Source organism: Arcticibacter sp. (genome assembly GCF_053551015.1).
Genome location: NZ_JBMQOB010000015.1, coordinates 1 through 57671, shown reverse-complemented (window position 1 = coordinate 57671; position 57671 = coordinate 1). Strand labels below are relative to the sequence as shown.

Here is a 57671-nt window from a genome sequence, read left to right as displayed (position 1 = left end):
TTCATTGTCTCTGTTGTTTAGTTCTTGTAATTGTTTCTTGTATATAGTTTCTTTCGTTTTCAGGACTTCGAATAGCTTCCTGTAGATGATCACTTTGCCATAATCAGTTAGGCGCTGTTCAAGCTGCTTCATAAGCAAGTCTTGTTGTTGATCAAGCTCGTTGATATCTGCTTTCATGGGTTCTGCGTTTAGGGAAGTCTACTCCGGGCAATTCGTCACGCACAAGCTGGATCTTACTTTTAAAGCTTGCATCATTGGATTCCAGCAGCTCTTGAAATGATTCAAGCCCATAAGAGATTGTGCTGTGATTACGGTTTCCGATAAGCTTGGCTATTTGACTTAAACCGAACCCTTCGTTATATCGAAGCAGGTGGTATATGATGAATCTGGCTTCAGAGCATTCACGGTGCCGATCAGCCCCCAACACACAATCATGGTTCAACTCCAGAGCATTACAAACCGCTGTTATTATGTAATTAGTTGGTAAGCTTGCTGATTTGAAGTTCTTACGAGCGTTCATGCACATCTGAAGCTCTGATGAAAGGTCTTTTACTGTTAGCATTGTATTGCCCCCCTGCTTCTGACCAATTCTAATATATTGTTGTATCTGAACATGAATAGCTCGTCTTGCATCAGCGCTCTATAGCCATGTATGAACATATACTCACCAACTAGTCCTGCATCTCCGTGCTCTGTTTTAGGCATGTAAACCAGCTCACCAGAAGGATCAACTTCAGTAACATCTTCAGTCATTTCATCTGCGAAAGGGAGGAATTCAACTTGGTTTCTATAAGTCCATTCATTATTCCAGAAACCGCGCATCACTTTGCTGTGCATTACTTGCTTGAGCATTGCCTCTGGGAATCCGAAAAACATCCGGGTTAGGAAGTTCGTGTACTCTTCAAACTGATGGTTGCAATACTCAACCTCACTCCACATGAGGATCTCGCAGATCCGTTGCATCTGAATTTGATCTTGTTGCCTTACTTTGGCGATGTGGCTGGTTTTTGTTAATGTTTTCATATTATTCTGTCTTAAGATTACCGTGATATAGTTCTGCTCCTTTTTTCCAAATTGTGTAGGTACCTCCGTTCGGTCCGATATAGCGCCCCTTTGAAAATGCCATGTATCCTTCAACCCATATTTTTAATGATGCGTCGAACATTACTTTTCGGGCGGTTCGGCCTGAAGGTTGCTTTCCCTCTGCCTGGCTAAGTATGATGATGAGCTTATTTTTATGCTTTCGTTTGAATTCTAGGTACTGCTCAAATGTTAGGTTGGCATATTGAAAGCTGTCTATGACAATAAACCAAGGACTTTTTTGCTTAAGCAGGCGTTCGTCCAGATCTGCGATTGGTTCATTTAGTAGAAGCAGCTTGCGCTTGACAGACGCTAAGCCAGCTTTAAGAAATGCACTTTGCATAGTTTTTGCATCTCCCTCTTCTAGACTGTTATAGGCTCCGCGACCGAATCGGGTTAACTCCTTGCACAATTGAAGCGTGAAGCTTGTCTTTCCATTCCCTGAATTACCCCAAATAAACCAGACACCTGTTGTCTCCGGTGTATCGAAAGCTCCGTACCACTCAGCCTCAAAGTCAATCGTTTTATACTTTTTGGCTAAAAGATCGCTTACACTTAATGCTCTCATACACCTAGTACCATCTTTACAAAGTCCTCATTCAGTTCACTATTGGTGCGATCAGCTTCCCTCATACTTGGCACAAGCACATCGTGCAATTCGCCATAGTTATCGCAGTTAGCACGTAACCATCTCTTAAGGTTAGGCTCGATACCTGTTAAAAACTCGTCATACTTCCTGTCAATAGCAGGCAGGTTACGGATACGGAACTTGATCCTTCTATATAGTTGAGGTATCCCTGGCTTATTGCGCTTCTTAAGCTTTTCGATATTGTCGGTTAGCTGCTCTGTTCCGATCAATACAAGTGCGCACGTTTCGTTCAGGACATCATAGAGCTCTTTAAGAGCGCATAGTGCCGGCTGCTTCATATATTCAGCCTCATCGAAGATTAAAGTCGGTTCTTGACCGTTTTCGCTAAGCGACTTCATGTGTGCTGATATCTGGCGTAGCTTTGCTGATTTAGATCTCTTAACCACGTCTATTTGCAGTGATTCCAGAACCTTATCCAAAAGGTCTCCAAGATTGTCGGATGATCCGACCTTTACGGTGTATACATCAGAAGGAAACCGCTTTTTAAATAGATCGCACGAAAAGGTCTTACCGCAACCAGTCTGACCAGTTATGACGGCGGTCTCCGCATTCTGTTTTGCGTCTGTAAGAGTCGCAAGTATTGACTTCAACTGCGAAGTAGCACGTGCCTCCCAATATTGCTTTTCGGTCTCAAAGCCAATAAGAGTAGCAATCCTGTTAAAATACTTATCAGCGATCTGGATGACCTTTTCCCCAACCTTTGCGGTAAAGTCTCCTTTTCGCATATTGATAATATAAGCTGCGTTTACTCCAGATCTTTTCGCTACCTCATTTTGAGTAACTCCGTGTTGTTGTATATATGCTTCAAGAGCTTCAATCAGCCTTATTTTTTGTTCGTTTTGCATGTCTATGGTTTTAAGAAATCATCAATGTTTATCTTCTCGTCTATGTAGGCTTCACGCATCGCAGTGTGCTGATCCTTTGATTCTTTGACTTCGATTCGATTAAGTTTGCGTTCTAAGGAAGAAGCACTCTTAAGAAGTCTGGAGTTATTACGGTTGTCTTTATGCTGACCGAGGCTGTCAGTAAGAACCAGCTTCGTAAGCGTGTCATTCAATTGCGGATTGGAAACAAACAGATCCTCTAGTTTTCGCCTGTTCTCAACTCCCCTGAATATTATGGCCTCTTCTAATTGCTTATTGTAGTGATCTACCCTTTGTAGTTGTAAGGCATCACCGTCTTTCCTATCGTACAAGGCCATCGGTTGTACATACTTCGCCTCTAGAATGAAGCTGACAGTATTAATTTCCTTTACGAGCTTCCCGTTTCTGCTTTCAGCATTGACAATCAGAACACGTGATAAGTCAGACGGATCATACTTCACAAGCCAGTCGGTCGTTTTCATCTCCCTGAATCGGATATCGAAGCTGTCATAGCATCTCTTTTCTCCGAGGATCGTTGGGTTTAAGCCTGATCCTTCCAGTCTGTTGGTAAATCCTGTATGGATACCGAAAAGGTTCAAGTACTCTTCGTCAGTCAATGGAAGATGATCAGCGTCCGGCATTTGGTACCACCTTGACACATACTCCTCACGCTTTTTGAAGCGTTCCATTTCAATAATGGTTGAAATTTGCTGACGGCAACCGGCTTCATCTGGGAACTGGTGTCTGATCTTATTTAAATAGTCCTGATTCGGCTGATTCTCTTTGTTAGACGTTATTCCGAAACCTGACCAGTTCTTGTAATAAAGCTGGCAGTACTGTTTGTTTATGTCTAAAAAGTATCGTTCTACACGTTTAGTCTTCGCATTCTTCACACGAGCCGGTGTATAATGCTTGGTCATTGCCTCGTAAGTCGGAACCAGCACCCCTTTACCGTAATGGTCACTTTGAAGCTGGAGTGTTTTGTATCTCGCTCCGAATAACTCCCTGGTGTGATTTGCAGCATCCCGTAATGCTTCTTTGATAAGCTCCGGTGTCTCATGTGTCCCAATTGCGTGACCTATAGGATAATTACCACAAGGATCTAACACAACTACTACAGTTAAGCGGTTATGGTATGAGGTTACAGAGTTGCCTTTGCTGTTGATCTCAGTCTTTTGATAAAGAAGCTCAGCGTCCCAACCATCGATGCTCCAGTAAACCATTGGAACATTTGGAGCTTTACGTTTAACCTGCATCGCCCGGTTGTTGCGGTGATTCGTTTCCCCGCGTCTGCCACTGTAGGTGTATAGGTCAAGCTCTTTGCGATACTTAGCCACTGTCCCTGCACTGATAGTCTTCCAGCCAATGCGAGAAGCAGCCATGTTGTACAGGCTCCTAATTTGCTCGTTGTCTAAGTTGGTATGTTTCTTAAGTAGCTCCTCGATCAAAGCAACATGATCACCAGTCACGATCTTTGCAGCAGTCTGGTTTCCTAGTTTTCCGCTTATCAATGATTCGTAGCCATTTTTCTTATAGGAAGCAACTAGCTTTCTTAGACTGGCTGTTTTAAGCGTGTGTCCGGTTTTCTCTCTTAGATCCTCAACTTCATCTGCAATGATATCCCAGAAGCTTTTAGCAGCACCACCAAGAGCTTTCCTGTAAGACTTCCTTTTGCTGACTGCTACAATGACAGCGTTTAATACAGACGCGTTTGCTGTATAAGCTTTGATAAGCTTAGGATCTAACTTTGTTCCATCACCCTTCTTAAAGGTCGCGTAGACATCAGCAGCCTTTGGATCGATCTGGTATAATTTCTCCAGCTCATTCGTTTTGGTAACAAGATCCGGATCTCCAAATCTTTCAATGCATTGTTTCTTCCAGTCGTATGGTAGGTTAACCCAACTTAACAGCGCCTCGTTCCCTAATCCCTTTCCTTCACGTAAGCGTAGACCAGGATTCCTCTTTGCCCGTTTCGCAATGGCATCATATCCAATAATCGCAAGACTATCTTTCTGTCTTTTATCGAAATCCGAAATGAGAAAGCTCATTCGGACACCGATCTCATTCTTGTATATGTCGTAAGCAGATTGCATGTCGGTTATTTATTAAGCTCGTCCTGAAGTTTAGGGATGATATTTGTTCCCTTGTAATGACCATGTAGTATTTGACTCACTACAACGGTACTAACCCCGACCTTTTTAGCGAGATGTCTGACTGATTTACCAGACTCCAATTGCTTTTGCTTGAGAGGCAAATTCTCTGGATACTTTATTTTTTTTTGTGGCGTCTCCATGTTTATTGATACTTTCGTTAATACTTATGCAAGTATATACACAAACTGTGAATGCTGCAAGGGAAAATACACAAATTGGGAATAATGTCTGATAAGTCATTGATTTTAAACACAATAAAATCACATTACAATTTTTCAAGCGATGCGGAATTCGCTCGTTATCTGGGAATTAAGCCTAACACGCTCGCTAATTGGTATTCTCGAAATACCATAGACTATGAGAAAATAATCACAAAGTGTGAAGACTTAGATGGAAACTGGCTTTTAACTGGAGAAGGGCAGATCACTAAAAGATCGACTCATATACCGGAAGCAAATGAGGAATTCGTGTTAAAGACTGACAGACGGCAAAACCTTCAGCGAGTACCGTTATATAACATAGAGGCTGCTGCAGGCCTTGTTAAGCTTTTCGACAAACAACAGGATGTATTGGATTACATAAGTATTCCGAATTTGCCCAAATGTGACGGTGCAGTGTACGTAGCCGGTGATAGCATGTATCCGCTATTAAAATCTGGAGACATTGTAATGTATAAACAAGTAAATGACATTGCGAATGGGCTTTTCTGGGGTGAAATGTACCTTTTGTCCGTCAGCGTAGATGACGATGAGTTCACACTGGTAAAATATATTCAGAAATCTGACTTAGGTTCAGACTACGTTAAGTTAGTGAGCCAGAACAGTCATCATGCTCCTAAAGACGTTCACATCAAAGACATCCGTGCTTTGGCCTATATAAAGGCAAGTATAAGGGTGAACAGCATGACCTAATCGCGCTCACACGCACCTATAGGCAGGTTAAAAACACTTTATCTATTGTAAATCAATCAGTTGTAAATATTCAAGCATGACAAATGCTAGTATTATGGGTATGTCTATCTATCGTTTTTCGTCTCTTAATGCTATTTCGTTGGTCAATATGGTTATTTGAATAGTGTTTTAAAGCAACCAAATATGTCCAACTAAATGTCCAACTAAACGTCCATTTAATGATAAATAATGAACTTTTTAACGAACTTAGGACAAGGCTTTAAGATAGACGCTGGCACGAAACACTATTATGCATCCAGCTAGTCGCATTCTGACTTAAAACGCCCTTAAACGATATTTAAACGCTGTTTAATACCTCTATCAATCTTTACCTGTACAATATGAGTAAGATCAATCATGTTTAATATTTAATCGGTATAAAAATGGTACAATATGGAAGACTGGAAATTTCGTTTTTATCCAATCTGGACACCGAAATCCATAAAAAAAGCCCTTAGCGATATGCTAAAGGCCGTTTTTACTAATTTTTCAATTTTCCGCTTTATGTCTATTTCGTTTTACCCCCTATACATCAGAAAAAAATATTCAGATATTGGCAGTTAAGACCGATTGCGTGATGAGAAATCAAATCCAATTTAAAGCATGAAACAACTAATGTACCTGTTTATAGCAATGCTCACCTGCTCGTTTGGAACAGTAACGGCGCAAGTGGCTGCCTTTCCGGGTGCTGAGGGTGGGGGTATGTTCACCACAGGAGGGCGGGGAGGGAAAGTATATTATGTTAATACCCTTGACGATAATAATGAGGGCGAAGCGAATATGAAGGAAGGGTCGCTGAGATGGTGTTTGAATCAGGAGGGGCCGCGTACCATCCTTTTCAAGTCCGGTGGTACCATAAGATTGAAAAGCCCGCTCACCATTAGGAAGGGCGACCTGACAATTGCAGGCCAGTCAGCGCCGGGAGGAGGAATCACAATTGCCGGATTTCCCGTATTCATAGAAGCCGATAATGTGATCGTGAGATTTCTGCGTATTCGCATGGGTGACCGGGAGATCTCCAAAGCCGAGGCAGATGGTGCAGATGCATTTGGCGGGCGCAAAAATAAGAATGTGATCATAGACCATTGTTCGATAAGCTGGGGCACGGATGAGTGTTCGTCTTTTTACGATAATAAAAACTTTACAATGCAGTGGTGTATCATATCAGAAAGCCTTCGGCTCTCAGGGCATTCCAAAGGTGCCCATGGATATGGTGCTATCTGGGGTGGGGTCCAGGCCTCCTTTCACCATAATCTTTTAGCGCATCACGATAGTCGCACACCGAGATTAGGTCCTGGTGCACTCTATGCCGGACATGACACAACCGATATGCGAAATAATGTGATCTACAATTGGAATGGCAATGGAGCTTATGGCGGCGAAGCCATGCATGTCAATATGGTCAACAACTATTTCAAAGCCGGGCCGGCTACCGGGCAACGTATAAAAGACCGGCTCCTGGCTTTAAATGCAAAGACAGAGAGCAGACCGTTCCCCTCAATAAAAGGAATCTGGGGGCGGTACTATATCTCCGGGAATGTGTTGCCCCATAATATCAGAATCTCGAAAAATAACTGGGAAGGCGTCCGGATTGAGGGTGAACAGTCAGAAGCCGCTATAAAGTCAGACCATCCAATTCCCCTCCATGGATCCGTACATACCCACGATGCAGGTACCGCCTGCGAAAAGGTGCTCGCTTATGGGGGAAGTTCCTTAAGCAGGGATGCGGTCGATCGTCGAATTATCGAAGAAACCAGGACGGGGACTGCAAAATTTACAGGCAGAAGTCCGTACAACGGACAGGGAGGGACCTGGAAGAGCTTAGACTATCCACGCCAGGGCATTATCGATTCGCAGCAGGATCTTAATCCAGATCCGAATGAAAAGAATTGGAATGCCTGGCCGGTGCTGGATCCCGGAACAGCCCTTGTTGATAGTAACCGGGACGGTATTCCGAATGGTTGGCTGGAACGGAGCTATCCGGATAAGTCAGCAAAAGACTCGAACGAAGATGGGTACACCTACCTGGAGGTTTATCTTAATAGTTTGGTAGAACAGATTACAAACGGACAAAAACAGTAAAGATCCGAGCTTTTCCGCTACTGCTTCTCCGGGGAAACTCCCGGGGATTTAGCCCGGTAACAGTTCTGATACTGGAATGTTACCAGCTAAATCGTACTTTTGTTTGTACAGTTATACAGTAATTTTCATGTTCAAATCTCTTCTCCCAGCACATACCGTTCACACATCTACTATTTTCAAGCTATATCTTTTCATCCTGATGCTGTCAATCCCTGCGTTAACGCATGCAGATGACAGAAAGCAGCTTTTCGACAGGGGGTGGAAGTTTTATCTGGGAGTTGCAGAGCAGGCAAAAACATTTGAGTTTGATGACCGGAACTGGCGCTCAGTGAATCTTCCTCATGATTGGAGCATCGAGCCGATCAAAGATCAGGTTCCCGGAAAGACGATTGGTCCATTCAGCAAGGAAAGCCCCGGAGGTGCTGCAACCGGTCAGACACTGGGAGGCGAAGGATGGTATCGAAAGACATTCACGATCAATACAGCTGACGCCGGGAAAAGACATGAACTGTATTTTGAGGGTATATACAACCAATCAGAAATATGGATAAACGGAAAAAAAGCAGGGGAGAACATGTATGGTTACAGCACGTTCCGTTTTGACATCACGCCATATTGTAATGCTCCCGGCGAAAAAAATGTAATTGCCATAAAGGTAGTTAACAAAGGAAAAAATTCCAGGTGGTATGCAGGATCGGGCATTTACAGGCACGTTTATCTGATCAAGACCGGTCGCTCGTATATAGATGACTGGCTGAGCTCTGTTCAGACTGCCTCCATACATGAAGACAAGGCAAAGCTGAGCATCAGCACAACGGTGATCCAGGGGCGGAACGATAAGAATCTAATGCTTGATGCGGTGCTGATGAGTCCCGAAGGAAAAGTTGTTGCTGAAGAACGCAGACCTGTTTCCGAGTCGGCACGTGACACTGCAGCAATGGCTTTCAATTTCATGGTAGCTAGTCCTAAACTGTGGAATGTGACCAGTCCGTTCCTTTATACCCTGAAGCTGACATTGACCAATAAAGACGGCGTTCAGGACATCGTCAACATACCTTTTGGAATTCGTACGATCGCTTTTTCTGTTGACAAGGGGTTCGAAATCAACGGACAAACGCTTAATCTGAAGGGGGGATGCATCCATCATGATAATGGCCTTCTCGGCGCAGCAGCATATGACCGGGCAGAAGAACGAAAGATCGAGCTTTTAAAAGCCAATGGATTTATAGCCATACGATCACATAATCCCATGTCAGAAAGTTTCATGCGAGCCTGTGACCGCCTGGGAATGCTCGTTATTAATGAAGCTTTTGATCAATGGGAAAAGAAGAAAAACCCGGATGACTACCATCAGTATTTCAAAGAATGGAGTGCAAAAGATATCCGGTCGCTGGTGCTAAGGGATCGCAATAAGCCATCGGTCATTATGTGGAGTATCGGCAATGAAATATACGAGAGGCTAACGGACAGAGGAGTGGAAATCGCCGCCTACCTCAGAAAAGAAGTACTGAAATACGATACAACGAGGGCCATCACTGCCGGGGTAAATAATCAGTGGGATAAAGAACGCAAAAACAGAGTTCCGATCGACGATGCATTCCGTTCCCTCGATGTAGCCGGTTACAACTACATGTGGTCTTATTATGAGCGTGATCACGTCAGATTTCCTGAGCGCGTAATGGTGGGCACGGAAAGTGTAGCAACCGAAGCCGCAGCTAACTGGGATAAAGTAGAAAAGTTACCTTACGTAATCGGGGATTTTATCTGGACGGCCATGGACTATTTGGGAGAATCCGGCCTCGGCAGCTCCATTGAAGTAGATCCCTCAGAAAACGTACACTTTTTTCAGGGTTGGCCCTGGTACAATGCCTGGTGCGGAGACATCGATCTGCTGGGCATTAAAAAACCTCAGTCCTACTACCGGGATATCGTTTGGAAACAGCGAAACATCACGATGGCAGTAGAATTGCCGGTCAAGCCAGGAAAGATCCGGAAAGTAAGCTTCTGGGGCTGGCCGGAGGAAAGCCTGGAATGGAATTTTCCGGAATACATCAATAAAGAGGTTTCCGTAAATGTATACTCCAGAGCACCAAAAATCAAGCTCTATCTTAATGGTAAGTTTCTGACTGAGCAAAAAACAGACAGCATCTATAAAGCCACCTTTAAGATTCCATATCAGCCAGGAACGCTTAAAGCAGTTGAAGAGACCAATGGCGTGGCAGGTGATTCCATTTTGCTGGTCACACCGGGACAGAAAAGAATGTTGAGACTATCGGCCGATCGCAAAGAGCTGTCGGCGGATGGACAATCGCTTTCCCATGTGCTGATTGAATTGGTAGATCAGCATGGTCAGGTTATTATGGAGTCCGGTAGAAAAGTGAACATTTCCATAACCGGAAAGGCAGGTCAGATCGTCGCTTCCGGTAACGCCGCACCAAACGACATGGAGAGTTTCAATTCTCTACAACCGAAACTATTTAACGGCAGGGCGATCGTTATCCTCAGATCTGGGTATGAAAAAGGAAAGGTATCTTTAAAAGTCAGATCAACGCAGCTAAACTCGAGTAAATTAAAGATCAGCGTGAACTAAGCTTTTGAATTGTACCTTCGGCATAGCTTAGCAGGTAGTAGGTTCCATCGCCACTCCGTTCTAAGTCGGTTGGCATGTTTAAGCCACCTAAAATAGTTGTGCCATCTTCGTTGGCTATACGCCCGCTGTTTGGTAAAAATCCAGACTGAGTTAAAGAAAACTCGGCGAATTCAGTTATGAGCGGCTTATTGTTAGGTGTAAGCAGAATGTCGGTAGCAGTGGTAAAGCTGGTCCTATAGTCACTAACGTTACCCGTTAAGTCTACCTGGAATATCTTGGCGGATCCTTTGATAAATGGTGCTCCGCTTAAGGAGCTTAATAAGAATTTAGAGCCATCATACACGATACCGGTAGGCACCGATTGAGTCGTAGGTGTAACATTCGGAATCCGGGCAAACAAGGTCAGTGCTTTCGAACTCTTGTCGCGTTTGATAATAGCGTTTGCGCCAGCGTCTACAATGTACATATGGTCATTGGGGCCGAACGCAAATTGATAGATGTTGGAGTTTAGCGGGTCGGTTAAGTTCAGGCTGCGGACAAATGTACCGATATCTTCGCTTTCTAAGCTGCTTGCTGCCTTAGGAGCATCGCCAGGCTTAAAAGAACTTACATCCATAGTATATAAGCGGCCTGCATTTCCATTAAGAATATAGAGTTTGCCATCTCTGAACCGGACATGCCCCATGCCTTCCACCGAGCCATTGGCAAAAACAGAGTTCAAGCCGGTTACTACCGGATGGACGTTGCCCTGCACGGTAACCAATGACACCTGGGCGTCGTTGTTGCCAGTACCGGTCTCGGCTACCCATAGCTGTCCTTTATCATCGGTGCTCATGCCGACGGGCGCTTTGAGTCCGGATACAAAATCAGTAGCCGTGAACTGTGTAGGATCCTGAACAGGTTTGTCGTCGTTTTTTTTGCAAGCCAGCAGGAAAAATAAAGTTAGAAAATAGCCGAGTGTTTGGAGTTTACGTATCATAAAAAAAGTTTAAGAACGTTAAAAACAGGATGTTAGAGACTATTTCGAAGATTGGTTTATATTCAAAGGTAAGATTAGCTGGAGGATTATCCTTGAACAAAAAAAAGGAAAAGGGAGAATAAAAATTTCTCAGTTTAAGTTGCTTCCGGTACAAAAGAGAGGTGCAGATGCTCACCTCGATGATGCCGTAACAAACGACATGGAGAGTTTCAATTCTTTCCTTAAAAGTTAAATCAAAGGGACTAAAGTCCAGTGATTTAAAGATCGGGGTGAAGCGTAACCTGTAAGTTTTAGAAAAAATAAGACTCAGATTCCTGATATTTAAGCATGTACAAAGCGCCTTTTCTAGTTCTTTTTCTGATCCTTTCCGTGTTGATGGCAAGCGCATCTGCCGGTAAATGGTCAAGCAAGGCAACAGAAGGCCATATCAACTACACCGTAAGGGAACCGAAGTCACCTATACTGGACTTCAGTGGTAATGTGGCGACGGTAGTTTACCTTGAAAACCTGAATGTTAAAAAGATCGGGAGGAACAAAAACGCTGTTGACGTAGCCTGGTTACTTGCAGAAGGTTATCGCGTGGTTGAATTCGACTACAGGCATCATGCTAAGGCTAGTGCATTATTGATCAATGCAGACATTGTTGCCATTAACCATGCTTTAGCAGAAGGCTCGTTTTGCGGACAAACGAATTCTTCGAGATACCAGTCGTATGTGCTCTTTGAGGGGTACCGGATTTTGCGTAACGTCCCCTACTTTGAAGACGACCCCACGGTGTACAATACCCCTGCAGAGTACAAGGAGGGCGACATGCTGCATATGGATATTATCTATCCGGCTAATCCTGCTGTAAAAGTTCCGGTCATCTTGTCCTTTTCATACAGCAATAGTTATGCGACTTATGATGCGGAGAACAAGGTGTTTACTGATGCAAATAAAGATCAAAGGTTGAGATTAGATTATACATTAGCTGCTTTTGATGATTCTTTCCTCGAAGGAGCGCCAGCTAAGGGCTTTGCATGGGCGATCGCCGATCATCCAAAATACTGTCCCTGGGGTAAAGGAAAGCCTGCTAAGGGGCGGAACGATACGTACAAATCATATCAGACGAACCCTGACGCCGCCAGAAAAGTGAAGTCGGCAGTTCGTACACTGCGCGCAAAAGGAGCGGACCTGGGTTTGTCAGGATCGGTGGGTATATACGGCTTCTCACGCGGGTCCACGGCAGGATCTTTAGCTGTTGGTGACAGGAGAGTGGCAGATTTTGAGCATGCAGGGTTTCACATCGGAGTTGATGACGATGTTCAGGCAGCGGCTCTTGGTCCCGGTGTTTTCGATTATACGCAGATCTATAAAACGAGGGGAGATGGATATGCCAACCTCGAATTAAGATGTCCATGGGCCTGGGGGCCTCTTCAGGATAACTACTCCCTTTGGGAGACGATGGGTGCTGCGTATCTCGCCGAGTCTCCGGCAACATCACCCGTCCTGTTTTTCTACAATACCACAGATGAAGCGTACTATCAGGAACAGATATTGCATTTTAAAGCTAGACTCGATTCGCTTGGAGTTCAGACGAGTATGCTGGTGGATTACAGCCAGGGCCATTCCGTTCCGAAGACGAAAGCTGATCTAAGTAAACTGTATGATTTCTTCAGGCAGCATCTAAACCCATGATTGACCTGGAGCTACGGTATCTCTTTAGGATTTAATCTGAGATAGATCAATGCCCAATTTCGTAAATTCAAGCGATCCCTTCTCCGTTATATAGTAATGCTTGTCGCCCGGATCGGCTTTTGAAATCCAGCCTTTCAGTATGAATTGCTCCATTAGCAGCATCCCAAGACGTCCGCCGATATGTTCATAGCAGACTTTAGCAGGTTTTTTGTCGGGTGTTTTGGTCATATTATTTGGTTATTAAGAGTGGTTGAGGTTGTTGCTGTAGTAATGATCTCTGCTTGTGTATATCTATGTCGCTGGTTTCTATGTCGATCCTGATTGGAATGGTACCAACGAAAATTGGAGTATAAGCCGATAGCTGTTCCATTATCCTATGGCTGACTAAAATCCGGTAAACCTTTTGCTGCTTTTTGTTTCCCAGCTTGAGATATGTAATGTCGAAGTTGATCATTGGGGGAATTTTCACTTTGTATACCGGGTCTTAGTACATTCGGGTTTTCCAGATTAATCAAAGGTAATTTCTTTTTTATCAAAGAAGACATTCTTCTCAGCCAGGCTCCCGCTCAGGCGTACAAAATGAATATTTATAAAAAGTGTGCCCGCGAATAATTATTTTAGGTTATGGAAAAATTGGACGTACCAGGTTATACTACGGAAGAGCTCACTATAAGTGCGGGACAAGCGCAGATCAAGTCCATAGGCTACTTTATCCCATTTGCCATCGTATTTATATCTGCTTTCTATCTGCTATGGCCGGATAAGCTGAGCACAGCAAATTACAAGTCTGCGTTTCCGGGAGACGGCACTGGTTTTATATGGATTATTGCGATAATGCTTGTAGGAGTGATTATTCATGAACTTATACACGGAATCACATGGTCATTATATGCCAGATCAGGTTTCAAGTCTATTCGGTTTGGTGTCCTGTGGAAGTCCCTGACGCCATACTGTCATTGCAAAGAGCCTTTGAGTGTTAAGAATTACCAGATCGGTGCAGCCGCTCCGGGGATTGTTCTCGGGATTGTCCCGACGTTAGTTGCGTTATTGACCGGAAGTATAGTCCTATTAGCAATCGGCTTGTTCTTTACTATGGCCGCTGGGGGAGACTTAATGATCATCCTCATGCTTGCTAAACAATCTAAAAATGATCTGGTGCAGGATCATCCGTCTAAGATTGGCTGCCTGATCTATAGAAAGATCGTTCCATAAGATCGTTTCTCATCACGAGAATGACCACGAGGAGATATGATGAAAACCCTTTTGTTGAAAATGACACAGGTTGTCTATTTCGTTCAAACATAGTGGAAATGCATTACAATTTACACTAAATAGTGTCGCAAGCAGTTATATAAGAAGGCGCCCCTCTTGCTAACAGCAAGTTTGGGATAAACACATCAGCAAAACGTAGCTACCATGCAGAACACAAATAGTCCTATTCCTGAGAACGAATTACAACGATTAATAAGTCTGTCACACTTTGACCTGGACTATAGTGATCGTGAAGACCATTATAAAGACCTCACGCTTCTAGCAGCGAAAGTTGCCGGCACCGAAATATCCCTGGTAAATATTATCGATTCTTTTACGCAATGGTCAATTTCCAGTCACGGGATTGATATTGAGCAGATGCCTCGTGAGGAATCGGTTTGCCAGTACACCATTATGTCTGATCAGCCATTTGAAGTACCAGACTTCACGCTGGATGAGCGATTCAGTTCAAAGTATTACGTACAGGGACCTGCTGGTCTACGCTATTATTATGGTCTGCCTCTGCAAATCTCCGGAGGTGTTAATATCGGTGCTTTATGTGTTCTGGACACACAGGTCAGAACCTTGACGCCGGAAAAGGTTGAGCTTTTAGCGATTATCGCGGAAAGCGTGGTTAAACGCCTTAAGTCGTATCATACAATCGAGTTGATAAAGTCCAAGCTTAAGGAAGCAAATGAGGCCAAAAAAAAGGTGGCCCATGACATCAGAGGGCCTCTGGCTGGCATCATTGGATTATCCGAACTGATGGCAGAGCAAGGGTTTACAAACGATCCTCAGGAATTGATGGAGTTTATTGGAATGATAAATAAAGCTGGCAGGTCCCTGCTCGATCTTGCGGATGAGATACTTTCTGGAGATAATAAACATCAGCTTAGCGAGCATGAGTTCAACCTGGCATTGTTTAAAGATAAGCTCGAAAAGCTCTATTTGCCACAGGCTCGACATAAAAACGTCACCTTAGAGGTTCTTCTGGATTCAGTAAATGCCGGAATTCCGTTTGCTAAGAATAAGTTGCTTCAGATCACCGGAAACCTGATTTCGAATGCCATCAAGTTTACGCCTGCTGGAGGTAAGGTTCAGGTATCCCTATCGCTGGAAATTAGTGGGGAGGAAAAACTGCTAAAAATCCTCGTGACGGATACGGGTGTAGGTATTGACGCTGCGGCAATTGAAAAAGTCATCGCCGGCAAGAACGAAAGCACTTCAGGAACCATGGGCGAAAAGGGGTACGGATTTGGCTTAAGCCTGGTATCACATCTGGTAGAATCTTTAAACGGAAAAATAAGTGTAAAGTCCAGACCCGGGGAAGGTGCAACCTTCGATGTGGTACTTCCTCAGGGGGGCAGGTAAAGCCTCTTCTGATCTGCCGTTGTACGAGAAAATTTAGTTCAGGCTTTTAGGGGGCTGGTACAAAGGTAACCTCATTTCACGTAACCTAAAACGAAGGATGGGGCAAAGTCCGCGGTGCTGGTAAAAACGCAAAAAGCTGAGATGATGATAATGATTTCGCCGGACACTTACATTATAAATCTGTCCGCAAGACAGCACCTTTGCTTGCATTCGTAACCAATGCCCTATACTGACCGAGCCACCTTGATTGCAAAGTTTTTTTAATTGGCACAAACGCTGCTCTCCGTTTAGCTATTTCTTCATCATCCAAATTAACAGATAATATGTATTTATCTACATCTATATGTATTTCGTCACCGTTCTTAAGTAAGCCAATCATTCCGCCTTCGGCTGCCTCTGGTGATACATGACCAATCGATGCACCTCTTGTTGCTCCACTAAATCTTCCGTCTGTAATCAGCGCCACGGAGCTTCCTAAGCCCATCCCCATGATCAAACTTGTAGGGGTTAACATTTCCTGCATGCCTGGTCCGCCTTTCGGGCCTTCATACCTAATTACCACTACATCTCCCATCTTTACTTCGTTCATAAGGATTCCAGCAACAGCTTCATCCTGACCATTATAGCACACGGCTCTGCCGGTAAATATTCTTGCCCCCGTCAACCCAGCTGTTTTTATTACAGCACCTTCTTCAGCCAGATTGCCATAAAGAATGGCTAATCCACCTACCGGGCTGTAAGGGTTGTCTATAGTACGGATGATATTTTGGTCTTTGATCTCTGCATCCGCAATCTTCTCTAATAACATTTCCCCGCCAATCGTCAAATTATCCAATAAAACTGCATCACCTCTTTTTGACATTTCTTTCATCACTGCATTTACGCCTCCAGCCTTATTAATATCTTCCATGTGGATAGTTGATAAGCTGGGAGATATCTTTGCGATATGAGCAACTTTTTCCGAGATTCCGTTGATGTCTTTGAGTTGAAAATTAACATCTGCTTCATTAGCAATAGCCAGCATATGTAAAACCGTATTTGAGCTTCCACCCATTGCCATATCGACAGCGAAAGCATTCCTGATAGCATTTTCGTTCAGGATGTTTTTTAGCTTGAACTTTTCACCAGCAACCTCATTTTTAGCTATGTCACAAATGCGTTTCGCGGCACTTCTGTAAAGTGCTTCACGCTCGCTCGTTTGGGCCAATATTGTTCCATTTCCAGGTAGCGCAATACCCATAGCTTCCATCAAAGTATTCATGGAATTCGCCGTAAACATGCCTGAACAGCTTCCTCCGCCAGGGCAGGCATTACATTCTATATCCAGAAGTTCTTCATCACTAATCTTTCCTGCTTCGTGTTTCCCTACAGCTTCAAATGCAGACGAAAGATCAATTGGTGTTCCATCCTTTTTATATCCTTTGGTCATTGGGCCACCACTCACAAAGATTGTGGGTACATTTATTCTAAGCGCACCCATAATCATCCCGGGAACTATCTTATCGCAGTTTGGTATCGCTATCATTGCGTCAAGTTTGTGCGCATTCATTACAGTTTCTATTGAACTTGCAATCAGTTCTCTGCTTGGAAGCGAATACAGCATTCCGTCATGCCCCATGGCAATACCATCATCAACACCAATGGTATTAAACTCGAATGGAACACACCCATTTGCCCTGATTTCATCTTTGATGATCTCAGCAACTTTATTTAGAAAAAAATGCCCTGGGATGATCTCTATAAACGAGTTTGCCACACCGATAAACGGTTTTGCAAAATCCTCGTCTTTTAATCCTGTAGCTCTGAACAATGATCTGTGTGGTGTTCTTTGATGCCCTTTTTTTACTTCGTCACTTCTCATATTAAATTGTTTATACCTGAAAATTTCTCCCGGTACATGTTATACTAAGCAATTCTGATTTATATCAATGAATAACTATATCTGCGACTTTAGCCTGCTGAGTGTCTCAGGCGATATATTCATGTAAGCGGCAAGATTTGAGTTGGATAGCCTTTGAATAAGCTCCGGATTGTTTTTAAGCAGATTGCGATAGCGATCTGCCGCACTTTGCGTGAGCAAATTGCTTAATTTGGAGGTAATCACAGTTAATCCATATTCCAGAATATGAATATACATTTTATCCCATTCAGGTATAGTCCTTCTTAAGTAGGAGAAGTCCTCATAGGTAATAACTAAGAGTTCTGACGTTTCCACTGCCTGAATATATTCTGCTGAAGGCTCTCTGGAAATAAAGCTTACAATAGAGGTTAGGAAGGTGTTTTCAAATGCCATGAACCGCGTGATGATATTTTGGTCGTTATTACAATAATACAGTCGAAGACAACCTTTATTAATAAAGAAAAGTCGGTTTGCTATCGCGCCATGCTCAAGCAACTGCTCTTTTCTTTTTACTACAACCGACTTAAAGCATGAAATGACAGTGGCTAATTGCTCCTCATTGAGCACCGTTATTTTTTGGATTAAGTCTGCAAGTGCCATTGTAATTGTATCTATAACATTACTAAAAGTCAAAGTTGCAGCAAAAATATTTAAGAAACATTGATGAAGGTCAAAATCAATCCGTAGTACCGGGGCCATAGCTTGTTGTGTATGGCAAAAAAAGAAATCTTAGTTTTTGCGCCAAATCTTGTATTCTACATTATTCCACCAATAAAAGATCAGGTCATCTTCCTTCTTTGGAAATTAGCATAGAAGCAGTTAAATGTGGCGCCTTTGGCGGAACACCTTGCAGCCCCAAGGTTCGTTTTTTTCAGCAGATTAAAATTGCAGCCGGCAGGGTGAATCCGGAGCTAACGATGAAAATTACGACGAGGTATGTTTATCAGTGTGGCTTAGGGGTGGATTAAGTGGGCGTACATTAGCCTATTTATTAAATACTTCCGTTTTTTGGAAAACAAGCTATTTTAACTGTAAAACTTATAGCATTCAGAACATCGCCGGGTATTAAGCCTAAACCTCTACCATATTGGTTCATGCGTTTATAAAATTACTGGAAGTTTAGTAAGTAAATCTACGAAGTCAAAACTTGTGGTAAGGAGTGTTAAGTTTTGCTGCTCCATTTTTTAGGTTTGGTACCCATATGCTCTTCAAACAACCTTCCAAAATGGCTAAGGTTGGTGAACCCAAGACGATAACCGGTCTCGGAAACTGAAAGTCGCTCTTCTTTCAATAGTCTTGCTGCTTCCTGCATTCGAATATGTTGAAAATAGGGATATAGTCCTTTACCAAATACCTGGGTGAAAAGCTTTCTTAATTTTAATTCATTTATTCCTGATAGTTGAACTAACTCTTTTACAGGCAATGGTTTGTCTAAAGATGCTGCAATTGCGTTTCTCACCCTGTAAATGGTCTCAATATCCCTGATCGTCATATGTTGATGTGATATCGCCTCTCTTTGTGAAAGGTTTTTGAATAGAAGATAAAGCAACTCTAATGACTTCAGCCGAAAATAAAACTCCGGCAAAGAAACGTCAGCGGAAGAATTCACAACTTCGTCAACCAGTGCCGCAATTTCCGGAGACATAAATTCGTCGATCCAGAATGTCTTTTCCAAATGAAAAAGATAGGTGAATTTTGTTTTTTCAGTTCCAAGGAACTGTTTTAAATAATCTGCCTCCACGAGAATTGTAATCTGCTTGATATGGGTTTGTTTCGAAAATTTAACCTCGCTATCCAGGTGTAAGGGAACTATACGAACATGGGCGCGTTCCCGGTACAAGTTGCTTGCCGGTCCCATCACTCCAGGATCTTCGTTTTTGTCGTTAAAGACGTTCTGGAAAGAAATGAGCAACCCGCTTTTTATTATAGTGATGGGTCTTCGCTGGTAAGAAAAGTCTTTTTCAGATAACAAGGAACGGATCATAACCATCATCTGCGGCAGTAAGTCGACTATTTTAATGTTATGGAATTTAAGTAACGCTAGCTCCTTCTGTTTCTCCGTAATGGGTACTCCCATTTTCGCAGCCAATTGAACCATCGTCCGTTTATTAATTTCCTGAGTCATGTTTTTTGGACTATTATTACTAGATAATGGATTATTTTATACACAAAAATGGGTATAATTTTACAGCATTAAAGAACATCACCAATATGAGAAGTAGAATTATTATTTCCGGTGGCGGTATTGCCGGAATGACTGCTGCAAAGCTTTTAGGGGATCAAGGTCACGAAATAAAAGTGATAGACAAAGCAAGTGAATTTAATAATGCAGGTTTTTTGGTTTCGCTTAAGAGTTTTGGCGTGAAAATAATGGATGAGATTGGCCTTAGCAGTAATCTTGTTAAAGAGTCTACGCCTTCTGAACGAATTAGCTAACATACATATGAATGCGAAACAGCTTTTGAAGGAAACATTTAAGAATTACAATTCAGAGGTACAGTATTTAATTGACGAATTCTTACAGGAAGGCCTCATGTTTGTTGATAAAATGGGGATGGTACATGCCCCAGGCCTGGTTAAGGGACATGTGGTTAATGCGAACTCTTTTATACCAAGAAACGAAGCTGACCTGATTCGGTTCACCAAATTATGCAGTGCGGCCTCTGATACCGAGGTGAGTAAGATGATGACTGAGCAGCTTATCCTTACGGAAGATCAAATGAAATTTACCGTTAATTTAATAGAGATGAAATTTAGGAAGATTATATCTATTGTATTAGGGGTCGGGACCATCGGCCTCCTCAGTTCAATTTTTGCCGTTTTGCAGGGAAAACTTTTCCCCCAAGCTAATGTGATGTTCAGTCAACCCTCTCTAAGTAATCCACAGATAATACAAGTTTTCGTAAAATTGGCATGCATCTATATAAGTTGCATACTCGGTGGAGTGCTCACAACAAGCATAAGTGGCAATCTTAAAGAAAGTCTCATTGTCGGGGTACTTATAATGGTTATTATCGGATGGCTTTGGGCAAATGCAATGTATCCTACCTGGTTTTGGCCGTTACTAATTGTTGGTATTATTCCGTTTGTATTAATAGGATATAAGATCAGACGCTCATTTGATTCTGATAAATAACACTATTCGAAGGTATCTTTTTAATTGATGCGCCGTTTAAGAAACGTAAGTAGGACTAGCTAACCTTCTTAAGACCTCTCTGTATTAAGAAGGTGGTTAGAAATAGCTTCTCTTGCCACTAGCATTTATTATGAATAGTCCGCCGATTTCTGATTAAGTGCGAGAACCGGCTTAGGAGGTTATTCCCTCTTACTGATCGATCAATAAACGCTCTTTAATTATCCGGAACTCATTCCACTAATCGAACGATATTTCTGCTTTTTGATAATGAGTAAATGATATACTGCTGTCATCAACAACAAGACCAATTGAAGTACTCCCTGTTCCTTGGACAACTCTGGTATAAAATTAAGTTTATTTAAGATACTTGTTTATTATTTTGATAAAAGATTTCGTCTGGTGTAAGATGATTGTGGCTCTTGTGTCTTCGTTGGGTGTTGTAGAACGTTACATACTTTTTTACTCCTGCGAATAATTCCATACCACCATTGGGCGGGTTCAGGTAAATATTCTTGTTTGAGTGAGCGCCAGAAGCGTTCAATGAACACATTATCCAGCGCCCGTCCTTTACCATCCATGGATATCCGGATACCATTATCCAGGAGTGCCTGAATGAATGTGGGGCTGGTGAACTGCGATCCTTGATCAGTATTGAAGATTTCCGGAGTACCGTGTTCGGCTATCGCTTCCAGCAGGGTGTCCCTGCTCCATTCGACTGTCATGGTATTGGAAAGGCTCCATCCTATGATCTTTCGGCTGTGCACGTCGATAATGGCAAATAGATACATAAAGCCCCTGAATAGATATTCCGACGATAGTACACCACCATTCCGCTGCAAAGTACACCACTTTTTCTGCGACAAAAAAGGCGTCAGTCAAAGCATACCCTTAGCGGGAGATTCAGTGATTCAAACCTAATGATTTTTTCTTTTTCTTAAGGATTTACCTGAAAGAGCGATGCGGTGAGCAGAAGCTGCCAGTCTGTCCATAATTGCATCTGCTAAAGTTGGTTCATCAATAAAGTTATACCAGCTGTCGACTGGCAATTGGGAGGTAATGATCGTAGCTCCGCTTCCATATCGGTCCTCCAGTATGTCGAGCAGGGCAATTCTGGCATCATTATTTAAGCCTTTCAATCCAAAGTCATCCAAGATCAGCAGGCGATTGGAGGCAATTCCCTTGATCCATTTCAGATAAGTCCCATCTAACCTGGCCTGAGCCAGGGAGTCCAGGAACTTGTTCATACTAAAGTACAGCGTTTTGTATCCCAGCAGACAAGCACTACGACCCAGGGCGCAGGCCAGGAAGCTTTTACCACATCCGGTAGCCCCGGTGATAAGCACGTTCTCTCCTTTTTCGATAAACATCCCATCGGAAAGCCTGATGACCTGTTCCCGGGTAATTCCCCTTTCGGCAGTGCAGAGAATATCCTCAGGTAATGCATGATAGCGAAGTTTACTTGCTTTGAGGTACTTCTGGGTACGCCAGTGCTCCCGGTATTCCATTTCAGCCTGAGTAATCATGGCCAGCAGGGCATGAGCATCCTGCAGTTCATGAACAGGCAAGGCCAATACTGCTTCATAGCGTTTAGCCATTCCATTTAGTTTGAGCGTTTTTAGCTGTTCTACTGTGTTTTGTGTATTCATTATTTTGTATGATAAGTGTGCTTTATTTGTTTTCACGATAGGCTTCTGGCCCACGGAGATTGTCATGGACAGGAATACGGTATTCTGTACCTGCAGAGGTGTTTTCCAGAAGGTCCATATTGTTTTCCAGAATGTTCCGGATAGCCGCATAGGTAAACTTATGTCCTCGTAAAGCTCTGGTACAGGCCGCTTCTATACGCTGGTTTCCATAAGTTGCAGCAAGCCGCAATAAACCCTGACACGCCAAATAGGCCTGATCGATAATCAACTTGCTCTCCATAACCTTTTTGAAGTAGACTATGGCTGATGGCCCGTATTCTGCTGCTTTCTTCAGATAATAGTCCGGATCCCAGCCTCCCTGCACTTTCACCTGGCGGTGTGCGGCTGGCATGTGTTCTTCTATTGTGGTATAACCATGCTTCTTATGACTTCGGTTATGAACAGCGATCCGGGTAGTTTGATCATAGATCTCCACGGTATCCTGGCAATAACGTATGCGCACATCTTTACCGATGTAGCGATAAGGAACGCTGTAGAAGTGCCAGTCTTCGCCCAACACCACGTGGTAGTTCTTCTGGACTTTTGCTTTTGTATAATGCCGGATGAAGTAAGGTGAAGCGGGCAAGGCTTGTAAGGTGCTCTTTTCCTGTTCAAATAGCTCCTGACGAGAGAACGTTTTGCGCTGAAAGTTCAAGTGGTGATGATCAGCCAGTTTTTCCCTGATGGCTTGATTAAGCGAGGACAAGCTAAGGAAGGTCTGATTGCGCAAACGGGCATATATGCGCTGATACACCATCTTAACGGTGTTCTCCACTGTAGGCTTATCCTTTGGCTTGTACGGTCTTGCAGCAAGTAAGGCGATAAAGTTATGATTGGCCCATTGCTCCAGCATCTCCGTAAATACGGGTTCGTACCGGTTGCTTTTTGATACCCATTGTCTCATATTGTCTGACTTGGCAGCCCGGGGAACTCCTCCCATATATTCCAGGGCATGGTTCAGGGCGGAGACAACCTGCGGTAGCTTAGCATTACTTAATGCCTCCACATAGGCGTATCCGCTAAAGGGAAGAACAGCAACAAATACAGGACACTTGACAAGTTCTCCTGTTGAGGCCTCAATATAATGCAGCTCATCTCCGGCAAAGTCTACCTGCATCATTTCACCAGGCTGGTGATCAAAGTGCATAACAGCGTTGCTGGTCTTGAAGTGCTGTTGGAGAAGCTCGCAGAACCGCGAGTATTGAAAGCCAGCAGGATACTCCCGGATATATTCCTGCCAGAGCAGCAAGCGGGTAACCCCGGTTCGTTTCAACTCACTTCTGAAGTATTCAGTTAAACTATCAAAGTGGACCTTGCGGGGGTCACTATCTTCCGGTACAACGGCTTTTGTTAAACCCAGATATTGCTCCAGATCCTGATCACTGAAGGTTAAAAGATCCTTGAAGCTGAACCCGCTCTGGCGAAACTTCTCTAAATAGGACGATACGGTGCGCCTGTTAATCTTAACTTCTCTTTCGATGGTGCGCTGGGATGCACCCCGATCTAAAAAAAGTAATATCTGTCTAATCTTATGCATGCCTAGAAGCTTATTTGCCATATGTAGCGTTTAGTCGAATGCCTAAACCTATAAAATGGCTGTTAAACTCCCGTCATTGGTGTACTTTGCAGCGGAATAAGTGGTGCAGTTTGTGTCGGAATGTCAGGAGCCAAAACTCATCTTCAAAACTTCTCAAACAACAACTAACACTTGATTCCCTTAAGTTACTGGTGCACTTTGAGGCGGAATTAGTGGTGCACTATCCGGCGGAATGGTGGTGTAGTTTGCAGCGGAATATCCACCTGAACATAGGAATGTAGGTGATATCGGCCTGCCAGACCTGTCCCGGACGGTCGATTTGCAGCCCTTTGAGCAAGTATGGATACTTATAATGTGCCGCGGTCGCTTTGCTCAGGTTTCGCTTGGGATAGATAGCTCGCAGGTTCATTACCCGGTACAGGCGACGCACCCGTTTGGTGTTCAGCCAATGCCCCATATCCCGATTCAGCCAGGCGGTCATCCGCTCCACTCCATAGAACGGACAATCCAGGAACTTGCGATCAATGAGTTTCATGACCTGTTGGTTTTGAAGTGACTCTCCCCGGGGTTTAAAATAATAGCAGCTCCGTGGCAAACCAAGCAACTCACATTGAGCAGTAACACTCTGGCGAACATATTTCGGGGAAACAAGCCCGCGCTTTTCCGACAAGCTCATTTCCCCAAGACTTTTTTTAAGAAATCCACCTGTACCTGTAATTCCCCGATCTTGGAATATAGCTCCTTTTCTTTGCCTTCGTCCTTTTCGCTAGGCTTCTCTGCTCCGAAGGCCGCTGAAGCATTTTCTAAAAACTCCCGCTTCCAGGTGGTAATCTGCGTGGGATGTAACTGGTACTTTGCTGCTAGTTCCTGAAGCGTGCTCCGCTCCTTTATCGCTTCCAGGGCCACCTCCGCCTTGAAGCTCGCGCTGAATTTACGTCTCTCTTTTTTCATGTTCGACTGTTAAATTTAAGAATTTAAGCAGTTGTCCAGCTTTCGGGGAGTATTATAATCTTTGTCCGACGGCGACATAGCCAGAAAGTAAAAACTCTTAATGAGATGATGCTAAAACTTAAAGCTACGCTAATACTGTGAATCGTAAATAAAATTATATTTCGTTTGTGAGATCTTTTTAAAATTAGAAAAGGTAAGGCGAAATTATTACGAACTCGACTAATCATTGCTCTATGCACCCGTTTATCGGGGTATGATTATAAGTCTCGATTGTTGAGGTGATGTCTTCTAACTTCTTTAACGCACAGTTTCAACTTTAAGACAGGCAAACTTTATCTTAGCGTAATGGATAAAATTCTACTTAGCAGTTTGAAAGAGGGGGATCGGTTCATTGACATGAATAGCGATTTTTCGCAGGCCAGCTTATTGATCCTCGGCAAGCGCAAAGGGCAGCAAGGATTTTTCGTGATCAAATCCGACTTTCCTAATGAGCCTATCTACACGCCTATGGACCAATTCTCCGGTGATATTTTCCCCGACATCGGTCAAATACATCTGGCAGCGAGAATCAGAAAGTTAGCAAATGCTTTTCATCAGAATTTCGGTGGTCTAATCACTAAAATTTATAAATCGGCGTATCATAAGATCAAAGTTTCTGAGGCCATAGATCACCTGGTGCAAAAGCTCCAGGTAACACCCGAAGAGGCCTCCGCATTTCTTAAACTGCAAATCGCTAAGGGTTTTCTTTACTTTGAGACACAAAAAGGCGGTGACGTTATCAAACTGAAGTCGGTGATATTGGACATAGAACATAAAAAACGATTCCTGGAAGGTATTGCCGATGAATTGATCTCTCGTAGCGAGCGCGTGGAGCTACTGATTGAGCATAGTGTTTCCAAAGGAAATTACAGGGAACTTCTGCTACGCAATGTCTTGCAAAAGTACGTTCCTAAAAAGTATGCGGTGGCAACTGGTTTTATTGAAGGTTGCCCCCGACAGTGTGATATTATCATTTACGATGCGCATAATTTTTCACCATTCTTCCAGGATGGTGATTTGGTTGTTGTGCCAGGGAAGTCTGTGAGGGCGGTCATCGAAGTGAAGTCAACCTTGTCGACAAGTGAATTGTCGGATGCGCTGGATTTGCTCTGGGATGTTGCCCGTCACCGTAATTTACCTGCGCCTTTTCTTAAGGCCATATTTGCTTTTGATAAAGGTTATCAAAGTCAGGAAGCAATGGCTGATGCTTTGCATAATTACTATAACAAACCGGAAAAGAAAATTAAATTTCTCTACGAAACGGTTAACGTTATTAGTGTGCTTAATCAACAATGCCTGGTTACGGATGTGATCGACTATACTTCAAAAGATCTTAGTATTCGACCACGGATCTATAAGGTCGAGTCGCCGGACGAGGATATTCAGGTTTATTCCGCTACATTTTTCAATGAACTGTTCTCGTATCTCGATGTAGAGAAACATGCGAAAAAGACGAATGTCGACTATTTCAAGATGCTCGGTAATCAGATGCAATATCATTTATATCGGGAAATTTATGATCAGGATTGGAAACCGGAATTGATTTTTACGAACGAACATCATTGGGACCTGACTTCTCTTTGGAAACGGGTTTCTGATGTGAATAACTGGAAAGCGGGAAAATACACCCTGCAAGAATTAGAGCAAATGTATTTGCAGCAATTTTATGAACCGGTTGATCTTAAAGAGCAAGCCGACAATCTCGGCTTGGTACAAACCAGCTTTACACCATCAAAATAACTTTTGATGGTTGATCCGTATCTTAGTTCCTAAACATGAGCCATGATATAACACCTTACCTTGAATCCAAAGATCGCTTTATGCCGTTATTGGATCATTTTATAAAGAACTCGGTTAACGAAGTCAGGAAAGCATCGGACCATCCTGATGGGGAATTGAGCTATCTCGCTTTTTACCAAAAGTTCTTGCCTGCAATTGCTCACCGTAATGCCGACCATATTTACCAGTACAGCGAGTCGCCTATTGAGCGCATCTTTCTGGCTTCACTACAATTGTTGTTTATTAAAAGTGAAATGCCTTGTTTGCATATCTCCCCGCCCGCGCGTGACGCAGAGGCTTATATGAAGGATTACCGGCAGACACATTTGGGCATCTTGCAGATGATCGAAAATTACGAGGCTGCCACGGGTGATACAGAACTTGTCCGTTTTGATGCCGCCGTGCAACACAAGTTGCAGAAGGGGGACTTTACCCAGGATAATGTTCAGGAGATCCAGATCCATCGGAGTATCGTTCCGCATTTCGAATGGAACTCGTATCACTTGATACCCCAAGCTGGACTACCCGATGTCAAAGTTAACGGGCGATCCATTCGATGTGACCTGCTTTTATGGGTGCCCGGAGATGAAAGTGTTAAAGTAGTGATCGAATGTGATGGTTATGCTTACCACAACAGCAAAGAGAATTTCACAAATGATAGGATACGTGACCGCCAATTGCAAATGCATGGCTAACGCGTGATCAGGTTCAGCGGCGCAGAGATCAACCAGGCCCCGATGAAAGTGAGTAGTGATCTTTTCGATTTGATCGAAGTTATCGACGTGGATAAAGAACAAAAGCGCGTTTTATAAGATCAGCCTTACTAAGGCGTAGTTATTGGGGAAGGTATTCCTTTAAACAATTCAGCCAATGCGAACTCCAGGTTTTCTGGTAGAATTGTGGGTGCAATGTCAAATGAGAGGTTTCGATGAGGAACAGATGCTTTGCTACTTACAAGAAAGACCTCAATAACGTTAACCGCTATCTGGTAGGTAGCATTTGCAGCATACACGAACTGAGTTTGTTCGCCGAACTCTACATACAGTTCGTTCTCATAGGGTATTCTCTTAGTGAAACGTAGGTGTCATCTGTTGTCAAAAATGCAACTTCGATCACATCTTCCCACACTTCATCACTATTGATATCGATCTGCTTTATGTTAAAGTCTTTCATCAGTCTTTCGCTATAGGATAAATTGTAAAACGACCGAAATCTGTTTTTAAGTATTTGTCAGCATTAAGAAAACTACGCACATCTCCGCGTATTGCCCTCTCATAAAGTTGGCTTAAACTAAGTTGTCGTAATATAATTAGATTTTATCGCGACACCTTTATAACTTCGCGAATAAACCTGATCATGAAGCTACTTATCGAAAAATGGCTAGACGAGCACAAACTGCCTGATGCCGCTGAACCCCTACTGTTAGATGCTGTAATTTGTTATAAATCCGGAGCTTACAGAGCATCTTTATTGATGTCCTATTTAGGTTTTTTTGTAACCATAAAGCATCGAATATTAACTGGTAATAAACCGACATTGTTGCCGCAACACAAATGGACAGATAAATTAAACCGTCTGCGCAATGAAGATGAATGGGAAGCCGAAGTATTTTCGGCCTTACAGAAAAAGGAAGTGACCACCGGTGCAGGTTCAAGCAGAACCAGGACTGAAGATCCTTTTTTTCCTATCACTGACGGAATAAGGCAACAAGTGATTTATTGGAAAGATAGGAGAAACGATTGCGCACATAATAAAGATAACATCATTATAGCAGGTCATATCGAGGCGTTCTGGTCTTTCCTAATGAGCAATTTGTCTAAGATGACTCTTGAAGGCGGTATGGCATCCCTCTTGCTGAAATTAGATGCCTTTTATGATCCGAATCAAACTGCCGCAGGTACGCCTTTAGCACCAATCGTTGCCAAGATCCATTCTTCTGTCGAGCCGACAGAGCTTATGTCGTTCTGGGCCGAAGCATTTAATGTCGTTGGGGGCGCAAATGATTGGACTCATGAATTACGGAACGATTTTATTTTTGAAGTAATGAGATCGTCGGTGACGGCCATCAAAGAATCTTTGCTGGAGTTCCTGAAGCGAGACGAGCCTAAATTGTTAAGTTACATTGATAAGCACCCAGAGGTTGTTCAAATGTTGGATTTCAGCGAACAAGAAATAAGATCATTTTGGAAAACGAAGGTTAGACAACGAAATAATCCCCTTAAAATTTATGCTTCTCTTTTGAGAAATGATCTGATCCCAGAAGCTGAGATAGAAGAAGCGAACAATTTTTTTTCTGAGAAATTGGAATATACGAAAGACGGATTAGACCGTGATGTTTTGAATCAGCATAGCTTCGACAAAGCATTATATAAACGATTATTCGTTGAGCCCGATCGAAGCTATTGGAAGTTTTGGGAAACGTTAAATTCAACGGCAACCGGTTACGTCCAGTATGTGGAGTTTCTGCCTTTAACTGAAGAAATCGTCAAATTTATCAGTGAAGAGTTAAGTAAGGAGTATTTCTCTTATTACTTGACACAGGGCCTGGAAAATGTTTTCCAAAATAATGCATCTAAGAAACAGGAATTTAAAGCCATTGCAGCCGCAGCCTCAATCCAGCTTCCGACCAAATTGGCGTCGTTGGCGTAAGGACAAAACGATCGGTCCAGTTTAGCCATTGTGGTAACCGGACCGATCTTAAAGAGTCGAAAATTTCCTGCTTCTAATAATTTGTTAAATCACGATTAGTTAAGTAGTGTTAAGGTAATCTCGTCTACATAAGGGGATAATTAAAGCATAGTAAGACGAAATAGCAATTACAAAAACAAAAAAAAGCGGGATGAGATTGGTATTCTATCTGGCAATATAATCACCCCATTTAAACTGATGAACTGTTGTTCAGATGATAGAGTTAGGATCGAGATACTTACATTTGTGTAAAGCCTTATCATATGAACAGGGACAGTTTCATCTTAGCCATCGGTATTGACAATTACCCTGGTCCTCATTTCGGACCGCTAGAGAATCCAAGTGCAGATGCTAAGCGTTTTTCGGAGCTTTTGGTCAGTCGTTATGGTTTTGTGGAAGTAATGCCTCCGCTGCTGAATGAACAGGCTACACAAGAAAATATCATGAATGCCCTAGACCGTTTGGCTTACATTATAGGAAAGGAAGACAATCTCATTATCTATTTTGCAGGCCACGGGGGCAAAAATCCAACCAGTGACATTGGCTATTGGGTGCCGGTAGATGAGGGGCAGAAGACTCATCAACGGATCGCAAACAGCTATGTACTCGACTGCATCGAGGGAATTACCGCTAAACATATTATACTCATATCTGATTCCTGTTTTTCAGGCACCTTGTTGGAGAAAGACCGGGCGGGCAACCCTGATCTTTCGCATGAATATCTCGATAGCCTGAATTCTGGGTGGATCCTCGTTTCCGGTGGAATTGAAAAAGTGACAGATGGTGAAAAAGGAAAAGGCACGCCTTTCAATCAAACGATCTGCGAATTTTTGGAAAAAAACACCAAGTCAAGCATGGCTTCGGGAGACTTTTTTGATGAGGTGATCCGCATCACACGGGAACGGACGCTACAATCACCCGGTGCGGTGCCGATCAAAAGGGCGAACGTTCATAAAGGTGGGCAAATGATCTTTAGATTGCCCGAGGTCGAAGCGGGAACTGACCGGGGAATGGTCGCCAAGATCAAGCCCGTTTTCCCATTGCCGGACGTTACGCTGCCGAAAATTTATATACCTCGTACGTTAACGTATTACGATATCCAAAAACCGGCTGTTTCTTGGTTTTATGAACCGGAGATCGGGGAGTTGTATTTTCGCGATATCATTGCTACCCAAAAAAGAATTGTGGTATTGGGAAGTGCCGGATCTGGCAAATCTATTGAGTTATTGCAGCTCATGAAAGACTTACAGGCGGAGCAGGATAACGAACTGGTACCGGTCTATAAAAAGTTCAATACTTACACAGAGGAGGAGATCGAAAAATATCTGCCCGAGAACTGGTCTGTCGTGGACGATGCTGATCTAGTCCTTTTTCTTGATGGTCTTGACGAGATCCAACCAAAGTTCTTTTCAACGGCTTTAAGAAGGCTTGGTGCATTTTCCGAGCAACACCCAAAGATCAGGATCGTCATATCTTGCCGTGCCAACTTCTATGAACTGCCCGATGCTAGTTTTTCAGGGACGTTAAGTGGGTATTCTGTCTACACCTTAAATGACATATCATTACCACAGATAAAGAAACATGTTAATGAGAACTTCGGTATAGATGGCGATCAATTCATCCGGGCGGTTTATGAGCGCGGTTATCTTGATCTGGTTCAAAAACCATATTTCTTTCATATTTTAGTCAATTACTTTCTTAGATATGGAAACTTTGATTCTGGACGTGCTGCGATCTTAGAAGACGCCATGGCTCAATATGAAAGTGCCAATAAGCAACAATACCATACCAGTGATATTCCATTAAAACACAAAGACCTGTTACCCCTACAAGAAAAGATCGCTTACGTTTTAGAGCGTATGGGGAGGAATTTTATAACAGATGATGAGTTATCAGGGATTCTCAGCAGTAATGAGTATGATGCAGCTAAATACCTTTCCGCATTTCGTCAGGATCAGGAGAAAAAACAATGGCATTTCGAGCATAACAATATTCAAGAGTATTTAGCTTCTCGTGTCTTATCCCGCCAGACGTTTGAAGAAATGATGGCGGTGCTTGCGGAAAATACGACCGGTGATCAAAAAATAAAGCCCAACTGGGTTAATACATTGTCCTTTCTGGTTAGTATCGGCGAAGATGATAAGATCCAACCATTGTTGAATTGGCTGATAGCGAATGATCGGGAGATCTTGGTACGCTTTGACCCGGATCGATTAACCAAAGATATAAGGATCAAGCTGTTTAAGGATATTTTTCAGTTCTATAGCCAGAAGCAGGTTTGGCTGACTTCCAATAAATTTTCAGATACCGACCTCGCACGCTTAGGGAGTTTTGAGGAGGTTCTCGCTTTTCTGATTGAAGTATTGCAAAACCAGGAAGCAACCCGGATTGATGTCTTAAATGCATTGCACATCCTTTACAGGTTTGATATCAAAGAACTTGGCGTTGACAAAAATGATCTGAAACCGATTTTGTTGAACTTACTAAAAAGAAAGGATTTTACAAACAGCGATATCTATATGGTTATTGGTGTATTGTCGCAGTTGGAAATAAATGACAAAGACACGATCCAATATTTAGTAGATACTTTCGGTCATAGAGAAAATCAATATCTGCGATCAGGACTTTACAAAATCATCGGTAATTCGCCATTTTTAAATGATTATGTTAGCGTGTTTTTGGATGGGCTGAGGTTTAGCGGATTTAATTATCAAAGTGAGGATAGAGACACTGTCACTTTGATGGATGAAGATATTCAATTCAAAAATGGGCTGGAAAAAATTGATGGCGCACCGGCTATAACCCAACTGCTTTCTGTAGTCGCCACTGATATTAATACCGTTCATCGTTTTTTCTCAGATCACAGAGAAATTATGGACAAGATACTTGAGCATATCTTTCTTGCCTATGAACATGATAGCTCGCTATTTAAACTGATCATTCAACTTTATGCCCGGCAGGCGACAGAGATCGGCAGACCGAACATCGATCTGTTTTTGGCTTTTTTTGATAAGCATGGAATCCGTTGGGACGCGACATCCTATCTATTAAATGAACCGACCATAAGGGACTATGAACGCAGCTCTGGAATAGGTGCCTTGGTAAACGAGCTGGTGATCGATAACCTTGTTAACCAATTTATGAAAGGTGTGCTAACCAAGGAAGCTCTTGAAAAGACCTACACGGATTTTAAATGGCGCGAACACGGCAGTGGCAACTACGAACAGATCTTAGCACATTTTAAAGGCGCGCTTTCAAAGACAGATATTACACTCCAGAACGCTCCGGAAATTGACCGGGCCAAACTGTTCCGGGAAGCAGCACAAAGGGGCTTCGATATTTTGTTTGATAAAGCTGCATTCATTGCGGAAATAAATCAAATCTTCGACTTTTTTGAAAAAGATGAAATTGTTGGGGCGGATTTGTATTCTTATAGACATGGTGAATTTGTTGACTTAAGTAATAGGTTTACCACTGCATCGTTCGATCTAATCAGGGATGCTACCTATCGTGGGAGTGTGGCCAAACGCGCGGTCCTTATTCAATGGATGAATGAAAGTGATGAATTTACTTACTTCCGTATCCAACTGATCAGATCCAGACTGGCCGCGATCCCTGAATTGACGGTGTCCCCAGAACAAGAAAACTTTATCAGAAATTGGAGCCAAAATGAAGCGAGTATTGGAAGTACGTTATGGTATTTCATCAATCGTATTGAAATTGAATTGCCCGTTGAAAAACTGTTGACCTTCACCCTTTATTACAACCAGAGCGAAGAGGTAAATGTCGAAAGCAAGGGCTTTATCGAATTGTTGGAGAAATTCGTCACTCCTGCTCAAATAAAAGAAAAGGTGATCCAAAACCTTAAAAACGGAGTTTCAAATATGCTGACGTGGACTTCCAATGCCGGGTATGCCCTAAGAAATCGGTTGGATCAAACCTATCCGCTAATTTTGGCGCAAATGGAAAGATCCAATGAAACCGAGTATAAATTTGCTGACCTGCTTAAATTATGGTTTGAGAAAACCACAGATACCGACAGATTGGTTCAGTTCATAGAAAGTGCACAGTCTACAAACATGAGGGAGCGGGCCATCAGCTTGCTATTGAATTCCGGCGAAGAAAGAGACTTTCTGATCCAGTACTTTAATGGCGTCATAGAGGATCCATCTGCTAATGAAGAAGAATTAATGGATGCAGCTAACCGATTGTTAAAACTTGGTGTTTTGGACGGGTTTTATTTTATAGCGAACTATTTCCTTAAAAATCCTGATCCCTCTTTCGATTTTAGGCGTCACTTTAGGCATATTACCTACGCGACCACACCGGAGATCATACCGCATCTAATGAAGTTGATGTATATCGCCAGACAGCCGGAATATAAGACCGATGTGTTTAATGACTTGGAAGGTAAAGTCTTAGATGCTTTACATGAAATTGGTGTTCAGTCCGTGGAAAATTTTGATCTTGTAAGAACGGCTATTGAAAAGTTTATCGCCGATCACGAAGCGAAATTGCCCAACCTTAATTTCTTGTATTTTGCGGTAACAAGAATACAGGAACAATTAAGCCTAAGACTTGCTAAGGAATTAACCGTGGAGGATGCTTTAAGTGAATTTAAGGCGCTTGGCACTTCAAGCGGAAAATGATGTGTCTGAAGAAAGTCAGTAAGTGATTGAAAACCTCCTACTGATAGTCAATCAGGTGATGACAAAGGTCCTATTTCTTTAGATATCAGACCTGCAAGTATGTTATTGCTATGGGTCATAAAAAACTGATTATTAATCGTTTTCTTATCAGAATTATATGCCTTCCAAATATATCTATCCTGATACTTTGCAATTAAAACATAACCTGGGTATCGTGATGAAACCGTGTAAGTCCTTTTGGCTTTGGCATAATAGTATCCGACATGATAAACACAAAGCGTTATGACAAAAATGCCAATGAGAAATCCCGGTTTACGAACTAATTTGATGATGTTTTGTATACAACGAAAGGTTAATAGTTCCAACAGAGCAAAAGCTATTGCAGCGATGAGCAATAATTGACCGGGTATTATGAAATCAGTAGTCAACCTGTAATAATCCAAAAGTCCTCTTTGTATCTGTTGATAAAAGCCAACACCCAAGCAATCAACAAAAAATTGATGATCCTGACTAAGCTAGCAACTTCCCTTGGCTTCATAGTTATTTGAATCGTTTTAAATCTTCAATAGTGTCTTTAAACAATGCTTTGTACGTTTCACCGATCCTAGGTATTTTAATATTATGATTAAAGTGATGGCCCCAGAGGTTGATACCCAGGCTGGCAATGCCCCACAGATTATTTAATTCATCTAATTCTAACCTGTCTATAATTTCATTCAAGCGGTCGTCCAGATCTGGGTGGGTATCACCTCCGTTGATACGTCGATCAAGGAAAAAGAATGAAAGCGTTCCGAATAATATTCCTGCCTTCAATGTTGAGCCTTCTTCTTTTGAAAAATGTGCTGACATTTTTTCAATGGCGAAATCATCCACCAAAAATTCATCTTGTTTTGATTGCTCTGGGTTTGGATCATCGGCATAGTGACCAAAAAAATGATGTCCGAACTCATGCAATAAAATAAATTCTAGTGCAGCACAGTAGATCGCGTTTGCCAAACCTACATATTCTCGGTTAGAATCTATCTCGGGATTGGGGAGATCAAAAAAGACCGTTCTTTTAAATTCTGTAGTTAAGGAAATTCCTGCTTTAAATAACTCCCAGGCTTCGCGTACTTGTTTGGAGTCCACGAATGTACCTTTGTAAACACCTTTCAAACGAGGCTCATGTATGCCTTTATCGAAAAGAACTAAAAGTGAGTAGCAAAGTGACCAAAGAAATTGGTTGTAATTTTCGTACAAAACTATCCTTTGAGTGCTTTTTGCATCTCCGGGTTCGCTGTAGCTTTTCAACTCAGCAACTTCGCGAACAGGTTTATCAGAGATTTTGTAGTATATTTTATCACTTAAACCGCTTGCTACCTCAACATCGAATTCGGACTTAAAATCAGGAGAGATATTAAAAAATAACTCTGAAAAATTAGAGCACAAAGACCTTACGGGTAAAATCCCCCGTTCATCTTGCTTTGTTATCGCATTTTTAATAAGCACTTTCCTGCTGAGAACTATCTTCTTCTTTTTTACTTTCGACTTTTTATTTCTCGACCTACTAACGGGCATATTGTGATAAGATTTATAGTTGGGGAATTTTATTTGCGTTCAATATTTTAAAAGTTTGTTGTTCAAATAAAGTTGAAAGTAGAGATTTTATCAAATTGCAGGGAAAAATTCGTTTCTCCTGAGTTAATAATTTTTGAGCTGACGACGATTAACATTATATTTAGCATAACTTTAAATCATCGCGATAGGCATATTATTTGTAATATATTTGCGTTTGAATTTATTTAGATCATGAACCAAGACCTGCTCGTCCGCTTATTCCGTTCCATAGACGGTGAACAATCCGATGATATCGTAAGGGTTGCCGGTTCTATCATTGAAGACGAGCGAAAAAAAGGTCATGCCAAACTTGCCGACCGGTTGCAGGGAATACTGGAAAAGAACATTAAGACCAATCAATCATTCAAAGGCGAATTAAGAAATATTTTTGGCGGGTCTGTCTTGATACCAACGGACAAGCGGAGTAATATTCCGCTTGCGGCACATATTCCTAATGAATTGCTCCGACACGAGATGGTCTTATCTGCAAATGTTGAGGAAAAGATCACCCGTATAGAGAAAGAATTCCTTGCTAGGGAGCGGTTAGCCCATTATGGGCTGAAGCCTCGGCGAAGAATACTGTTCCATGGTGCGCCTGGTTGCGGCAAATCGATGAGTGCTGAAAGAATAGCCTGGAATATTGGCCTGCCGTTTTTGAAGGTTAAATTTGAAGCGGTAGTGTCGTCCTATTTAGGGGAATCGGCCAGCAATCTCACTAAGTTATTTGAAGCAATTAAAATCTACCCCAGTGTCCTTTTATTGGATGAGTTTGATTTTATAGCCAAGTCCCGTGATGGCAAACAGGATGTCGGCGAAATGCACCGGGTAGTTAATATTTTACTTAATGTATTAGAGGATTTCAATGGTCCCGGACTGATCATTGCGACCACCAATCTGGAAGGTGCTATTGACAAAGCTATTTTCAGGCGTTTCGACGATATTATCGAACTACCAAAACCTGGTCAGGATGAGATCCACCGGATATTAAGGTCAACGTTAGCGTCGATAAAATCGGATAAGACTGTTGACTGGAAAAAAATCAGTAAACAATTAAAAGATTTTTCGTCAGCGATGGTCGTAAAGGTGGCAACAGATGCAGCAAAATTTTCAGTCATTCAGGGAAACGGCATCATCAGCCAGGAACACTTTGATCTGTCTCTGAAAGAAAATGAACTGTATCACAAAGCCTAATGCCTGAATTCCCACACCTACTCCTTAAAAGAAAAATCAACGGTCTGTATCAATTTACCGGCGTTCCTATTGATAAGAAAATTGACGCGCAAACAGCGGCCAATCTAAGTAACCGGGCTGGGCATGGCGCTGCTTTAACGGCCTCCGCGTCAGGATGGCAACAAGCGTACACACAGCAACTTTTGCAAAGGAAGGAAGCTGGTTTGCCTGATATCTTTTCTGAAACTGTACTGCCTGTATTCCTTCAAGTAGACCCGCGCGATTTTGATATCGAAGCGCTGAAGGGTTATGGAATTGAAATTGTCGCCGAAGAAGAAAATGGCTTTATCATCGGTGCTAACGTGGATAGTTTTAGTTCACTGGGCAATAAGATCCAGCAGTTCATTGATCAAAAAGGGAAGTCGAAAGATCAAGCCGCCAAACTTTGGCAAATCGTCCAGGGTGATCAGTGGCGGGCCGATTATATTTTGTCGCCCGGCTTAAAGCAGCTTTTTCCTGATGGAATGGCGGACGGCCAACTTTTTACAGTAGATATTTCCGTTGCTTGTTATTTAAAAATGCCTTCCAAGCCAATTCGGGTAATGCCGGAAACTGACGAAGAATATGCGGAAAACAAAGCTAATTATGAAGCAAAGAATAAAGATAATCCTGAAAAAAAAGAATATCGGTCTATCCGCAAACCAGACAGCGATGAACAATATCAGCGAAAACTGGATGATTGGTTAAAGAGAACACAAGCGGCAGAAATTGAGCGGGATAACATCGCCAGCGAACGACAAGATTTCCTGACTAACTTTATTGAAAAAGTATATAAGGGTGAACTGTTGAGCAGTTTCGTGGATTTGGAAGACAGTTTTGGCTTTAAGGCAAAAATGAACGGCCAGGCCTTAAAGGATTTAATCCGGAACTACGCTTACGTATTTGAAATCACCGAAGGCGAAGAAATCCAAATGGAAGAACTGGCCTCCGATTTCGCTTTTCCAGCGGTTGATATTACTCCTCCGGAAAAGGACTCTCCGATAATCTGCGTAATTGACAGCGGTATACAGGAAAAGCATCTTTACCTTGAACCTGCAATTTTAACTACCTATTCAAAAAATTACGTCCCTGACGAGGATACGACCGCCGACCATGTACCTGATGGTGGTCACGGGACTAAAGTAGCCGGAAGCATTTTATTTGGTAATACTATACCCGATGATGGGGCCTACCAGCCACCTTGTTTTTTGGTCAATGCGCGTATTTTGGATGCACATAACAGGTTGTCAGACCGGCTTTTCCCTGCGGAACTGATGGAAGAAATTGCGGACGACTTCGACGGGATAAGGCTTTTTAATATGTCGGTTGCAACATCAGGACCATGTCGCCTAAATCATATTTCCACCTGGGCGGCCAAATTAGACAGTCTCATCCATCAGAGAAAATTGCTTTTTATATTGGCGGCAGGAAACCTTAAAATCAGCACCGGTTTAGCGGAACGGCCCGGCGTTCTGGAACACATCACCGCTGGCCGAGACTATCCGCGCTATCTATTGGAGTCCAGTTGCCGGATCGCCAATCCGGCGCAAAGTTTATTAAGTCTCACGGTAGGTTCTGTTTGCAATGCAGATTTTGAGGACCAGGACCGTAAATCTTTTGGTACCAGGGGACGTCTGTCTGCATTTTCCCGTACGGGGCCGGGGCTATGGGGTTGTATTAAACCGGATGTGGTAGAATATGGTGGCGATTTACTCCGTGAAAAAACAGGTTTTTTAGTGACGCAGGACGACTCTGTATCCGTCAAAGTTATTAAAACCGGCGCGAATGCCACCGGATACGCCATCGGAACTTCTTTCGCGGCCCCAAAAGTAGCTCATATTATTGCGCACCTGGCTAAACGTTTTCCAACAGAAAGCACCTTGTTGTATAAGGCGTTGGTCGTGCAATCCGCACGCTTACCGGAGCATGCATTCCACCAACCCAATCGTAATACGATGCGCGCGTTCGGTTTTGGTATTCCTGATCTGCAACGAGCGGTTGAAAACACGCCTTACCGGATTACCTTTACGACAGAAGGAAAAGTTGCCGCTCACCAAGCCAATTTATATTCTATTAACGTGCCTAGCGAATTAACCCGTGCAGGAGACGACTACGATATTTTATTAGAAGTCACGCTGGTATACACTGCTGAGCCGAGAAGAACACGAAAGAGACTCAAATCATATTTTGGTTCCTGGCTTACTTGGGAATCGTCCAAACTTGGCGAATCCTTCGACGATTTTGCTGACCGGGTTCTCAAACGGATGGAGGAAGAAACGGACGACGAAAATACTCTTCAACAGGACGTTAACAGTATAAAATGGGTCGTTTCTACCTCACCTGGCTATGGTCAAGTAAAAGGTATGAAACGACAAGACAGCGCCACCCAAAAGGACTGGGTTATTTTAAAATCTAATGTGCTTACGGCTGAGCTATCATTTGCCGTAGTTGGACACAAAGGTTGGGATAAAGGAACCGATATTGAAATCCCTTTCGCTCTGGTCATCAGTTTTGAGGCGATAAGTAAAGAGAACGAAATTTATAATAAGATAGAAGTGGCTAATAGAGTTGAAGTAGAAGAAGCTATTGCTATATCAATACCTGCCGCTTCGTTTGGTTTAATTAATGAATAAATTATAATCTTGCTATTCATTTTGATTCCAGCCGGCTACTTTGTATTTAGCGTACACTATATGACTGATAACAAGAATGGTAGCTACTATTTTCCTAACTTACTATGTTTAATAGCAGGCGCAGAAGCAATCCGCCAATCTTAGGATGATGAACGCGCTTAAAGTTTCTTTGATTCAACTCAAATTCAAATCTTCATATAAGCCGTTTGCAAAGCAGGAAAACGTTAACAACACGTTAACAGAAAAAAAAGGCAATCACGATCTAAAGTAACTGCCTTATTATTAAATAGCGGGAGCAGGAATCGAACTTATGACCTTCAGGTTATGAGCCTAAAATCTATATTGGGAGTTTTCAAATCCGACTCGGATAAACTCGGAGTAATTTCCAATTCCTTCAACTCATTTTTGTATAAAACATCCTACCTCGTACATGAGGTGTGATATTTATTTATACCAGTTCAGCACCTTTGTACTTAAACAAATGCAATGAATATAACACAAGGTGTGCGCAGCTTGTCAGCTATTCTTAATGTAAGGGTACAACTTTGTTGCAGGGGTTCAACTTCAAAGTTGTACTTGTGGAGCATCTGACAGGAGTTTAGGTTTGAGTTTTATATCATTAAATAAATAATTATGGCAGCAGAAATCATCACGAAGTGTAAGTTGTAAGTGTCCCTAAAAATCGAACGGTTTAAAACTGGACAGAAATGCTTAGTTTTAAATAGGGAATGAAAAAGACACGGTTTACCGAAACACAGATTGTAAGAGCCCTCAAAGAGGGAGAAGAAGGCAGAAAGACAGAAGACATCTGCAGAGAACTGGAGATCAGCAAGGCGACTTTCTACAATTGGAAAAGTCGTTACGGAGGCATGGAAGCCTCTGACGTTAAACGACTAAAAGAGCTTGAAGAAGAAAATGCCCGCTTGAAAAAGATGTTTGCCGACCTAAGCCTGAACCACGAAATCCTCAAAGAAGTCATCTCAAAAAAAGGTTGGGGCTCCGGGAACAAAAACAGTTAACCCAGGATATAATACTGGATCACGGTTTAAGTATCACCGGAGCCTGCATGCTAACGGGCATGTGCCGCTCACAATATTATTATACCAGCAAGAAGGACGACAGTGCAGTAATTGAGGCCTTGGATGAACTATCTGCCAAGCATCCGGTCTATGGTTTCCGTAAGCTATATGCCTATCTGCGTAGGGCTGGTAAAGGTTGGAACCATAAAAAGGTATATAGGGTTTACAAGTTGCTTAAGATGAACAAAAAGCGTCGTGGCAAACGCAGACTGCCTCTGCGTCAGAGAATTCCGCTGGAACAGCAAGAAAGTATTAACCAAAAATGGAGTATGGACTTTATGAGCGACAGCCTGGCCTCGGGTGGCAAGTTTCGAACTTTTAACGTCATGGACGACTGCTCTCGTGAAGTGTTAACCATTGAGATCGGCTCGTCTATCTCTTCCCGAAGAGTTACCCGCGCACTGGAACAGATAATAGACTGGCGTGGCAAGCCTCTTTCCGTACGTGTGGATAATGGACCCGAGTTTACCAGCCATCATTTTGAACTTTGGTGTAAAGATCAGGGAATCAGTATCCAGTATACACAACCGGGCAAGCCCACACAGAATGGGTACATAGAACGTTTTAATAGAAGCTATCGCAAGGAAATTTTAGATGCATACCTGTTTTTTAGCTTAGCTGAAGTCAGGGAACATACTGGAGTATGGATGGATGAGTACAATAACAGAAGACCTCATGAAGGACTGGGGGATCTGACACCGGCTGAAATAGCAGAAAAACTCAGGGATCACAAGATAACCGCATAATAATGTAAATTAGAAAAGTCCAGTCTGAGCTGTTTGAGAAAAGGGGTACTTACAGTCTAACATTACTTTTTGACCTCTGACCAAATATATCCTGCTTGAAATAAGTTCGTCTGTTATGATTGCTTCTTTTTGCATAATTTCTATTATAAGGTTATCACAAAATGTGATAACCGTTTTCGATACGTGACAATTTATTTTCAGTGGTTTTTTAACTTCTCTTTCAGAACAGCCATGTCCTCACTCACCTTGGCATCCAAAATTTTTGCGTAATGCTGTGTAGTGCGAATATTACGGTGACCAAGCATTTTTGAGACACTTTCTATAGATACGCCGTTTGAAAGTGTGACTACTGTGGCAAAAGTATGCCGGGCAATGTGAAAGGTCAATTCCTTGTTGATACCGACCGTATCGGCAATCTCCTTTAAATAAGTGTTCATTTTTTGGTTGGACAGAACAGGCAATGCTTTATCGTTATGTAAGCATTCTGGATTATCGTCGTACTTTGCCAATATCTTCAATGCGGTAGGTAATAATGGGATACGAGATGTGGTGTCTGTTTTTTGACGTGATGTGAAGATCCATTGTTGCCCATCAATACCTTTGATGATCTCAGACCTTTTAAGTTTCTTTACATCGGCATAAGCTAATCCGGTAAAACAACTGAATAGGAATATATCCCTCACTTGCCTTACCCGATTGGTGACCAGCTTTGCATCTGCCATTGCTTGAATTTCATCGTTGGTCAAAAAATCTCTAACTACTTCTTTTACTTTTGGCTTGTAGTTGACGAACGGATCTTTGTCCAGCCATCAATTCGCTATACACAGTCTGATGATCTTCTTAAAGTTCTTTACATATTTAACCGTAGTATTATTCGCGCAATTGCATTCTGACCGTAGATAGAAATCAAAGGATGTGATAAACTCGTGATCGACAGCTTTGATGTCTATATCACCTTTCCGGTATTGCCACTGAATAAATTCAGTCACATGCCTGAAGGTTGTTTCAAAGATGGTTAACGTCCCTTGGGAATATTCTTTTCCAATGAGCAGTTGCAGACGCTTATTATGTTCCTTGAAGATAGGAATCAGCATCTTTTGCCTTTCCTTTTGCTCCTTGCCAAGCAATCTATTTTTGAGATCTTCAACACAGATGTTGGCATTTGCATTCATCATTTTTCTGTGCTCATCATAAACCTGTTGTTCAAGTGTCTTTAGGTAATGGTTAAAAACACGGGCTTCTTCATTTGTGCCAGTCATCTTTTGCTGGTCGGCATTCCAGCGTTCTGACTTAATGTACCGGCGGGTGGTAAATTCAACACGTTCTCCTGCCACCGTCAATCTCAGATAAACCGGAGCTGTACCGTCTTTAAGTGTTTTGCTCTTTTTCAACGCGAAGTTGATACAAACTGTTCTGATCATCGCCTCAACGATTAAGGGTTAATAATTAAACTTTTAGCGGTTCAGCGAGACCTAATTTACGAAGGGCCGGATAGGTCTCGCAAGAGGTCTCGCTTCGATTGAGATGAATTGGGATCAATCCGGAAAGTTGTGGAGATGGAATTAAGCTGATATCTTTGAAGGCAAAAAAAGCGTTGGAGAAAGAACTCTTATCCCTGTTGTTGCCAGAAGGTCTGACTGAGCTGTTCGAAGTTGACCGCATCGAGAAAAAAGAAGGTCAGATCCATTTGTACTTATCCCAGAAGAATACACCTCCTGCAGGTCATGCTGAAGGCAGCTTGTTATCTAAAGGCTTTTTTGATGAGATTACCGTACGTGATTTTCCACTACGTGGGAAAGCGTGCTTTCTGCATTTGAAACGACGCAAGTGGGTCGATAAGACCACAGGCACAGTCATCTTCCACGATTGGAACCAGGTAGCTGAAGGCACTCGAATGACCACCGAGCTTGCCGCTTTTTTAAAAGGATTTGATCGATAGATACCCGCTGGGTATCCAAACCATTGCCAAACTTTTTGGATTGGATGGCAAGCGATTGGAAGAACACTATGTGCGTCACCTGAGCGATTTTATAAGCTGGCAAGAGCGGGAACACGCCAGTGACTGGCTCCTGTTTCCAGAGAACATTGGACCCTATCTGAGTATCGATGAGACCTGCCTGTCACAGGGGGAGCTATATACCGTGGTGACCAACAAGCAGGCAAAAGGACGCAAAGGTGCGTTGGTAGCCATTATCAAAGGTGTCAAAAGCGATCAGATCATCCAGGTACTGAAGAAGATACCACGGCGTAAACGCTATCTGGTTGAGGAGGTAACCCTGGACCTGGCAGCCACAATGGAGCGTATCGTTACCCGCAGTTTCCCCAGAGCGAAACTCGTCTCTGACCGTTTCCATGTCCAGCAATACGCAACTGATGCCGTTCAGCAGTTGCGTATTGCACATCGATGGCAGGCCATCGATCAGGAAAATCTGGAGATAGAGCTGGCTAAAGAGCTGCACAAAGAGTATGTTCCAGACCTGCTGGAGAACGGTGATACCAGAAAACAACTATTGGCACGAAGCCGCTACCTGCTATTCAAAGATGAAACCGCATGGGCTCCCTCTCAGCTACAACGGGCAGAAATCCTTTTCAGAATATATCCCGACTTGGAAAAAGCATACAGGTTGAGCCGCAAGCTCTCTCATATCTTCTCATCTACTAAAGAGAAGGAACTGGGGTATACCCGCCTGGCCCAATGGTATGATCAGGTGGAAAAAGCTGGAATGAAAGCCTTCGCTTCGGTTAGGAGAACCATCCAAAATCATTACATCACCATCCTGAATTACTTTGATAACCGAAGCACGAATGCATCTGCTGAATCCTTTAATGCCAAAATAAAAGCACTAAGAAGTCAGTTCAGGGGAGTAAGGAACATCGATTTCTTTATGTACCGCTTAATGAAAATATATGCTTAGTCCACAACATTACGGATTGATCCATGAATTGCGTTGAAATGAGGTGGCTATAAAGCAAAAACGCCCCAGATCGTATGATCTGAGGCGTTTTTCAAAACTTTGACATGTTATCAGCGGTGAGGGAGGGATTCGAACCCTCGGTACCGTTTCCAGTACGACAGTTTAGCAAACTGTTCCTTTCGGCCTCTCAGGCACCTCACCCCTCTTTTCAGGGACTGCAAATATAGTAATTCAACTCACCCTTCAAAAAATATTTTAACAATTTCAGCAAAGATTTTCGGGCTTTTTGATGCTTTAAAACAAAGGACCCTGAGCGTTAGATAGTTATTCTCAGCTTCAAAAAACGTTTTTTTTCTAAACTTTATAGTCGATACGCACGTGGTAGATGCTCATGAGCATATTTTTGAAGATGGAGCGTATGGTCGCAATATCTTTTAAGGTGATATTACAGTTATTTAACTGCCCCTGCTCGAGTTTGTAATCGATAATGCGATCAACGAGCGCACTGATACTATCCTTATTGGGTTCCTTCAGGCTCCTTGAAGCGGCTTCTATCGAATCCGCCAGCATGAGTACTCCCGTTTCTTTGGAAAATGGAATGGGCCCCGGGTAGCGGAAAATATTCTCGTCTACAAACTTCTCAGGGAAGTTCTTCAGGAACGACTGATAGAAGTAGTCCATTCTCGTGTTGCCATGATGCGTTCTGATGAAGTCGATCACGATCTCCGGAAGATGGTTCTTTCTTGCAAGTTCCACGCCGTTGGTGACGTGCTGAATGATGATCTGCGCACTGGCCTCATACGACAACTTATCGTGAGGATTGGCGCCCATATTCTGGTTTTCGATGAAGTAATGCGGGTTCTCCATCTTGCCGATATCATGATATAAGGCTCCTGCTCTTACCAGTAGTGCATTCCCTCCTACGTTAAAGATGGCAGCCTCGGCCAAATTGGCAACCTGAAGCGAATGCTGGAATGTTCCGGGTGCTTTAAAAGAAAGCTCGCGGAGCAGCCTCGAGTTGGTATTGGTGATCTCCATCAGCGTAACCTCTGAAGTCAGCCCAAATACACGCTCAAAGGCGTAGATAAGCGGATAAGCCAGGAGTGATAGCAGCACACTGAATACAAACGGCAGGAAGCTCATCCACTCCACGTTCGATAGCGTACCATTGTTCCGGATCAGGGAGATACCGAAGTAAGCTACGATATAGGTGCATAAGATCAGGACAGCGGAAATGAGCAGCTGCTCGCGTTTGACCAGGTTCTTGATGCTATATATGGCCACCATCCCGGCAGTTACCTGTAAGAAGGCGAATTCAAAGCTGTTTGGCACGAAAAACCCTGCGATTAAAACGACCAGAAGGTGGATATTGAGTGCCAATCGGGTATCGAACAGGATTCTGATAATGATGGGGACGATACAATACGGAATATAGTAGAGGTTTGGAATCTTCATACTGATGGCCCACGACAGACTGACCAACATCATCGTGATCACCACCAAGATGAGCGACATCTTCCGGTTATCCTCATAAATGTCTTTTCGGAACAGGCGAAGGAACACCATCAACAGACAGACAATGAGTCCGCCGAGGAGGAGCTGACCGATGAAGATAGCTTGCCTGCTACCGCTGAAATGCCGTTCCTGTTCGAACGTGCTCTTCAGTGATTCAAGCTTCTGATAGATCTCCTGGCTGATAACGGCACCGTTAGCGATGATCAGTTCACCCTGCTGTACCATTCCGCGGGTTGGGGAGAGATTTTTCAGCGCTTCGGCTTCTACTTTCTCCGTAAGATGTTCATCGTAAATATAGGTTTGCTGAATATGATCTTTGATGAGCTTGCTGAGCCAGACTTTATTCTTAATGGCATTGGCTTCCTTCACCTCCTGATCGATATACATCTCGGCAGTTTCGAGCGTTAGGACGCCCACGGTATTCATCTGGCGGGCTTCGTTATTGGTGAGGAGTGTAAAGTTGTAATTGGTACCGGAGCGCTGAAACTTCTTGACGTGCGCCATAATCCCTTTCTGGTAAACAGCCGATAGGATACGTACCCCAACCTCCTGGTAGGCCATTTTCAGCCGTTCTTCTTCTCCGGCATTGTCCCACTTGACGTCGAAATCGCCGATGAATGCCTGAAATTCTGTCTTGAAGATATCGGTGCGGTTGTGATAAACGGGGAGAACGGATTTGTAAACTTCGGCTTTATCTTCCTCTATCTCATCAAAGGTTTTTTCGATCGGGAAGCTGTATGGAGACACCAGATCTTTGTTCATCCATACTTTACCTTTCTCGTATTCGTACTTGAAGCGGGCATGTTTAGGCAAAAACATTGTTACAATAACCACGCAGGCTACCATCATGATATACTTTAAACTAGAGCCGTATCGCCGGTATAAAAGGAGATGGTATTTTTTTTTTAGTTTTGCCACTGAAGTTCTTTATTAGTTCAAAAGTAAGCAAGTTTTGATTAATTCTTAGTTTATATGAACCTATTGGCTCAAAGAGAGATATGTCAAGGATAGTTTTTTGGTTTTTGCTGTTAGCAGGAGTAAGTGAGGTGGCATTCGGGCAGAGACCTTCAGCTGGCGATCCTGCATCGCGATTAAGCGCCTATCAGGATACGCTCAAGGGACTTGCCTATCAGGTGATCAACAGTCCGGATCAGGCGGAACGCTATGCATCAAACGCCAGAATGATCCGTACGCTTGTGCGCTCTCTCCAGGTAAGCGGCTCCTTCTCCTTTAATTTCGACTCACTGAAATCGCTCAGCATTCAGCGGTCTCCGGATAATAAGTTCAGAATATTTAGCTGGCATGTGATGAACCAGAACGGCAGCTACCGCTATTATGGAGCTATTCAGATGAATGCTCCGGGAAAGCTGCAATTGCACCCCCTGGTGGATTACAGCGACCAGATCAGTGCGCCTGAGGATACTTCAGTGGATAACAATCACTGGTATGGCTCCCAATATTATAAAATCATTCCGGTTACCCGGGGCGCGGCAGCACCTTATTACGTGTTGCTGGGATGGAAGGGTAATACGGTGAAATCAACAAAGAAGGTGGTCGACGTGCTGCGTTTTGATGGCTCCTCGGCTAGTTTTGGCATGCCCGTGTTTGAAGGTAATGCCAGGGTTAACGGGAAGAAAAGGATCATTTTCGAATACAATCGTTCCGTTTCAATGATGCTTAATTATGAAGCGGATCAGCAAAGGATCGTGTTTGATCATCTGGCAGCACCTGCTCCGGAAATGGAAGGAGACCCTTCTATGCTTGGCCCCGACCTGTCTTACGACGGGTTGAAGCTGACGAATGGAAAATGGAAATTCCTGAACAATATCGAGCTGATGAACCGGAGTTCTGAGACGGACGATCTATATATCGATCCTCGAAAGAAAAACACGGAGACAATCAACAAACTCAGGCAGTAGGATACAGTTTTATTTTAAAAAAAATGTGATATTTGAGACCTTCCACATGTTAGAAACGAAATTCCATACAATTATTTATTCTTCTTAACAGCTGCATGAAGAAATTACTTCTTTTACTACTTATTTCGGGAAGCGTTCTCGCACAAAACCACCGAACGATCACACTGGAGGACATTTTCAGAAAAAACACCTTTACTCAACGTTCGGTTTATGGCTTGAACTCCATGAAAGACGGAAAGAGTTTTGCTTCCATTCAGCAGGACCCGCAAACCGGAAGGATATTTGTAGCGAAGAATAATTTCAATGACGGAAAGCTTGCCCAGGCTTTATATTATCAGAGCGATCTGATCTACCAGTCGGATACGCTGGAATTAAGCACTGATTTTAGCAACGACGAAAAGAAGGTGCTCATTGCGCAGGACGAGGAGCCTATATACCGCCACTCCACTAAGGCGAACTACTATGTTTATGAGCTTGCTTCTAAAAAGATCATCGAGGTATCGAAAAAAGGCAAGCAGTCTTTCGCCAGCTTTTCACCCGACGGCACCAAAATTGCCTTTGTAAGAGACAATAACCTCTTTGTTAAAGACCTGGAAAATGATCTTCAGGAAAAACAGATTACCAGCGACGGAGCGTTCAACAGGATCATCAATGGACAGTCTGACTGGGTATATGAGGAAGAATTCGCGTTTGCGCAGGCCTTCTTCTGGAGTCCTGACGGACAGAGCATTGCCTATTACAAGTTTGATGAGACGCTGGTTCCGGAGTATTCGATGACCATTTTCGACAAACTTTATCCCACCGAATACAAGTACAAATACCCGAAAGCGGGTGAGAAGAACTCAATTGTTAGTATCCATGTGTATAACCTGGCTAAACAGTCGACCGCAAAGGTGGATGTGGGCACAGAAACGGATCAATACATCCCACGGATCAGGTGGACAAGCAACTCTTCCCAACTTTGTGTGCTGCGGATGAACAGGCATCAGAACAAGCTTGATTATCTGCTTGCAGATGCTTTGACGGGCAGATCAAAAGTTATTCTAACGGAAACAGACAAGTATTACATCGACATAGAGAAAGAGCAGCTTACCTTCTTAAAGAATGGCAAGCAGTTTATCAACGTGAGCGAGCGCGATGGGTTCAACCATGTCTATCTGTATGATATGAATGGAAAAATCGTAAAGCAAATCACCAAAGGAAATTGGGAGGTTACGGAGCTTTATGGTATCGATGAAAACACGCAGACGGTATTCTTCCAGTCGGCTGAACTCTCCCCTTCTCAGCGTGATATATTTTCGATCAAGCTAAATGGTAGCGGAAAAAAGCGTTTAAGCAAGTCGGCTGGGACGAATACGGCTACGTTCAGTTCTGATTTCAGCTATTTCGTGCTGAACCATTCTACAGTTAATCAGCCCGCATACATCACCCTCAACGACCGCAGCGGCAATCAGGTGCGGATATTGGAGGACAATGCGGCCCTGAAGGGACGACTTTCGCAATTCAACTTATCAGCTACGGAGTTCTTTAGCTTCAAAACACCTGCAAACGTAAGTTTGAACGGCTGGATGATTAAGCCGGCTAACTTTGATCCGAATAAGAAATATCCGGTGCTGATGTACGTTTACGGCGGACCTGGCAGTCAGAATGTGGCTGATACCTGGGGAGGCAGCAGAAGCAAATGGTTCAACATGCTGGCACAACAGGGATATATCGTGGTATGTGTTGACAACCGCGGTACAGGATTCAGAGGATCAGAGTTCAAGAAAATGACCTATAAAGACCTTGGCAAGCTGGAGACGGAAGATCAGATTGAGGCAGCGAAGTGGCTGGCGGGTCAGAACTATGTTGACCCTTCACGGATCGGGATCTGGGGCTGGAGCTATGGCGGTTATATGTCGTCTCTCTGCATCACCAAAGGAGCCGACGTGTTTAAAATGGCTATCGCCGTAGCACCGGTTACTAACTGGAGGTTCTACGATTCGATATATACAGAGCGCTATCTGAGAACGCCTCAGGAGAACGCTGCAGGTTACGACGAGAACTCGCCTGTAAACTTTGCGCATCTGCTTAAAGGCAAGTTCCTGCTGATTCATGGAACAGGCGACGATAATGTTCACTTCCAGAACAGCGTTGTTCTGTCGGAAGCGCTGATCCAGGCGAACAAGCCTTTTGAACAAGCCTACTACCCCGATAAGAATCACGGAATATATGGTGGAGAAACTTCCATGCACCTGTATTCAAAAATGACTGAATTCATCGTTAATAATCTATAATGGCCGCACTTACAGCATCCACACAACCAACACTGGAGGAAATCCAGAACTTTCAGGGAAAGTATCCAAAACAACTATGGTATCTGTTCTTCTCAGAGATGTGGGAACGATTCTGCTTCTATGGCATGCGCGGTATGCTCACCTACTTCATGGTGACGGAACTGTTGATGAAAGATGAGATGGCGAACCTTCAGTATGGTGCTACTCAGGCTTTTGTTTATGCATTTACTTTCATCGGGGGACTTTTTGCTGATAAAATACTGGGATTCAGGAGGTCACTTTTCTGGGGTGGTTTACTGATGATTGCGGGGAGTGCTATTTTGGCGTATGATCCTCACGGACTCTTCTTTCCGGGAATCAGTTTCACTATTGTAGGTACGGGTTTCTTCAAACCGAATATCTCTACCATGGTGGGCGCGCTTTATAAGAAAGATGATTCAAGACGGGATGCTGGTTTTTCGTTGTTCTATTCAGGTATTAACATTGGTGCTCTTTTGGGCGGTTATGCTTGTGTTGCTATCGGTAAAGAATATTCGTGGCATCTGGCCTTTGCTTTGGCAGGCATCGTGATGACCATCAGCTTAATCACCTTTGTTTTCACTCAAAAGACGCTTGGCCCGATCGGACTTCCGCCTACAGGTAACCAGCCTGAACCGCTTATTGCAGATAAAGACCTATCGGTTAGCACTGCTCCTGAGCAGGTGGTAGAGGTTAAAACCAAGACTGCCAAACCTCAGGCATGGAAGAGCTATGCGGTTTATATTGGCTCTCTGGCTATTATTCCGGTGATCGCAGTGATGGTTTCCCAGACACAGTATACTGACTGGTTTATGTATTCTATCGGTCCTGCTACCCTGATCTACCTCTTTTATGAGATGACTAAGCACACGGTAGAAGAGCGTAAAAAGCTTCTTGCTGCGCTGTTCTTCATTATGTTCTCGATCTTGTTCTGGGCTTTCTTTGAACAGAGCGGTGGATCTCTTGCGCTGTTTTCAGCACGTAACCTGGATAATCAGCTGCTGGGGACCTTTACATTGGATCCTAATGGTGTGAACAACTCGGTTAACTCCCTTTTCGTGATCATTTTCGCTCCAATCATCGGACTGATCTGGATTGCTATGGCTAAGAAAAAGATTGAGCCGAATACCGTTGTTAAGTTTGGATTAGGCTTCTTGTTCCTGGCTGGGGCGTTCTTTACGTTCTATGCTACTCGTTTCTTTGCTGATGAAAACGGAGTTACTTCACTGGATGTATTTACGCTGGCTTACCTGATCATTACTTTTGGTGAGCTTTGCCTCTCTCCTATCGGCCTTTCAATCATGACTAAGCTTTCTCCGGCAAGACTTCAGGGTGTGATGATGGGGATGTGGTTCCTGGCAAGTGCCTACGGCCAGTATGTTGCTGGAATTCTCGGTGCAGGATTGTCTAAGGCGGGTGAGAATGATTCAGTTCAGCAGAAGCTGATTACTTTCACTGACGGGTACAAACAACTCGCTATTTACGCGTTGGTTGCAGGCGTGATCATGATCATCAGCGCACCGGCAATTAAAAAACTTATGGGTGGCGTAAAATAGGCTGCTTTTATATATTCGATTATGTCGCAACAATCAAATGATTTATTTAGTTCCAAGGTATTAGGACATCCGGAAGGGCTATTTGTACTGTTCTTTACCGAGATGTGGGAGCGCTTTTCCTATTACGGGATGCGCGCCCTTCTTGTACTGTTCCTGACCTCTTCTGTTCTGGGATCTAACCCTGGTTGGGGCTGGCCTAGAGAAAGTGCTCTTGCTATTTATGGTTCCTATACCTCGATGGCTTATCTGACGCCTATCCTGGGTGGCTATATCGCCGACAGGATTATTGGCTACAGATGGGCAGTGGTGCTGGGCGCGTTTTTAATGACGCTCGGTCATCTATCGATGGCGATTGAAATCGATCCGATCTTCATGTACGTCGGCCTATGCTTTCTGGTAGTAGGTAACGGGTTCTTCAAACCGAATATGACTTCTATTTTGTCGAAAATGTACAAGGAGCATCCGCAGAAGAAAGATGGTGCTTATACGATTTTCTACATGGGCGTGAATTCTGGTGCATTCCTGGGTATGTTATTGTGTGGGTACATCGGTGAGAGTCCTGATTGGGGCTGGAGCTACGGTTTCGGTCTTGCAGGTATCTTCATGTTTATCGGTATGCTGCAGTTTTATTTTACGCAGAACATCTTCGGAAACATCGGGCTGAAGCCTGTGGAGGACGAGATTTCTAAAGAAGTGGAGCATCCGGATGAGGCGACTAAGAATCCTTTTTCTGCGTTTGACCTGGTGATGATCGGCATTATTTCTGTTGTTGGTCTGGTGTGGGTAATCAATGACCCTGTATCGAAGATCACCTCATTTGATGTCTTCAACTTTTCTGTTGGTGGACTTTCCGGAAGTAATTTCGCTATCGCTACTGCGCTTACCTTGTTTCTTTTGGTGATTGTGAAGAGAATATCTCAGTACACGCCTATCCTGCGGAATAAGATGATCGCTGTCGTTATCCTGGCGTTCATTACGATATTCTTCTGGGCTTCTTTTGAGCAGGCTGGTGGATCTATGACCATTTTTGCACGCGACTATACAGCGCGGGTGCTGGAAGGCAACTACAAGGTGCTGTTCAATATTGTGAATACGCTCATTACGGTGGTCCCTCTTTCTATTATCACCTATGTGCTTTACAAGTTGATGAAACAGACTTTCGGTCGTTTTGCTGTCGGAAACATCATCTTAGCAAGTGGCTTCGTTATTATCTGGGCTATTGTTATCTACATGCTTAGAAGTCAGTACAACGACGTTAAGGCAGAAGTACCGGCAACCTGGTTCATGGTTCTGAACTCCCTGTTTATCATTACACTTGCGCCTCTCTTCTCGAAAGTTTGGGAAAGCAAGTTTAATCCTCCGGCTACGATTAAGAATGGTCTGGGAATGATCTTACTGGGTATTGGATTTGCGACTCTGGCTTATGGCGCGAGCGGCATTCCACAGGGTGCCAGAGATGCGTCTGTGAGCATGCTATGGCTTGTTGCGGCTTACTTCTTCCACACTTCGGGAGAGTTATGCATATCGCCTGTTGGCCTGTCTTACGTGAGTAAGCTGGTTCCAGGACGTATGATTGCGATCATGTTCGGAATTTGGTACCTGGCTATTGCTATCGGTAATAAGATTGCGGGAACTATGGGTGGTAAGATTGACGAAATCACTGCGGAATATTCGATGTCCACTTTCTTCCTGATCTTCACATTAATTCCTATCGGATTGGGTGTGCTGATTATGCTGCTGACACCGCTGATGAAAAAACTGATGCATAATGTTCATTAAACGAATAGTAACTTTGTTCGCACCCATAAATTTTTTACGTGTTAGTTGATAGCTTAGTCATAATTCCTACATATAACGAGAAGGAAAACATTGAGAAGATTATTCGCACTGTATTTGCACTGCCTACTCCTTTTCATGTTTTGATTATCGATGATGGCTCGCCTGACGGAACTGCAGATATCGTAAAGCAACTACAGGGAGAGTATTCGGGAAAGTTGTTTATAGAGGAACGAAAAGGAAAGCTTGGCTTAGGTACTGCATATATACACGGATTTAAATGGGCCCTCAAGCACGAGTATGAGTTTATATTCGAGATGGATGCTGATTTTTCTCACAACCCATCTGACCTTATACGTCTAAGGCAGGCTTGCCTTGATGGTGCAGATCTTTCTATCGGATCAAGATATGTGACGGGTGTGAACGTGGTCAACTGGCCGATGAGCCGGGTCCTGATGTCTTATTTTGCTTCCGTGTATGTCCGCTTTATTACGGGGATCGACATCCATGATGCAACTGCAGGATTCAAATGCTATAAACGCCGGGTTCTGGAGAAGATAGAGATGGATAAGATCAAATTTGTGGGCTATGCCTTCCAGATTGAGATGAAGTTCACGGCCATTAACTACGGATTTAAGGTAGTGGAAGTCCCGATCATCTTTACCGACCGAACAGAGGGAATCTCAAAAATGAGTACTCGCATATTCAGAGAGGCCTTTTTAGGTGTGATTCAGATGAAAGTGAATAGCTGGTTTCGTAAATACTGATAAAAAAGAAAAGCTGGACAGATTGTCCAGCTTTTCTTTTTTATCGATGTCTTATTTCTTTGCCTGATCAAATAAGTTTTCCACTTCTTTCCAGTTGACAACCTTCCACCAGGAAGATATATAGTCTGCACGCTTATTCTGGTATCTGAGATAGTACGCATGCTCCCACACGTCAAGAGCGAGGATCGGTGTGCCCTTTTCTGCCACTACATCCATTAGCGGGTTATCCTGATTAGGTGTACTCGAAACTTTCAATTTACCATTCTGAACAATTAACCATGCCCACCCTGAGCCAAAACGTTTTGCTGCTGAGTCGGCGAAGGCTGTTTTAAATGCATCAACAGATCCGAAATCTTTGGTAATCGCTTTCACTAATGCCGCTGAAGGTTCAGTTGCAGTAGGCGACATGATTTTCCAGAATAAAGAGTGGTTATAATGTCCGCCAGCGTTGTTGCGAACAGCAGCTGGTGCACTCTTAACTGTGGCCAGAATCTGCTCAAGAGACTTTGTTTCCATCGCGGTACCCTTGATCGCTGCATTGAGGTTGGTAACGTAGCTTGCATGATGTTTGTCATGATGTATAACCATGGTCTTCTTATCAATTGCCTGCGCGAGAGCATCGTAGGCGTATGGAAGATCGGGTAATGTAAACTGTGCTTTCACCTGACTTGCTGCAGATACACAAAGAATTCCTGAAATTAAGAGCGTTTTGAGCTTCATATGTTAGAGATTGTTGATTGATTCGATTTGATCACGTAGGGCTCTACGTGTATAATTGCGCCTTTGATCTGGCTATTACTCCTCATTAACTTATCTTTTACCATGTGGGCGATCGTATGGCCTGCTGATACCGTTATATCTGCATCCACCAGAATATGAAGATCAATGAAGTAGTCGAGACCCATTTTTCTGACATAGCACTTTTCAACTTCCACTACATCCTCAACGCTCCTGGCGCTATCCTTGACTTTATTAACGATCTCTCCGGATGGAGCAGTGTCCATAATCTCGTCGAATGCAGGTTTCAATATAGTTGCTGCATTATAGACAATGAGCACTGCTGCAATGAGCGCTGCCCAGTCGTCCGCGCCTTCATAACCTTTTCCCCCGAAAATCGCTATCAGAATACCGATGAATGCGGCAGCAGATGTAATGGCGTCACTACGATGATGGAACGCATCGGCTTTAACGGCCTGGCTGTTCAACTCTCTGCCTACCTTCATGACATAGCGATAGAGAGACTCCTTGATGACGATTACGGCAATCAGGATCCAAAGAGTGAAAACCTTAGGTCCTTCATGTGGTGTATTGATGAACCCCACGGCATTATAGCCTATCCAGACAGCAGCGCCCAGAAGGAAAAGGGAAATAACAATTGCGGCTAGGGGCTCTGCCTTACCGTGTCCATAAGGGTGGCGCTCGTCGGCGGGCTTGAGCGAATATCTCAGTCCGATCCAGAGCAGAAATGAACTAAGGATATCGGCACCGGTCTCGGTCGCATCGGCAATGAGTGCATAAGAGTGCCCAAAGTGCCCACCCGCGGCCTTTACCGCGACAAGCAGGATACTAACCGCGATACCGAGCTGTGTGGTACGTATTGCTTTAATTGATGGGTCCAGATCGATATCCCTCATTCACAAGTTTGTTTGTTTTCACAAAAGTAAACGTATTTCAAGCATAAGGTGGCATCTGTGGAAAATTACACGGCTATATGATTGAACAAGCGGCGAAAATTAGTTGGAGTTTTCGTGCATCAGGTATTTAACTACATGAGAACACGTATTTGTCTGCAAAACTATATGACTATGCGCGGTGTTCTCACCATACCCTATATCTATTTGTGAAGACATCCCAAGAGCCGGTATCCCGGCTCTTGTTTTTTGCGGCTATACCTGCTGAACTAATGTCCGCTTGTGTCTCTCCGGAACTTGTCTTTAATCTGTTGTCCCGTTTTCTCAAGACTGTCGCCGATTCTGTTGAGGCTACTTCCAACCTTCTCTCCAGCTGATTCAAGGGAGTTTTCGATAGAATCAACGCGGGCTTCAGAAGACGTGATAATGTTATAGACAGTGTCTTTCCTGAAGATAACACTTCTATCAGCGTCAGGATACACCCATACGTCGATTACAGCGAGTTCGTTCTTCTTTGCAGGCTCGCCTGCAGCTGCAGTCACTTCATCCTTGGTCATACCTATAGAGACCGAGCTCAGGTCTTTGGGCGGTTGACGACAGGAGAGCAGAGTTAAAGGTAGCGCCAGTATAAAAAGCATTCGTTTCATAATATAACCCTAACAAAAGTGGTGGAGCTATGTTTGCAAACGGCGTTCTTCCAGGTTATGATGGCTGTGGAGTAGACAGATAATTGTCAATACTTTGCCCAATCTCCCTTGCCGAATTGGCATCAAGGTTGATTCCCCCGTGATTGGGGCCTTCCTTACCTCCAGACTCCCACTTCCATGAGTTGTTTACTTTGACGAGGTCTCCCAGACTTACCTCATCCACAACGATCGTATAATAAGGATCCTGCTGCTGGCCTTTATATGAACGATAAACTGCCAGTACGAACGAAGTATTTTTACTATTATAGGTGATTTCAAATGGCTGTTCCATGACTACTAACGTTTAAGAGTTTTAGAATAATTGGTTGACATTTTTGCTCCTGGAGTGATCCGGAGACTTATACTATACGAACGAACAAAGGTGACGTTTGGTTTAAATGCGCTGTACTGTCTTTGGAGCTTGGGATTGGTTTGGTGGGTAGTGACGCTCCGTGGGCAATAATCCCATGGATGCCTCAAGGTGATATTCTGAAAGGAGCTGCCGAAAAACAGAAGACCCTCTACAAACACAATGATTCGAAGAGGGTCTTGTCTCGTTGGTACACCCATCAGGATTCGAACCTGAGACCGACGGTTTAGAAAACCGTTGCTCTATCCAGCTGAGCTATGGGTGCCTTTCGTGGCTGCAAATATAGAAAATCTTTAAATTAACTTGCAAGCGAATTTTAAGATTTTACTAAAAAGCTATCAGCCAACAAAATAATTTCATTCCATGCTCAACTCAGCGAAATATTTATGGAATAAAGGAATCGTTTCTATCCCTTTATAGTAGTTAGCTATATCATATTTTTCGTTTGGAGAATGCAGATTATCGCTATCCAGGCCAAATCCCATCAGCACAGTCTTGATTCCGAGCTCAGCTTCGAAAAGCGCAACGATAGGTATGCTTCCTCCACCTCTGGTAGGAATAGGTTTTTTTCCGAAAGATTCTTCTAAAGCTTTTTCAGCTGCACGATAAGCCACGCTGTCTGTAGGCGTCACAACAGGTTCTCCACCATGATGAGGAGTAACTTTCACACTCACATATTCGGGAGCGATGGACTCGAAATATGATTTAAATAGTTCAGTGATCTTGTCAGATTGCTGATTCGGAACCAGGCGCATGGATATTTTTGCACTTGCTTTCGAAGGAAGAACAGTCTTGGCACCTTCTCCGATGTAACCTCCCCAGATACCGTTTACTTCCAGGGTGGGTCTTATACCAGTCCGCTCAATAGTTGAATAACCTTGCTCTCCCCAAAGCGCCTTTACACCAAGATCCTGTTTGTATTCTTGTTCGTCATAGGGAGCATCATTTAAGATCTTCCTATCTTCTTCTG

General features: G+C 43.3%; 50 protein-coding genes and 2 tRNA genes (2 of these 52 only partly in view). 22 read left to right on the top strand and 30 right to left on the bottom strand.

Annotated features, from left to right (window positions below; all coding sequences use genetic code 11):
- Window positions 1–5 carry the 5' portion of a DUF3164 family protein gene (locus ACO1NU_RS08610; RefSeq protein WP_448818068.1) on the bottom strand. The gene continues 664 nt to the left of window position 1, outside the view, so the window shows 5 of its 669 coding nt (coding positions 1–5); it begins with the start codon at window positions 3–5; the stop codon falls past the left edge of the window.
- Window positions 1–177, bottom strand: the 5' portion of a protein-coding gene (locus ACO1NU_RS08605) for a hypothetical protein (RefSeq protein WP_448818067.1). The gene continues 9 nt to the left of window position 1, outside the view; only the first 177 of its 186 coding nucleotides appear in the window; its start codon is at window positions 175–177; the stop codon falls past the left edge of the window. Before ACO1NU_RS08605 ends, ACO1NU_RS08610 begins: the two co-directional genes overlap by 14 nt.
- Window positions 152–520: a helix-turn-helix domain-containing protein gene (locus tag ACO1NU_RS08600; protein ID WP_448818307.1), complete on the bottom strand. Its 369-nt coding sequence runs from the start codon at window positions 518–520 to the stop codon at window positions 152–154. The genes ACO1NU_RS08605 and ACO1NU_RS08600 overlap by 26 nt, the downstream gene beginning before the upstream one ends.
- A 35-nt stretch (window positions 521–555) precedes the next feature.
- Complete coding sequence (locus ACO1NU_RS08595; RefSeq protein WP_448818066.1) at window positions 556–1023, bottom strand: hypothetical protein; 468 nt, start codon at window positions 1021–1023, stop codon at window positions 556–558.
- A 1-nt stretch (window position 1024) separates the two neighbouring features.
- Complete coding sequence (locus ACO1NU_RS08590) at window positions 1025–1648, bottom strand: hypothetical protein (RefSeq protein WP_448818065.1); 624 nt, start codon at window positions 1646–1648, stop codon at window positions 1025–1027.
- A complete protein-coding gene (locus ACO1NU_RS08585) occupies window positions 1645–2574 on the bottom strand; it encodes an AAA family ATPase (RefSeq protein ID WP_448818064.1) in 930 nt (309 codons plus the stop codon). Before ACO1NU_RS08585 ends, ACO1NU_RS08590 begins: the two co-directional genes overlap by 4 nt.
- Before the next feature lie 2 nt (window positions 2575–2576).
- Window positions 2577–4685, bottom strand: coding sequence for a hypothetical protein (locus ACO1NU_RS08580; protein ID WP_448818063.1), 2109 nt, complete (start codon window positions 4683–4685; stop codon window positions 2577–2579).
- Between the two features lie 284 nt (window positions 4686–4969).
- On the opposite strand from ACO1NU_RS08580, the gene ACO1NU_RS08575 reads away from it, so the two are divergent.
- The 3 genes from ACO1NU_RS08575 to ACO1NU_RS08565 all read left to right on the top strand — a co-directional run bounded on the left by ACO1NU_RS08575 (window position 4970) and on the right by ACO1NU_RS08565 (window position 10367).
- Entirely contained in the window at window positions 4970–5656 is a 687-nt protein-coding gene (locus ACO1NU_RS08575) for a LexA family transcriptional regulator (RefSeq protein WP_448818062.1), read from the top strand.
- A 642-nt stretch (window positions 5657–6298) separates the two neighbouring features.
- On the top strand, window positions 6299–7777 hold the full coding sequence (locus tag ACO1NU_RS08570) for a pectate lyase family protein (RefSeq protein WP_448818061.1): 1479 nt from the start codon (window positions 6299–6301) through the stop codon (window positions 7775–7777).
- A 127-nt stretch (window positions 7778–7904) separates the two neighbouring features.
- The gene (locus tag ACO1NU_RS08565) at window positions 7905–10367 is read left to right on the top strand and encodes a glycoside hydrolase family 2 protein (RefSeq protein ID WP_448818060.1); all 2463 of its coding nucleotides are present in this window, start codon (window positions 7905–7907) and stop codon (window positions 10365–10367) included.
- On the opposite strand, the gene ACO1NU_RS08560 is transcribed toward ACO1NU_RS08565, so the two are convergent.
- Window positions 10354–11346, bottom strand: a complete 993-nt coding sequence (locus tag ACO1NU_RS08560) for a ScyD/ScyE family protein (protein ID WP_448818059.1) — start codon at window positions 11344–11346, stop codon at window positions 10354–10356. The genes ACO1NU_RS08565 and ACO1NU_RS08560 overlap by 14 nt on opposite strands.
- A 375-nt stretch (window positions 11347–11721) precedes the next feature.
- Here ACO1NU_RS08560 and ACO1NU_RS08555 point away from each other — a divergent pair, with 375 nt between their 5' ends.
- Entirely contained in the window at window positions 11722–13023 is a 1302-nt protein-coding gene (locus ACO1NU_RS08555) for an alpha/beta hydrolase family protein (protein ID WP_448818058.1), read from the top strand.
- A gap of 24 nt (window positions 13024–13047) precedes the next feature.
- On the opposite strand, the gene ACO1NU_RS08550 is transcribed toward ACO1NU_RS08555, so the two are convergent.
- On the bottom strand, window positions 13048–13251 hold the full coding sequence (locus tag ACO1NU_RS08550; protein WP_448818057.1) for a hypothetical protein: 204 nt from the start codon (window positions 13249–13251) through the stop codon (window positions 13048–13050).
- A gap of 1 nt (window position 13252) precedes the next feature.
- Entirely contained in the window at window positions 13253–13477 is a 225-nt protein-coding gene (locus tag ACO1NU_RS08545; protein ID WP_448818056.1) for a DUF4269 domain-containing protein, read from the bottom strand.
- Window positions 13478–13647: 170 nt separating this feature from the next.
- On the opposite strand from ACO1NU_RS08545, the gene ACO1NU_RS08540 reads away from it, so the two are divergent.
- Complete coding sequence (locus ACO1NU_RS08540; protein ID WP_448818055.1) at window positions 13648–14235, top strand: DUF3267 domain-containing protein; 588 nt, start codon at window positions 13648–13650, stop codon at window positions 14233–14235.
- A 204-nt stretch (window positions 14236–14439) separates the two neighbouring features.
- Window positions 14440–15645 (top strand): GAF domain-containing sensor histidine kinase, encoded by a 1206-nt coding sequence (locus ACO1NU_RS08535; RefSeq protein WP_448818054.1) that lies wholly within the window; start codon window positions 14440–14442, stop codon window positions 15643–15645.
- A 172-nt stretch (window positions 15646–15817) separates the two neighbouring features.
- Here ACO1NU_RS08535 and ilvD read toward each other — a convergent pair whose 3' ends face one another.
- The 3 genes from ilvD to ACO1NU_RS08520 form a co-directional block, all read right to left on the bottom strand.
- On the bottom strand, window positions 15818–17506 hold the full coding sequence (gene ilvD, locus ACO1NU_RS08530) for a dihydroxy-acid dehydratase (RefSeq protein ID WP_448818053.1): 1689 nt from the start codon (window positions 17504–17506) through the stop codon (window positions 15818–15820).
- Between the two features lie 75 nt (window positions 17507–17581).
- Window positions 17582–18244, bottom strand: a complete 663-nt coding sequence (locus ACO1NU_RS08525; RefSeq protein ID WP_448818052.1) for a Crp/Fnr family transcriptional regulator — start codon at window positions 18242–18244, stop codon at window positions 17582–17584.
- A gap of 463 nt (window positions 18245–18707) precedes the next feature.
- Entirely contained in the window at window positions 18708–19670 is a 963-nt protein-coding gene (locus tag ACO1NU_RS08520; protein ID WP_448818051.1) for a helix-turn-helix domain-containing protein, read from the bottom strand.
- A 26-nt stretch (window positions 19671–19696) separates the two neighbouring features.
- Between ACO1NU_RS08520 and ACO1NU_RS08515 the strand changes: the two genes are divergently transcribed.
- Window positions 19697–19981 carry an FAD-dependent monooxygenase gene (locus ACO1NU_RS08515; protein ID WP_448818050.1) on the top strand — a complete coding sequence of 95 codons (285 nt, stop codon included), beginning with the start codon at window positions 19697–19699 and terminating at the stop codon, window positions 19979–19981.
- Between the two features lie 7 nt (window positions 19982–19988).
- Window positions 19989–20681: a hypothetical protein gene (locus ACO1NU_RS08510; RefSeq protein WP_448818049.1), complete on the top strand. Its 693-nt coding sequence runs from the start codon at window positions 19989–19991 to the stop codon at window positions 20679–20681.
- A gap of 374 nt (window positions 20682–21055) precedes the next feature.
- On the opposite strand, the gene ACO1NU_RS08505 is transcribed toward ACO1NU_RS08510, so the two are convergent.
- From ACO1NU_RS08505 to ACO1NU_RS08485, 5 genes are all read right to left on the bottom strand, one after another.
- The gene (locus tag ACO1NU_RS08505) at window positions 21056–21469 is read right to left on the bottom strand and encodes a transposase (RefSeq protein ID WP_448818048.1); all 414 of its coding nucleotides are present in this window, start codon (window positions 21467–21469) and stop codon (window positions 21056–21058) included.
- A gap of 126 nt (window positions 21470–21595) precedes the next feature.
- Window positions 21596–22327, bottom strand: coding sequence for an IS21-like element helper ATPase IstB (gene istB / locus ACO1NU_RS08500; protein ID WP_448818047.1), 732 nt, complete (start codon window positions 22325–22327; stop codon window positions 21596–21598).
- A gap of 22 nt (window positions 22328–22349) precedes the next feature.
- On the bottom strand, window positions 22350–23903 hold the full coding sequence (istA, locus tag ACO1NU_RS08495; RefSeq protein WP_448818046.1) for an IS21 family transposase: 1554 nt from the start codon (window positions 23901–23903) through the stop codon (window positions 22350–22352).
- A 220-nt stretch (window positions 23904–24123) separates the two neighbouring features.
- Window positions 24124–24438, bottom strand: coding sequence for an IS3 family transposase (locus ACO1NU_RS08490; RefSeq protein ID WP_448818045.1), 315 nt, complete (start codon window positions 24436–24438; stop codon window positions 24124–24126).
- 137 nt (window positions 24439–24575) lie between these two features.
- Entirely contained in the window at window positions 24576–24854 is a 279-nt protein-coding gene (locus tag ACO1NU_RS08485) for a transposase (RefSeq protein ID WP_448818044.1), read from the bottom strand.
- Window positions 24855–25199: 345 nt separating this feature from the next.
- Here ACO1NU_RS08485 and ACO1NU_RS08480 point away from each other — a divergent pair, with 345 nt between their 5' ends.
- Entirely contained in the window at window positions 25200–26633 is a 1434-nt protein-coding gene (locus ACO1NU_RS08480) for a DUF6602 domain-containing protein (RefSeq protein WP_448818043.1), read from the top strand.
- Between the two features lie 80 nt (window positions 26634–26713).
- Entirely contained in the window at window positions 26714–27367 is a 654-nt protein-coding gene (locus tag ACO1NU_RS08475; RefSeq protein ID WP_448818042.1) for a hypothetical protein, read from the top strand.
- 340 nt (window positions 27368–27707) lie between these two features.
- On the opposite strand, the gene ACO1NU_RS08470 is transcribed toward ACO1NU_RS08475, so the two are convergent.
- A complete protein-coding gene (locus ACO1NU_RS08470) occupies window positions 27708–27845 on the bottom strand; it encodes a hypothetical protein (RefSeq protein WP_448818041.1) in 138 nt (45 codons plus the stop codon).
- Window positions 27846–28028: 183 nt separating this feature from the next.
- On the opposite strand from ACO1NU_RS08470, the gene ACO1NU_RS08465 reads away from it, so the two are divergent.
- Complete coding sequence (locus ACO1NU_RS08465) at window positions 28029–29321, top strand: hypothetical protein (RefSeq protein WP_448818040.1); 1293 nt, start codon at window positions 28029–28031, stop codon at window positions 29319–29321.
- Window positions 29322–29623: 302 nt separating this feature from the next.
- Window positions 29624–34009 (top strand): caspase family protein, encoded by a 4386-nt coding sequence (locus ACO1NU_RS08460; RefSeq protein ID WP_448818039.1) that lies wholly within the window; start codon window positions 29624–29626, stop codon window positions 34007–34009.
- Between the two features lie 540 nt (window positions 34010–34549).
- On the opposite strand, the gene ACO1NU_RS08455 is transcribed toward ACO1NU_RS08460, so the two are convergent.
- Window positions 34550–35566: a hypothetical protein gene (locus ACO1NU_RS08455; RefSeq protein WP_448818038.1), complete on the bottom strand. Its 1017-nt coding sequence runs from the start codon at window positions 35564–35566 to the stop codon at window positions 34550–34552.
- Between the two features lie 231 nt (window positions 35567–35797).
- Here ACO1NU_RS08455 and ACO1NU_RS08450 point away from each other — a divergent pair, with 231 nt between their 5' ends.
- From ACO1NU_RS08450 to ACO1NU_RS08440, 3 genes are all read left to right on the top strand, one after another.
- A complete protein-coding gene (locus tag ACO1NU_RS08450; protein ID WP_448818037.1) occupies window positions 35798–36796 on the top strand; it encodes an AAA family ATPase in 999 nt (332 codons plus the stop codon).
- A complete protein-coding gene (locus tag ACO1NU_RS08445; protein WP_448818036.1) occupies window positions 36796–39447 on the top strand; it encodes a S8 family peptidase in 2652 nt (883 codons plus the stop codon). The genes ACO1NU_RS08450 and ACO1NU_RS08445 overlap by 1 nt, the downstream gene beginning before the upstream one ends.
- A gap of 728 nt (window positions 39448–40175) precedes the next feature.
- A protein-coding gene (locus ACO1NU_RS08440; protein WP_448818035.1) for an IS3 family transposase occupies window positions 40176–41272 on the top strand; the annotation gives its coding sequence in 2 pieces (ribosomal slippage) (window positions 40176–40437 and window positions 40437–41272; 1098 coding nt in all).
- 197 nt (window positions 41273–41469) lie between these two features.
- On the opposite strand, the gene ACO1NU_RS08435 is transcribed toward ACO1NU_RS08440, so the two are convergent.
- Both ACO1NU_RS08435 and ACO1NU_RS08430 read right to left on the bottom strand, forming a co-directional pair.
- On the bottom strand, window positions 41470–42018 hold the full coding sequence (locus tag ACO1NU_RS08435; protein WP_448818034.1) for a site-specific integrase: 549 nt from the start codon (window positions 42016–42018) through the stop codon (window positions 41470–41472).
- Window positions 42019–42081: 63 nt separating this feature from the next.
- A complete protein-coding gene (locus ACO1NU_RS08430; RefSeq protein ID WP_448818033.1) occupies window positions 42082–42693 on the bottom strand; it encodes a phage integrase SAM-like domain and Arm DNA-binding domain-containing protein in 612 nt (203 codons plus the stop codon).
- 155 nt (window positions 42694–42848) lie between these two features.
- Between ACO1NU_RS08430 and ACO1NU_RS08425 the strand changes: the two genes are divergently transcribed.
- Entirely contained in the window at window positions 42849–43211 is a 363-nt protein-coding gene (locus ACO1NU_RS08425) for an ISAon1 family transposase N-terminal region protein (protein WP_448818032.1), read from the top strand.
- Window positions 43201–44187 (top strand): ISAon1 family transposase, encoded by a 987-nt coding sequence (locus tag ACO1NU_RS08420; protein WP_448818031.1) that lies wholly within the window; start codon window positions 43201–43203, stop codon window positions 44185–44187. The genes ACO1NU_RS08425 and ACO1NU_RS08420 overlap by 11 nt, the downstream gene beginning before the upstream one ends.
- A 114-nt stretch (window positions 44188–44301) precedes the next feature.
- On the opposite strand, the gene ACO1NU_RS08415 is transcribed toward ACO1NU_RS08420, so the two are convergent.
- Together ACO1NU_RS08415 and ACO1NU_RS08410 are read right to left on the bottom strand one after the other, a co-directional pair.
- Window positions 44302–44388, bottom strand: a tRNA-Ser gene (locus ACO1NU_RS08415).
- Between the two features lie 153 nt (window positions 44389–44541).
- Window positions 44542–46548, bottom strand: a complete 2007-nt coding sequence (locus ACO1NU_RS08410) for an HD family phosphohydrolase (protein ID WP_448818306.1) — start codon at window positions 46546–46548, stop codon at window positions 44542–44544.
- 152 nt (window positions 46549–46700) lie between these two features.
- Here ACO1NU_RS08410 and ACO1NU_RS08405 point away from each other — a divergent pair, with 152 nt between their 5' ends.
- From ACO1NU_RS08405 to ACO1NU_RS08385, 5 genes are all read left to right on the top strand, one after another.
- Window positions 46701–47621: a hypothetical protein gene (locus tag ACO1NU_RS08405; RefSeq protein WP_448818030.1), complete on the top strand. Its 921-nt coding sequence runs from the start codon at window positions 46701–46703 to the stop codon at window positions 47619–47621.
- A gap of 95 nt (window positions 47622–47716) precedes the next feature.
- The gene (locus tag ACO1NU_RS08400; RefSeq protein WP_448818029.1) at window positions 47717–49897 is read left to right on the top strand and encodes an alpha/beta fold hydrolase; all 2181 of its coding nucleotides are present in this window, start codon (window positions 47717–47719) and stop codon (window positions 49895–49897) included.
- Window positions 49897–51471, top strand: a complete 1575-nt coding sequence (locus tag ACO1NU_RS08395; protein ID WP_448818028.1) for a peptide MFS transporter — start codon at window positions 49897–49899, stop codon at window positions 51469–51471. Before ACO1NU_RS08400 ends, ACO1NU_RS08395 begins: the two co-directional genes overlap by 1 nt.
- 21 nt (window positions 51472–51492) lie before the next feature.
- Complete coding sequence (locus ACO1NU_RS08390; RefSeq protein WP_448818027.1) at window positions 51493–53250, top strand: peptide MFS transporter; 1758 nt, start codon at window positions 51493–51495, stop codon at window positions 53248–53250.
- Between the two features lie 38 nt (window positions 53251–53288).
- On the top strand, window positions 53289–54014 hold the full coding sequence (locus ACO1NU_RS08385) for a polyprenol monophosphomannose synthase (RefSeq protein WP_448818026.1): 726 nt from the start codon (window positions 53289–53291) through the stop codon (window positions 54012–54014).
- Window positions 54015–54065: 51 nt separating this feature from the next.
- On the opposite strand, the gene ACO1NU_RS08380 is transcribed toward ACO1NU_RS08385, so the two are convergent.
- The 6 genes from ACO1NU_RS08380 to ACO1NU_RS08355 all read right to left on the bottom strand — a co-directional run.
- Window positions 54066–54734 carry a superoxide dismutase gene (locus tag ACO1NU_RS08380; protein WP_448818025.1) on the bottom strand — a complete coding sequence of 223 codons (669 nt, stop codon included), beginning with the start codon at window positions 54732–54734 and terminating at the stop codon, window positions 54066–54068.
- Window positions 54731–55648, bottom strand: a complete 918-nt coding sequence (locus ACO1NU_RS08375; RefSeq protein ID WP_448818024.1) for a cation diffusion facilitator family transporter — start codon at window positions 55646–55648, stop codon at window positions 54731–54733. The genes ACO1NU_RS08380 and ACO1NU_RS08375 overlap by 4 nt, the downstream gene beginning before the upstream one ends.
- Window positions 55649–55914: 266 nt before the next feature.
- Window positions 55915–56292, bottom strand: coding sequence for a hypothetical protein (locus tag ACO1NU_RS08370; RefSeq protein WP_448818023.1), 378 nt, complete (start codon window positions 56290–56292; stop codon window positions 55915–55917).
- Window positions 56293–56347: 55 nt separating this feature from the next.
- Window positions 56348–56623 carry a hypothetical protein gene (locus ACO1NU_RS08365; protein ID WP_448818022.1) on the bottom strand — a complete coding sequence of 92 codons (276 nt, stop codon included), beginning with the start codon at window positions 56621–56623 and terminating at the stop codon, window positions 56348–56350.
- 266 nt (window positions 56624–56889) lie between these two features.
- A tRNA-Arg gene (locus ACO1NU_RS08360) sits at window positions 56890–56966 on the bottom strand.
- Between the two features lie 91 nt (window positions 56967–57057).
- Window positions 57058–57671 (bottom strand): M20/M25/M40 family metallo-hydrolase (locus ACO1NU_RS08355; protein ID WP_448818021.1); only part of this gene is annotated, 614 nt, incomplete at its 5' end.

What these genes read in the sequence shown, in the direction of transcription:
- ACO1NU_RS08475 (WP_448818042.1), top strand. Translation starts at nt 26,714, where the DNA reads ATGCCGTTATTGGATCATTTTATAAAGAACTCGGTTAACGAAGTCAGG.
- istA (WP_448818046.1), bottom strand. Translation starts at nt 23,903, where the DNA reads ATGCATAAGATTAGACAGATATTACTTTTTTTAGATCGGGGTGCATCC.
- ilvD (WP_448818053.1), bottom strand. Translation starts at nt 17,506, where the DNA reads ATGAGAAGTGACGAAGTAAAAAAAGGGCATCAAAGAACACCACACAGA.
- ACO1NU_RS08520 (WP_448818051.1), bottom strand. Translation starts at nt 19,670, where the DNA reads ATGACTCAGGAAATTAATAAACGGACGATGGTTCAATTGGCTGCGAAA.
- ACO1NU_RS08410 (WP_448818306.1), bottom strand. Translation starts at nt 46,548, where the DNA reads ATGGTAGCCTGCGTGGTTATTGTAACAATGTTTTTGCCTAAACATGCC.
- ACO1NU_RS08515 (WP_448818050.1), top strand. Translation starts at nt 19,697, where the DNA reads ATGGATTATTTTATACACAAAAATGGGTATAATTTTACAGCATTAAAG.
- ACO1NU_RS08465 (WP_448818040.1), top strand. Translation starts at nt 28,029, where the DNA reads ATGAAGCTACTTATCGAAAAATGGCTAGACGAGCACAAACTGCCTGAT.
- ACO1NU_RS08585 (WP_448818064.1), bottom strand. Translation starts at nt 2,574, where the DNA reads ATGCAAAACGAACAAAAAATAAGGCTGATTGAAGCTCTTGAAGCATAT.
- ACO1NU_RS08460 (WP_448818039.1), top strand. Translation starts at nt 29,624, where the DNA reads ATGAACAGGGACAGTTTCATCTTAGCCATCGGTATTGACAATTACCCT.
- ACO1NU_RS08480 (WP_448818043.1), top strand. Translation starts at nt 25,200, where the DNA reads ATGGATAAAATTCTACTTAGCAGTTTGAAAGAGGGGGATCGGTTCATT.
- ACO1NU_RS08405 (WP_448818030.1), top strand. Translation starts at nt 46,701, where the DNA reads ATGTCAAGGATAGTTTTTTGGTTTTTGCTGTTAGCAGGAGTAAGTGAG.
- ACO1NU_RS08430 (WP_448818033.1), bottom strand. Translation starts at nt 42,693, where the DNA reads ATGATCAGAACAGTTTGTATCAACTTCGCGTTGAAAAAGAGCAAAACA.
- ACO1NU_RS08525 (WP_448818052.1), bottom strand. Translation starts at nt 18,244, where the DNA reads ATGGCCCCGGTACTACGGATTGATTTTGACCTTCATCAATGTTTCTTA.
- ACO1NU_RS08380 (WP_448818025.1), bottom strand. Translation starts at nt 54,734, where the DNA reads ATGAAGCTCAAAACGCTCTTAATTTCAGGAATTCTTTGTGTATCTGCA.
- ACO1NU_RS08580 (WP_448818063.1), bottom strand. Translation starts at nt 4,685, where the DNA reads ATGCAATCTGCTTACGACATATACAAGAATGAGATCGGTGTCCGAATG.
- ACO1NU_RS08450 (WP_448818037.1), top strand. Translation starts at nt 35,798, where the DNA reads ATGAACCAAGACCTGCTCGTCCGCTTATTCCGTTCCATAGACGGTGAA.
- istB (WP_448818047.1), bottom strand. Translation starts at nt 22,327, where the DNA reads ATGAATACACAAAACACAGTAGAACAGCTAAAAACGCTCAAACTAAAT.
- ACO1NU_RS08365 (WP_448818022.1), bottom strand. Translation starts at nt 56,623, where the DNA reads ATGGAACAGCCATTTGAAATCACCTATAATAGTAAAAATACTTCGTTC.
- ACO1NU_RS08550 (WP_448818057.1), bottom strand. Translation starts at nt 13,251, where the DNA reads ATGACCAAAACACCCGACAAAAAACCTGCTAAAGTCTGCTATGAACAT.
- ACO1NU_RS08490 (WP_448818045.1), bottom strand. Translation starts at nt 24,438, where the DNA reads ATGAAACTCATTGATCGCAAGTTCCTGGATTGTCCGTTCTATGGAGTG.
- ACO1NU_RS08375 (WP_448818024.1), bottom strand. Translation starts at nt 55,648, where the DNA reads ATGAGGGATATCGATCTGGACCCATCAATTAAAGCAATACGTACCACA.
- ACO1NU_RS08470 (WP_448818041.1), bottom strand. Translation starts at nt 27,845, where the DNA reads ATGAAAGACTTTAACATAAAGCAGATCGATATCAATAGTGATGAAGTG.
- ACO1NU_RS08400 (WP_448818029.1), top strand. Translation starts at nt 47,717, where the DNA reads ATGAAGAAATTACTTCTTTTACTACTTATTTCGGGAAGCGTTCTCGCA.
- ACO1NU_RS08455 (WP_448818038.1), bottom strand. Translation starts at nt 35,566, where the DNA reads ATGCCCGTTAGTAGGTCGAGAAATAAAAAGTCGAAAGTAAAAAAGAAG.
- ACO1NU_RS08390 (WP_448818027.1), top strand. Translation starts at nt 51,493, where the DNA reads ATGTCGCAACAATCAAATGATTTATTTAGTTCCAAGGTATTAGGACAT.
- ACO1NU_RS08565 (WP_448818060.1), top strand. Translation starts at nt 7,905, where the DNA reads ATGTTCAAATCTCTTCTCCCAGCACATACCGTTCACACATCTACTATT.
- ACO1NU_RS08555 (WP_448818058.1), top strand. Translation starts at nt 11,722, where the DNA reads ATGGCAAGCGCATCTGCCGGTAAATGGTCAAGCAAGGCAACAGAAGGC.
- ACO1NU_RS08510 (WP_448818049.1), top strand. Translation starts at nt 19,989, where the DNA reads ATGAATGCGAAACAGCTTTTGAAGGAAACATTTAAGAATTACAATTCA.
- ACO1NU_RS08590 (WP_448818065.1), bottom strand. Translation starts at nt 1,648, where the DNA reads ATGAGAGCATTAAGTGTAAGCGATCTTTTAGCCAAAAAGTATAAAACG.
- ACO1NU_RS08370 (WP_448818023.1), bottom strand. Translation starts at nt 56,292, where the DNA reads ATGAAACGAATGCTTTTTATACTGGCGCTACCTTTAACTCTGCTCTCC.
- ACO1NU_RS08600 (WP_448818307.1), bottom strand. Translation starts at nt 520, where the DNA reads ATGAACGCTCGTAAGAACTTCAAATCAGCAAGCTTACCAACTAATTAC.
- ACO1NU_RS08395 (WP_448818028.1), top strand. Translation starts at nt 49,897, where the DNA reads ATGGCCGCACTTACAGCATCCACACAACCAACACTGGAGGAAATCCAG.
- ACO1NU_RS08560 (WP_448818059.1), bottom strand. Translation starts at nt 11,346, where the DNA reads ATGATACGTAAACTCCAAACACTCGGCTATTTTCTAACTTTATTTTTC.
- ACO1NU_RS08485 (WP_448818044.1), bottom strand. Translation starts at nt 24,854, where the DNA reads ATGAAAAAAGAGAGACGTAAATTCAGCGCGAGCTTCAAGGCGGAGGTG.
- ACO1NU_RS08505 (WP_448818048.1), bottom strand. Translation starts at nt 21,469, where the DNA reads ATGTATCTATTTGCCATTATCGACGTGCACAGCCGAAAGATCATAGGA.
- ACO1NU_RS08570 (WP_448818061.1), top strand. Translation starts at nt 6,299, where the DNA reads ATGAAACAACTAATGTACCTGTTTATAGCAATGCTCACCTGCTCGTTT.
- ACO1NU_RS08545 (WP_448818056.1), bottom strand. Translation starts at nt 13,477, where the DNA reads ATGATCAACTTCGACATTACATATCTCAAGCTGGGAAACAAAAAGCAG.
- ACO1NU_RS08575 (WP_448818062.1), top strand. Translation starts at nt 4,970, where the DNA reads ATGTCTGATAAGTCATTGATTTTAAACACAATAAAATCACATTACAAT.
- ACO1NU_RS08535 (WP_448818054.1), top strand. Translation starts at nt 14,440, where the DNA reads ATGCAGAACACAAATAGTCCTATTCCTGAGAACGAATTACAACGATTA.
- ACO1NU_RS08595 (WP_448818066.1), bottom strand. Translation starts at nt 1,023, where the DNA reads ATGAAAACATTAACAAAAACCAGCCACATCGCCAAAGTAAGGCAACAA.
- ACO1NU_RS08540 (WP_448818055.1), top strand. Translation starts at nt 13,648, where the DNA reads ATGGAAAAATTGGACGTACCAGGTTATACTACGGAAGAGCTCACTATA.
- ACO1NU_RS08445 (WP_448818036.1), top strand. Translation starts at nt 36,796, where the DNA reads ATGCCTGAATTCCCACACCTACTCCTTAAAAGAAAAATCAACGGTCTG.